Origin of the sequence: Lelliottia jeotgali (genome assembly GCF_016771845.1) — a bacterium.
GTDB classification, from domain to species: Bacteria; Pseudomonadota; Gammaproteobacteria; order Enterobacterales; family Enterobacteriaceae; genus Enterobacter; species Enterobacter jeotgali.
In genome coordinates this window covers 114,785-172,455 of record NZ_JAENMQ010000011.1, presented here as the reverse complement: position 1 = coordinate 172,455, position 57,671 = coordinate 114,785, and the positions used below count along the sequence as shown (strand labels likewise).

The 57,671-nt window shown below is 47.2% G+C and carries 53 protein-coding genes and 6 pseudogenes (2 of these 59 running past the window's edge); 16 read left to right on the top strand and 43 right to left on the bottom strand.

All coding sequences use genetic code 11. The features are described from left to right. From JBO43_RS18475 to JBO43_RS18465, 3 genes are all read right to left on the bottom strand, one after another. Positions 1–2,361: the 5' portion of a fimbria/pilus outer membrane usher protein gene (locus JBO43_RS18475; RefSeq protein WP_202668531.1), read on the bottom strand. 234 nt of this gene lie to the left of the window's left edge; 2,361 of the gene's 2,595 nt are visible here — the first part of the coding sequence; its start codon is at positions 2,359–2,361; its stop codon lies beyond the left edge, outside the window. A 52-nt stretch (positions 2,362–2,413) separates the two neighbouring features. Continuing rightward, positions 2,414–3,100, bottom strand: coding sequence for a fimbrial biogenesis chaperone (locus tag JBO43_RS18470; protein ID WP_202668530.1), 687 nt, complete (start codon positions 3,098–3,100; stop codon positions 2,414–2,416). Between the two features lie 93 nt (positions 3,101–3,193). Further along, positions 3,194–3,712: a fimbrial protein gene (locus JBO43_RS18465; RefSeq protein WP_202668529.1), complete on the bottom strand. Its 519-nt coding sequence runs from the start codon at positions 3,710–3,712 to the stop codon at positions 3,194–3,196. Positions 3,713–4,045: 333 nt separating this feature from the next. On the opposite strand from JBO43_RS18465, the pseudogene JBO43_RS18460 reads away from it, so the two are divergent. Then, positions 4,046–4,525, top strand: a pseudogene (locus JBO43_RS18460) (hypothetical protein); the annotation flags it as partial. Here the strand turns inward: JBO43_RS18460 and JBO43_RS18455 are convergent. Beyond that, a pseudogene (locus JBO43_RS18455) lies at positions 4,526–5,795 on the bottom strand (DUF4158 domain-containing protein); the annotation flags it as partial. A gap of 159 nt (positions 5,796–5,954) precedes the next feature. Between JBO43_RS18455 and JBO43_RS18450 the strand changes: the two are divergent. From JBO43_RS18450 to JBO43_RS18405, 10 genes and pseudogenes are all read left to right on the top strand, one after another. Next, positions 5,955–6,539: pseudogene (locus JBO43_RS18450) on the top strand (recombinase family protein). A gap of 386 nt (positions 6,540–6,925) precedes the next feature. Continuing rightward, positions 6,926–8,398: pseudogene (locus JBO43_RS18445) on the top strand (SulP family inorganic anion transporter). Between the two features lie 18 nt (positions 8,399–8,416). Continuing rightward, positions 8,417–9,244, top strand: a complete 828-nt coding sequence (locus tag JBO43_RS18440; RefSeq protein WP_202668527.1) for a universal stress protein — start codon at positions 8,417–8,419, stop codon at positions 9,242–9,244. Between the two features lie 81 nt (positions 9,245–9,325). Next, positions 9,326–9,523 (top strand): annotated as a pseudogene (locus tag JBO43_RS18435) (tyrosine-type recombinase/integrase); the annotation flags it as partial. Between the two features lie 98 nt (positions 9,524–9,621). Beyond that, positions 9,622–9,939, top strand: a complete 318-nt coding sequence (locus JBO43_RS23235) for a Tn3 family transposase (RefSeq protein ID WP_202668526.1) — start codon at positions 9,622–9,624, stop codon at positions 9,937–9,939. A 51-nt stretch (positions 9,940–9,990) separates the two neighbouring features. Continuing rightward, a complete protein-coding gene (locus JBO43_RS18425) occupies positions 9,991–10,224 on the top strand; it encodes a type II toxin-antitoxin system CcdA family antitoxin (protein WP_202666431.1) in 234 nt (77 codons plus the stop codon). Between the two features lie 2 nt (positions 10,225–10,226). Next, positions 10,227–10,538 (top strand): CcdB family protein, encoded by a 312-nt coding sequence (locus JBO43_RS18420; protein ID WP_202668525.1) that lies wholly within the window; start codon positions 10,227–10,229, stop codon positions 10,536–10,538. Between the two features lie 406 nt (positions 10,539–10,944). Next, complete coding sequence (locus JBO43_RS18415) at positions 10,945–11,730, top strand: TraX family protein (protein WP_202668524.1); 786 nt, start codon at positions 10,945–10,947, stop codon at positions 11,728–11,730. 692 nt (positions 11,731–12,422) lie between these two features. Next, positions 12,423–12,923, top strand: a pseudogene (locus tag JBO43_RS18410) (kinase); the annotation flags it as partial. A 227-nt stretch (positions 12,924–13,150) separates the two neighbouring features. Then, complete coding sequence (locus JBO43_RS18405) at positions 13,151–13,390, top strand: hypothetical protein (RefSeq protein WP_202668523.1); 240 nt, start codon at positions 13,151–13,153, stop codon at positions 13,388–13,390. 918 nt (positions 13,391–14,308) lie between these two features. Here JBO43_RS18405 and JBO43_RS18400 read toward each other — a convergent pair. Next, the gene (locus JBO43_RS18400) at positions 14,309–14,692 is read right to left on the bottom strand and encodes a hypothetical protein (protein WP_202668522.1); all 384 of its coding nucleotides are present in this window, start codon (positions 14,690–14,692) and stop codon (positions 14,309–14,311) included. Positions 14,693–15,435: 743 nt separating this feature from the next. Continuing rightward, on the bottom strand, positions 15,436–15,732 hold the full coding sequence (locus JBO43_RS18395; protein WP_202668521.1) for a hypothetical protein: 297 nt from the start codon (positions 15,730–15,732) through the stop codon (positions 15,436–15,438). A gap of 573 nt (positions 15,733–16,305) precedes the next feature. Between JBO43_RS18395 and JBO43_RS18390 the strand changes: the two genes are divergently transcribed. Together JBO43_RS18390 and JBO43_RS18385 are read left to right on the top strand one after the other, a co-directional pair. Then, positions 16,306–17,076 (top strand): hypothetical protein, encoded by a 771-nt coding sequence (locus JBO43_RS18390; protein WP_237730116.1) that lies wholly within the window; start codon positions 16,306–16,308, stop codon positions 17,074–17,076. Positions 17,077–17,167: 91 nt separating this feature from the next. Further along, the gene (locus JBO43_RS18385; RefSeq protein ID WP_202668520.1) at positions 17,168–17,863 is read left to right on the top strand and encodes a hypothetical protein; all 696 of its coding nucleotides are present in this window, start codon (positions 17,168–17,170) and stop codon (positions 17,861–17,863) included. Between the two features lie 46 nt (positions 17,864–17,909). Here the strand turns inward: JBO43_RS18385 and JBO43_RS18380 are convergent, their stop codons facing one another. Beyond that, a complete protein-coding gene (locus tag JBO43_RS18380; RefSeq protein ID WP_202668519.1) occupies positions 17,910–18,992 on the bottom strand; it encodes a competence protein CoiA family protein in 1,083 nt (360 codons plus the stop codon). Positions 18,993–19,154: 162 nt separating this feature from the next. Next, entirely contained in the window at positions 19,155–19,364 is a 210-nt protein-coding gene (locus JBO43_RS18375; protein WP_202668518.1) for an Hha/YmoA family nucleoid-associated regulatory protein, read from the bottom strand. A gap of 166 nt (positions 19,365–19,530) precedes the next feature. Between JBO43_RS18375 and JBO43_RS18370 the strand changes: the two genes are divergently transcribed. Next, complete coding sequence (locus JBO43_RS18370; protein ID WP_202668517.1) at positions 19,531–20,700, top strand: site-specific integrase; 1,170 nt, start codon at positions 19,531–19,533, stop codon at positions 20,698–20,700. A gap of 82 nt (positions 20,701–20,782) precedes the next feature. Here the strand turns inward: JBO43_RS18370 and JBO43_RS18365 are convergent, their stop codons facing one another. From JBO43_RS18365 to trhI, 25 genes are all read right to left on the bottom strand, one after another. Beyond that, positions 20,783–21,097 carry a hypothetical protein gene (locus JBO43_RS18365; protein ID WP_202668516.1) on the bottom strand — a complete coding sequence of 105 codons (315 nt, stop codon included), beginning with the start codon at positions 21,095–21,097 and terminating at the stop codon, positions 20,783–20,785. A 71-nt stretch (positions 21,098–21,168) separates the two neighbouring features. After that, on the bottom strand, positions 21,169–21,585 hold the full coding sequence (locus JBO43_RS18360) for a hypothetical protein (protein WP_202668515.1): 417 nt from the start codon (positions 21,583–21,585) through the stop codon (positions 21,169–21,171). 96 nt (positions 21,586–21,681) lie between these two features. After that, entirely contained in the window at positions 21,682–22,026 is a 345-nt protein-coding gene (locus JBO43_RS18355) for a hypothetical protein (RefSeq protein WP_331251903.1), read from the bottom strand. A gap of 15 nt (positions 22,027–22,041) precedes the next feature. Next, positions 22,042–22,842, bottom strand: coding sequence for a hypothetical protein (locus tag JBO43_RS18350; RefSeq protein WP_202668514.1), 801 nt, complete (start codon positions 22,840–22,842; stop codon positions 22,042–22,044). Between the two features lie 9 nt (positions 22,843–22,851). Then, positions 22,852–23,802: a DNA replication terminus site-binding protein gene (locus JBO43_RS18345; RefSeq protein ID WP_202668513.1), complete on the bottom strand. Its 951-nt coding sequence runs from the start codon at positions 23,800–23,802 to the stop codon at positions 22,852–22,854. After that, a complete protein-coding gene (locus JBO43_RS18340; RefSeq protein WP_202668512.1) occupies positions 23,771–24,391 on the bottom strand; it encodes a DUF2913 family protein in 621 nt (206 codons plus the stop codon). Before JBO43_RS18340 ends, JBO43_RS18345 begins: the two co-directional genes overlap by 32 nt. After that, positions 24,384–24,716, bottom strand: coding sequence for a hypothetical protein (locus JBO43_RS18335; RefSeq protein WP_237730115.1), 333 nt, complete (start codon positions 24,714–24,716; stop codon positions 24,384–24,386). Before JBO43_RS18335 ends, JBO43_RS18340 begins: the two co-directional genes overlap by 8 nt. Before the next feature lie 129 nt (positions 24,717–24,845). Beyond that, complete coding sequence (locus JBO43_RS18330; RefSeq protein ID WP_202668510.1) at positions 24,846–25,373, bottom strand: hypothetical protein; 528 nt, start codon at positions 25,371–25,373, stop codon at positions 24,846–24,848. A 73-nt stretch (positions 25,374–25,446) separates the two neighbouring features. Continuing rightward, positions 25,447–25,704 carry a hypothetical protein gene (locus tag JBO43_RS18325; RefSeq protein WP_202668509.1) on the bottom strand — a complete coding sequence of 86 codons (258 nt, stop codon included), beginning with the start codon at positions 25,702–25,704 and terminating at the stop codon, positions 25,447–25,449. A gap of 6 nt (positions 25,705–25,710) precedes the next feature. Next, positions 25,711–26,301: a hypothetical protein gene (locus tag JBO43_RS18320; RefSeq protein WP_202668508.1), complete on the bottom strand. Its 591-nt coding sequence runs from the start codon at positions 26,299–26,301 to the stop codon at positions 25,711–25,713. Between the two features lie 43 nt (positions 26,302–26,344). Beyond that, on the bottom strand, positions 26,345–26,617 hold the full coding sequence (locus JBO43_RS18315) for a hypothetical protein (protein WP_202668507.1): 273 nt from the start codon (positions 26,615–26,617) through the stop codon (positions 26,345–26,347). Positions 26,618–26,895: 278 nt separating this feature from the next. Then, a complete protein-coding gene (locus JBO43_RS18310; RefSeq protein ID WP_202668506.1) occupies positions 26,896–27,843 on the bottom strand; it encodes a hypothetical protein in 948 nt (315 codons plus the stop codon). Positions 27,844–27,943: 100 nt separating this feature from the next. Next, a complete protein-coding gene (locus JBO43_RS18305; RefSeq protein WP_202668505.1) occupies positions 27,944–28,885 on the bottom strand; it encodes a hypothetical protein in 942 nt (313 codons plus the stop codon). A 69-nt stretch (positions 28,886–28,954) separates the two neighbouring features. Further along, positions 28,955–29,875, bottom strand: coding sequence for a hypothetical protein (locus JBO43_RS18300; RefSeq protein WP_202668504.1), 921 nt, complete (start codon positions 29,873–29,875; stop codon positions 28,955–28,957). A gap of 105 nt (positions 29,876–29,980) precedes the next feature. After that, positions 29,981–30,859 carry a hypothetical protein gene (locus JBO43_RS18295; RefSeq protein WP_202668503.1) on the bottom strand — a complete coding sequence of 293 codons (879 nt, stop codon included), beginning with the start codon at positions 30,857–30,859 and terminating at the stop codon, positions 29,981–29,983. Positions 30,860–30,935: 76 nt separating this feature from the next. Next, a complete protein-coding gene (locus JBO43_RS18290) occupies positions 30,936–31,460 on the bottom strand; it encodes a hypothetical protein (RefSeq protein WP_202668502.1) in 525 nt (174 codons plus the stop codon). 265 nt (positions 31,461–31,725) lie between these two features. Continuing rightward, a complete protein-coding gene (locus JBO43_RS18285; RefSeq protein ID WP_202668501.1) occupies positions 31,726–32,958 on the bottom strand; it encodes a DUF7146 domain-containing protein in 1,233 nt (410 codons plus the stop codon). Between the two features lie 116 nt (positions 32,959–33,074). Continuing rightward, complete coding sequence (locus JBO43_RS18280; RefSeq protein WP_202668500.1) at positions 33,075–33,293, bottom strand: hypothetical protein; 219 nt, start codon at positions 33,291–33,293, stop codon at positions 33,075–33,077. Positions 33,294–33,363: 70 nt separating this feature from the next. After that, positions 33,364–35,346: a VWA domain-containing protein gene (locus tag JBO43_RS18275; RefSeq protein ID WP_202668499.1), complete on the bottom strand. Its 1,983-nt coding sequence runs from the start codon at positions 35,344–35,346 to the stop codon at positions 33,364–33,366. Positions 35,347–35,416: 70 nt separating this feature from the next. Next, positions 35,417–36,529, bottom strand: a complete 1,113-nt coding sequence (locus JBO43_RS18270) for a DUF3150 domain-containing protein (protein ID WP_237730114.1) — start codon at positions 36,527–36,529, stop codon at positions 35,417–35,419. A gap of 376 nt (positions 36,530–36,905) precedes the next feature. Beyond that, the gene (locus JBO43_RS18265; RefSeq protein WP_202668498.1) at positions 36,906–37,967 is read right to left on the bottom strand and encodes an ATP-binding protein; all 1,062 of its coding nucleotides are present in this window, start codon (positions 37,965–37,967) and stop codon (positions 36,906–36,908) included. 56 nt (positions 37,968–38,023) lie between these two features. Continuing rightward, positions 38,024–39,013, bottom strand: a complete 990-nt coding sequence (locus JBO43_RS18260; RefSeq protein ID WP_202668497.1) for a hypothetical protein — start codon at positions 39,011–39,013, stop codon at positions 38,024–38,026. Positions 39,014–39,074: 61 nt separating this feature from the next. Further along, positions 39,075–39,452, bottom strand: a complete 378-nt coding sequence (locus JBO43_RS18255; protein WP_202668496.1) for a hypothetical protein — start codon at positions 39,450–39,452, stop codon at positions 39,075–39,077. A 53-nt stretch (positions 39,453–39,505) separates the two neighbouring features. Continuing rightward, positions 39,506–40,396, bottom strand: a complete 891-nt coding sequence (locus JBO43_RS18250; RefSeq protein WP_202668495.1) for a hypothetical protein — start codon at positions 40,394–40,396, stop codon at positions 39,506–39,508. A gap of 385 nt (positions 40,397–40,781) precedes the next feature. Then, positions 40,782–42,572: an IncHI-type conjugal transfer helicase TrhI gene (gene trhI, locus JBO43_RS18245; protein WP_202668494.1), complete on the bottom strand. Its 1,791-nt coding sequence runs from the start codon at positions 42,570–42,572 to the stop codon at positions 40,782–40,784. A gap of 175 nt (positions 42,573–42,747) precedes the next feature. On the opposite strand from trhI, the gene JBO43_RS23045 reads away from it, so the two are divergent. Together JBO43_RS23045 and JBO43_RS18240 are read left to right on the top strand one after the other, a co-directional pair. Further along, complete coding sequence (locus JBO43_RS23045; RefSeq protein WP_237730113.1) at positions 42,748–43,071, top strand: hypothetical protein; 324 nt, start codon at positions 42,748–42,750, stop codon at positions 43,069–43,071. Then, positions 43,049–43,621 (top strand): hypothetical protein, encoded by a 573-nt coding sequence (locus JBO43_RS18240; RefSeq protein WP_237730112.1) that lies wholly within the window; start codon positions 43,049–43,051, stop codon positions 43,619–43,621. Before JBO43_RS23045 ends, JBO43_RS18240 begins: the two co-directional genes overlap by 23 nt. Positions 43,622–43,657: 36 nt before the next feature. Here the strand turns inward: JBO43_RS18240 and traN are convergent, their stop codons facing one another. The 10 genes from traN to parM all read right to left on the bottom strand — a co-directional run. Continuing rightward, entirely contained in the window at positions 43,658–46,840 is a 3,183-nt protein-coding gene (traN, locus tag JBO43_RS18235) for a conjugal transfer protein TraN (protein WP_202674800.1), read from the bottom strand. An 18-nt stretch (positions 46,841–46,858) separates the two neighbouring features. Beyond that, positions 46,859–47,914 (bottom strand): IncHI-type conjugal transfer protein TrhU, encoded by a 1,056-nt coding sequence (trhU, locus tag JBO43_RS18230; protein WP_202668492.1) that lies wholly within the window; start codon positions 47,912–47,914, stop codon positions 46,859–46,861. A 144-nt stretch (positions 47,915–48,058) separates the two neighbouring features. Beyond that, a complete protein-coding gene (locus tag JBO43_RS18225) occupies positions 48,059–49,651 on the bottom strand; it encodes a TrbC family F-type conjugative pilus assembly protein (protein WP_331251902.1) in 1,593 nt (530 codons plus the stop codon). Positions 49,652–49,673: 22 nt separating this feature from the next. After that, a complete protein-coding gene (lepB, locus tag JBO43_RS18220) occupies positions 49,674–50,186 on the bottom strand; it encodes a signal peptidase I (RefSeq protein ID WP_202668491.1) in 513 nt (170 codons plus the stop codon). Positions 50,187–50,423: 237 nt separating this feature from the next. Continuing rightward, a complete protein-coding gene (locus JBO43_RS18215) occupies positions 50,424–54,728 on the bottom strand; it encodes a hypothetical protein (RefSeq protein WP_202668490.1) in 4,305 nt (1,434 codons plus the stop codon). 114 nt (positions 54,729–54,842) lie between these two features. Further along, the gene (locus JBO43_RS18210; protein WP_202668489.1) at positions 54,843–55,415 is read right to left on the bottom strand and encodes a plasmid transfer protein; all 573 of its coding nucleotides are present in this window, start codon (positions 55,413–55,415) and stop codon (positions 54,843–54,845) included. Beyond that, positions 55,403–55,834, bottom strand: coding sequence for a hypothetical protein (locus tag JBO43_RS18205; RefSeq protein WP_202668488.1), 432 nt, complete (start codon positions 55,832–55,834; stop codon positions 55,403–55,405). The genes JBO43_RS18210 and JBO43_RS18205 overlap by 13 nt, the downstream gene beginning before the upstream one ends. Continuing rightward, positions 55,824–56,270 (bottom strand): transfer repressor, encoded by a 447-nt coding sequence (locus JBO43_RS18200; RefSeq protein ID WP_202668487.1) that lies wholly within the window; start codon positions 56,268–56,270, stop codon positions 55,824–55,826. Before JBO43_RS18200 ends, JBO43_RS18205 begins: the two co-directional genes overlap by 11 nt. A 372-nt stretch (positions 56,271–56,642) precedes the next feature. Beyond that, on the bottom strand, positions 56,643–57,359 hold the full coding sequence (locus JBO43_RS18195; protein WP_202668486.1) for a hypothetical protein: 717 nt from the start codon (positions 57,357–57,359) through the stop codon (positions 56,643–56,645). A gap of 14 nt (positions 57,360–57,373) precedes the next feature. After that, positions 57,374–57,671 carry the 3' end of a plasmid segregation protein ParM domain-containing protein gene (gene parM / locus JBO43_RS18190; RefSeq protein ID WP_202668485.1) on the bottom strand. Its footprint extends 746 nt past the window's final position, so the window shows 298 of its 1,044 coding nt (coding positions 747–1,044); its start codon lies off the right edge, out of view; the stop codon is at positions 57,374–57,376.

The window sequence follows — 57,671 nt, the reverse complement described above, 5'->3', positions numbered from 1 at the left end:
CAGCGTCATCAATACCCGGTTGCCCACGCTGGTCTGGTAACGCGCCCTGACCACTGCGCCCCGCGTTGGCACCACGGTCTGCGTGGTGATGGCCACCTCGGTGTTGTCGGCAAAGCTCTCGGTATTGAGCGTAACGTCGTTCTTGCGGTACGGGCTGGCATACGGCACCACTGCGTACCCCCGGAAGTCAGTCTTCACCCCGGTCTGCCCCTGCACGGCGACGCTTTTCGCATCCGGTGCGGCCACCAGGACCACGGTTTCACCCAGTGGTTGGCCGAATGTCACGCCGTTTTCATGGGCCAGGAGGCCACCCTGCACGCCATAGTTCAGACGTTGGCTGTCATTGTCATACGCATACCCACCGTTGACTTCGCCGTAGGTAGCACGCCAATCTGCATTGACACTGCCACTGTTGCCTTGTCCTTTCGTGCCATACCCTTCCTGCACGCTCCAGTTCAGGTTGTTGTCTTCCAGCGCCGTGCCGCTCACGCTCACGCTGTGGGTGGTGTTGCCGTTCTTGCTGCTGTTAGCCATGTAGTTGGTGTGGCTCGTGCTTCTGTCCCCGAACAGCTTGCTCAACGGCACGCTCACGTTGGCCGCAAGCAATTGCTCCTCGTCGTATGTTCGCCCGCTCTTTCCTGACACAGCGGTGCCGTAGGATGCCTGCGAGTTGCGGTTGTAGGTGTAGTTGACCCCGTAGCTGATGCCGTCCCATGAGTTGTTGTAGCTCACCCCGTAAGACTCCATCCGCCGGTCGGTGTTCCAGTAATCTTCGCGCGCTGCGGTTATACCCAGGTTGCCGCCGCCCGGCCACAGGTCCTGTGACAGCGTCAGCTCCGCCCGGTTGCGTCGCCGCTCCTGCAACGAATAGCTGTCGCCGCTGGTGTAGGTGTCCAGCACTTCCTGCATGCCCCAGTAACCGTCAGTGGCATAGCGGTCACCAGCCACAGAGAAGTTGCTGCCGGTTGTCACGAAGTTCTTGCTGTAGCGCACGCGCCAGGACTGGCCGCTTTCCTTCTGCTGGTCTTTCTGTTTCGACCAGGCCTGCGTCACGTCGACCGAAAGGGCACCAAAATCGCCCAGGTTCTTGCCGACACCCGCCGCCAGAGACTGGTATTTGCTGGCAAACTGGCCGCCGCCGTAAATAGTGAACCCGGCTGGCAGGCCGTAAATCAACGAGCCTTCGCTCAGCGGGGTCTTGTCCACGCTGTTGTCGTACGAGCGGTACACCCCGGTGGTGGCCGAATATTTCAGGCGGCCTTCACGCTGTAACACTGGCAGAGAGGCGAATGGAATGACCAGCAACTGCTCGCTGCCGTCGGATTCCTTGATGGTGACATTCAGGTCACCGGAGCCCCCGGTCGGGAACATGTCGGTGATTTCAAAGCTGCCCGGTGATACATAGGCTTGGTAAATCACATAACCGTTCTGGCGAATGGTCACCTGGGCATTACTGCGGGCAATACCACGCACAATCGGCGCATAGCCCCGCAAGCTTTCCGGCAACATGTCATCATCGGATGCCAGTTGAGCCCCGCGGAACGGGATACTGTCAAACACGTTGGCCGCGGTGGTGGTATCACCGGCGGTCAACTGGCTCTTGAGGGCAATGATGTCGCGCTGGGCATAGGTGTAGACCGTGTCCCACTTGTCGGTGGTCTGGCGATTGGGGCCTTCGGTACTGCTGCGGGTCCAGGTGGTGTAGTTGCGCAACCGCCACGGGCCGATGTTGATACCGGGCCGAAGGTTGATGTACTGACTGCTGCTGTCATTGCCGTGCCCGCTCTTGGCGTTGTTGTTTGAACCGGTGACGCTGTAGTTGAGCAGGGCAGCCGGAATTCCCTCATCCCACGACTTCGGATCCACCCAGCCACGGGCAGAATTGTTGACCGCCGACTGCGGAAAGCTCAGCAACAGCTGTTGGCGGGCAAAGCGGAAATCGCTGCTGGCCTGTGGAATGGCCGCCAGGTTGGCGCAGTCATTGCCCGGAGCACCAAGATCCGAGAATTTTTTGATCAGCACGCCCCAACTGGCGAGGTCGTCTACCGGGATGCAAGGCTGTAGGGTCTCATTGCCCTTGTCGTCTTTGCCCAGCCGGAACTCCACGTTGCGGGTGTCCATCCTTTCGTTGTTGATGAATAGGTCAACCCGGTAGGTGCCGGGCAACTGACTGCCCTTGTTCTCAAAGGTGGTGAGGTCTACGGCCTTCTGGCCTGGCGTCCCCAATTCAAGCAGAGCGGGGTTGAAGTAGTCCCGCGCCTGTGCCGTCATCGTTGTCCCGGACATCATCGCCATCTGGGCCACCACGAAGTGGGCCAGGTGGCTCAAGCGCAGGCGCACTAGGGGTTTATTATTGTTCATCCTTCGCTACTCATCTCGCTCCTGAATATCCATGCTCAGCATCAACATGCTGTCAGTGCCCCGAGGTGTGCTCTGCGCCGATACCGCCATAATCACTGATGAGTTTCCAAGTGACCGGACCACTTGTATTGGCCGGGACGGCAAAGGTAGCCTGGCCCATCGGGAGCACGTAGGTGATGTCCTTGACCTCACGCCCGCCGACTTTGACCTGCTGGAAGTTCATAACGAACGGCGTCGGGTTGGTGACAGTTAACCGGTTGCCGCTCTGTGCCCAGGTCAGTTTGCTGGTGATGTCTTCCGGTACGCCCTTTAGGCCCTGCGGGCGGTAGAGCAGCTTGATGCGGGTCTTGACCGCAATCTGCAGGGTGTTAACCCCTTCTTTTTTACTGCCCGCCGGGATGGACTTGACGTTCAGCCAGTAGAGCGACTCGCGGTCTTCTGGCAGGCTGCCACCGGTGCGCACGATACGCAGCAGGTTCTGCTGGTTACCGTCGAGGCGGAACAGCGGAGGCGTGATAATAAAGGGGGCTTTCTCAGCGCCACCGTTTTGGGTCTCCGCCCAGGACTGGATGAGATAGGGATTGATGTCAGTGTTGGTAACGTTCAGTGAAGCCTCCTTCTTACCGCCGTTGTATATCAAGCGGGTGCCGCCGACGGTGACGCCACCGATGTTGGCCGCCTGCACGAAGGTGCTGCTCAGCAATAAAGAAAAGCAAAGGACTTTAAATCCGGTATTCATGACAATTCCGTACTCCGAAAAAAGGCGGATCGACCGGAGTCGACCCGTATGGATAACTTCCCAACCAAGACGTGGCGAGGAGGCGACAATCGATTAGTTGTAAACGATTGTGAAGTTGCTGGTCGAGTTCGCTGGACCGGCAGTCACAGGGAGTGAGGTAGCCAGGTAACGGGCCACGAATTTCAGGTCGTTGGTCCCGGCAGTCAGGTCATAAGCGGTAGAGGCAGTGTACAACGGCACGACGGCGTTGGATTTATCCATCAACTGAATACCCACGTTGGTGACTACGCCGGTTTCCTGCGTTAGCTGCAGGATGGTGTTGTCGTTGGCATCAGCCGTGCCATCAAACTTCACTTGTGCCGAGGTAATTGAAGCCGGGCAGTTGGTCAGGTTGATTTTGAACTCGGTCGGTGCAGCACTCAGGTTACCGGTGGTGAAGGCAGAGCTGGCCACGGTACCCAGAGTCACGATTAGCGGGTTGGTCATGTTGTTGGTGACGGTGCACGCATCGTCAGTGATAGCACCAACGAAGTCGATTTTACCGTCAGCAGCAAAGGCAGAAGAGGACAGAGCTCCGGCAATCAGAGCAGCAACAATCAGATTCTTTTTCATGTAAAACATCCTTTAGTTCGAGATGTGCGCATCTCATTTCATTGATAGTTATGTATTTCGAGCAATTATTTAGCAACCAGCAATCAAGTTAAAAGTTTAAAATAAAACATTTACAATGATATTTATGGTTATTTCAGGTGTCGCACTTTTTCATATCTGACGCTTAATAACATTCAACGTCCTTCTGTGACAGATTCACTGTAAAAACAGGATGTGCGCGTAAAACCTCAAGGGCTTCGCGGATGACGCATGATATTTGCAAACAATCTCTAAAAACCTATGCCTGAAGGGATTGTCAGAATGTTGTAACTGATAATTCCTGAAGGTGAAAATATGACAGGCTGCAAATGGCGTATAAGCGATGAACTTTGGGAAAAAATGGTACCACTTATCCCTCAGCACAAAACTAATCATCAGCTCGGTACTCACCATAAACGCGTTGATAACCGCGCAGACATGGATGCTATATTATTTTCTCTCAGGACGGGCAGCATGACCAAATCACCGCTGTCAGGAACAAAAAAACAGGCAGTAATCCTACGGACAGAGGGAAACAAGGAGTAAAGTGCAGTCTGATGATAGATGCGAACGGGTTTCCTCTGTCGCTGGTCGTCGCATATCCAGTCCCGTAAAGAAGAGTCAGATACCAGTAAAAACATAGAGTTCAAAGCCCATTACAGGATTGTCGAGAGGACTCACAACTAGATGAATTGCTTTCGCCGTGTCCTGACCCTATGGGAAAAGAAGGCCGAAAATTACGAGGCCATGTTGCATTTTGTCTGTAGTATTATCATCTGGAATAAAACCTTAATGGAGTTGTTTACGGTACATTTCCGTTATGGTGCGCATCGCTGAGCGCCTGCGCAGCAGGTGTCGCCATGAACTGCAATGCTGACAGCATACGCGGGGCGTATTTACGCAGCGTGCTGTATTTTTCGGTGATCAGGTGAAGTGGGTCAAAATTGCCTTTACGGGACAGAAACCGCGTTTCCTCCACGCTGTTGATGAATTCCTGCCAGGGAAGGACGTCTTCTATTGCAGCCCAGGGATCTTCGCCAGATTTTCTGGCGTTAAGTAACGCCTGCCCGACGGTAACGTACTGCTTCAGCTTGCTCTGAATAAGCTTTCCCGTTTGCTGGAGTTGTTCGGCCTGCGTGCGTTTTGCCCGGCTGAACAGAGTACCCAGAATACGCTCGTGCAGATCAATGACTTCGTCAGTCAGGGTGGCCCTGGTCTCTGTTATTATACAAACCAGCGTAGCGTAACGTCTGACATCGGTGAATTTTGCCAGGTCACTGCTGCTCATTTTCCTGCCCTCACGCGCCAGTTTAAGCAATCTGTTCTGGTGAACGGAAAGCGCAATTCCATCAGGCAATCCCAGCGCGGCGATGGAATTAAGTCGGTCGATATGTTGCAGCACGTTTCTACCGTTGATTTTACCCGGAGGCTGAAGTAGCCAGGCCAGACGGGAAGGCTGTTCACCCTCTGATATGAGCAGGCTGTCGAGTGCTGATTTATTCTGCTGTTCCAGTTGCGCGGTAAGTGCCGAAAATACGGATCGGTCAGCGAGCGTGACGACTTCGGCAAGCGTCCTTTCAATCACATCAACAGAAGGGAAAATAACATTATTGTTATGTAACCAGCTGAGCATTTCCTCCGCCAGCATAAATCCTTTGTCAGTTCTCATGGCATAGGGGTGCAGATGCCGGATACAGTCTTTTTGCAGTGACCGACTAAACGGGGATAATTTCAGGTAGCGATAAAGTTCGGTCAGATGTTCCCAGCGGGTTTGCTCTCTCGATGCATATTCTTGCCATAAATCAGGCTGAAGTTTCAGTCGGGAAGCAACCCTGGATACAACGCCATTGTGAGGGGCACTGCTTTTGTCCGGAATAAATCCAGGTCCACGCAGATAACAGAGTAATACAGCAAAGCCCAGGCGATTCGCTGGCCGTCGGTGCTTATTAATGAGCGCAACATCCTGTTCATTTAAAAAGCACATCCGAGTCAGAATCATTTGATCATCTGGAATAACCAGCAAACGTTCCTGCTCTTCACTGCTGAGTATTTTTCTCCGGGGCATAAATGCTTCCTCTGCATATAGTTTATTCGAGTTATCGCTTTGCACTGACCGAAACCGGTCGGTTTCGTACACCTTCTAATATATGTGTCCGAAAGTAAGTGAAATTCATTTCGTACAGGCGCTATAATTCGGACATCTATTTCGTACGGAAAGTTTCCTATGTCACGAGTATTTGCTTACTGCCGGGTTTCGACTCTTGAGCAAACCACCTAGAATCAGCGAAGGGAAATTGAAGCGGCGGGTTTTGCCATCAGACCCCAGCGACTGATTGAGGAACATATAAGTGGTTCGGTTGCTGACAGCGAACGTCCCGGATTTATCCGGCTGCTTGATCGCATGGAAAATGGTGATGTGCTGATAGTCACCAAGCTGGACCGTCTTGGGCGTAATGCCATGGATATAAGAAAAACTGTTGAGCAACTGGCTTCGTCAGATATTCGTGTTCACTGCCTGGCGCTCGGAGGTGTTGATTTGACCAGCGCTGCCGGGAGAATGACGATGCAAGTGATTTCAGCGGTGGCGGAATTTGAACGGGATTTGCTTCTTGAGCGTACACATTCAGGTATTGCGAGAGCGAAAGCAGCTGGAAAGCGGTTTGGTCGACCTTCTGCACTGAATGAAGAACAGCAACTTACAGTGATCGCTCGTATTAATGCTGGGATCAGCATCAGCGCCATTGCCCGGGAATTTAATACTACCCGGCAAACCATACTCCGGGTAAAAGCAGGACAGCAATCATCATGAATGTAGCTCCTGCTTGACGACCAGCTATGTGCCAGGGATTTCAAAGCAAAATATGTGTATCACTTGTTGGGGGGACTTATGTACTGAACCTCAGATTTGACCCTGCCTGTAATTTGTTTATAGTATTGAGCGGCTTTGGTTTGGTCCTGGCTCAGACCTTATGCCTCTCATTTATGCCGGGCAACAGACCCGGCAATACATGCACTCTCGCTTTGGAGAATCTGACAACCGTTATGCGTATTACGCCACCCTGAGTTTTTCCTTCCTCCGTCGTACTGAGCGAACCTCAGAACGCACTCAATAACATCCCGTCTGCGGATGGGTTTCACCGTACATAAAAATGCTGCCTTCAGGGGCTGACTGTATCTAAAAACTGAGAAATTATTATGTTGCTGTCCTCGACGCGTAAGGACTGGCTGGGTAACGTCCGTGGTGACGTTCTGGCTGGTATTGTTGTCGCGCTCGCACTCATTCCAGAAGCGATCGCCTTTTCCATTATCGCCGGTGTCGATCCCCAGGTGGGCCTCTATTCGGCGTTCTGTATTCCTCTCGTTATGGCCTTCTTTGGCGGGCGTCCGGCGATGATTTCTTCCTCCACCGGTGCAATGGCGCTGCTGATGGTGACGCTGGTGAAAGATCATGGCTTACAGTATTTACTGGCCGCTTCCATACTAACCGGGGTATTCCAGCTGATAGCCGGTTACCTGAAGCTCGGTGGATTGATGCGTTTTGTTTCACGCTCAGTGGTCACGGGATTCGTTAATGCGCTGGCAATACTGATTTTTATGGCGCAGTTGCCTGAACTGACCAACGTGACCTGGCATGTTTATGCCATGACTGCGGCAGGGCTGGGGATCATCTATCTCTTCCCTTATATCAACAAAACCATTCCTTCACCGCTTGTGTGCATCGTGGTGCTGACCGGCATTGCGATGTAGCTGCATCTGGATGTACGAACCGTCGGGGATATGGGGAAACTTCCCGACAGTCTGCCGGTTTTCCTGCTCCCGGACGTGCCTTTAAATCTCCAGACGCTGCTCATCATACTGCCATATTCTGCGGGGCTTGCCGTGGTGGGTCTGCTTGAGTCGATGATGACCGCCACTATTGTGGATGACATGACCGATACGCCAAGCGACAAAAACAGGGAGTGCAAAGCTCAGGGCATCGCGAACATCTGCACATCCTTTATCGGAGGAATGGCAGGCTGCGCGATGATTGGGCAATCCGTTATCAACGTAAAATCCGGTGGACGCGGACGACTTTCAACCCTCACGGCGGGCGTGGTGCTGCTTTGCCTGATTGTGTTCCTGCGCGACTGGGTCTCCCAAATCCCGATGGCAGCGCTGGTCGCGGTGATGATTATGGTTTCCATCGGGACATTCTCCTGGCGCTCCATTGCCAACCTGCGGACACACCCCCTTTCAACCAGCGTGGTCATGCTCGCCACTGTCGCGGTTGTAGTGGCAACACATAATCTGGCCTTCGGCGTGCTGACCGGCGTACTGATTGCTTCGCTCAACTTTGCCGTATCCCGGTTCATGCGCGTAACGTCAGTTCTGGAGGGAACGAACCGGACGTATACCGTCACCGGCCAGGTATTCTTTGCATCAGCTGACCGCTTTACGAGCCACTTTGATTTCCGTGACGCGATTGAGAATGTGGTGATAGATGTTTCACATGCCCATTTCTGGGACATCACGTCCGTCAGCGCCCTGGATAAGGTGGTCATTAAGTTCCGCAGAGAGGGCACCGGGGTTGAGATACGTGGGATGAATGAAGCCACCCGCACCATCGTTGACCGGTTTGGTGTTCACGATAAACCTGAAGAAGTTGAAAAACTGATGGACGGTCATTAACAGACCGGAGGGAAAACTATGAATAATACTGTTACAGCCTGTGTGGATGGTTCACTTTCAACGCGGTCAGTGTGTGAATATGCGGCGTGGGCAGCCCGCACTTTGCAATCACAGCTCGCACTGTTGCACGTTATCGAAAAAGACAGCACCCCGGTAGTGTCAGACCTGACCGGCACTCTCGGTATAGACAGTCAGCAATTGCTGACCGATGAGCTGGTAGAAATCGAAGGGCAACGTAATCGTCTGCTGATGGCCCAGGGGAAAGCAATACTGGAAAGTTGTGCTGAACTGCTTCAAAAACAGGGAAGCCCGGATGTGCTTTTGATGCAAAAACACGGTACACCGGATGAAGTTCTGGCAGAGCTGAGCGACCTTCGTCTCATGGTGCTGGGGCGTCGGGGCAGCCAGCATCCGGTAGGCTCTCATCTGGAAAGCGTTATTCGTCTGCAAAAGAAACCCCTGCTGGTTGTTCCGGAGAACTACTCCGCACCTTCCAGAGCCATGTTTGCTTATGATGGCTGTGAAGAAAGCAGGAGAAACCTGGAGCGTCTGACGATGATTCCCTTACGCAGGGGGCTGGAGTGCCACCTTGTCATGGTAAACGGTAAGAAGGAAGAGCTGCTGACCGCACAACAAATTTTACGTGACGCGGGTATAGAAAACAGCACAACACATCTTACCGGGCAATCAGTCGGGGATGCGCTTATTCGTTACGCCGAGGAAAATGCTGTCGATCTGATAGTGATGGGGGCCTACGGCCATCCCAGGTTGCGGCAATTCTTTATCGGTAGTCATACCTCTGAAATGCTGCAAAAGACGCAACAACCGCTTTTGATCCTCCGTTAGCAATGAAAAGGGGCGGGTACGCTCGCCCTATTTCATGAAGTGGATTAGCCGTCTATAACAGGGACCACTCTGGATCGGCATGAGCGCCAGGCCGGAATTGAGAAATGCGCGCCGCACGACCTGAGAAGAACCTTTGCGACGGCGATGCTGGATAACGGCGAGGATCTGATTACGGTGAAGGATGCGCTGGGCCACGCCAGCGTCACCACCACCCAGCAGTATGACCGGCGCGGGGAGGCACGTCTGCGCGCAGCAAGAGACCGTATCATCTTGCCCTGACCATTAACCTTTGCATCTAAAGTAAATCAGTTTGCATTATCTGGATATGTTTCACTCAATTTCTTTTCATCGGACATGGGATAATTTACTGAAATTACATGGATGCAGCAATTCAGCAGCTTAGGCGTAAGGATTATCAGGTTCTGGATTCAGACGCTAAGAAACTTTCACCATTACAATGTGGACATATCAATATGCAAGGACGTTATTCCTTTGCGGTGCCAGAGTCTGTCAGTAAAGGAGTTAAGGACACTAGATGCTGCCGGTACTTCACCGGACTTAATTTCTGGGATCTATCTTCCGGAAAAAATACCCTTGCAAACGTCAGCCCACCTATCAGTAGCGGAAGGCTCAGCGGGATCGTGAGCAACAGGAGCGCACCCGTCAGCGCCACCGCGCATTTAGCGATGATGTGATAGGTAATGGATGTGTGTATACTGAACACATTCAAGCAAAGGAGGCCGAACATGGCTACTCAACGTACTACCCAAAACGTTAATGTCACCATTGATCGTGACTTACTGAGTCGCGCACGTGCTCTGGGTATCAATCTGTCCCAGACGTTCACAAGCGCTATTGATGCCGAGCTACGTAAACACGAGGCGGCGCGCTGGAAAGAAGAGAACGCAGAAGGTATCGCGAACCTCAATGCCTTTCTGGAAGAACATGGCAGCTTTTCTGATCAATACCGGACATTCTGATCATGCAATTTACGGTTTATCGCAACGCGAACAAGAGCACCGTTTACCCGTATCTGCTGGATGTCCAGAGCGACATCATTGACGATTTAGATAAACGCATGATGATTCCATTAAGTCCGGTTGATAAATTCCCAGGGAAATGGCCTGACCGCATCATGCCAATTGTCCGGCTGACTGATGGCAATGATTATTTTGCTATCGTCATAGAAATGGTCGGCGTACCAAAACGGGGGATTGGCGCTGATTTTTGCTCGGCGATGGCTTATCGCAATGAGATTAAAGCTGCCATTGATTTCGTACTCGATGGTATTTAATCCGGTTTCCATAGGTCACATGCAAGACAATTACAACTCCGTTGGAGTACAAGGGTGCTACTTTTCAAGAATCATTATTAAAATGATCTGCGATATTGATTTTTTCTCTGCGCTAAATTATAAATAGATGATAAATATACTAATTTGTGCTAAATAACCCAAGCCTTCTGCCGATAATGATATTATCAGACAGGAAAGGTTATGAACGATTTTCATATTTTAAGTCTCTGTATTCAGAACAATGACATCAACGGTGCGATGCTTGTATTTCGTGATAAATCAGAATTTGCCGCCCGTAAAATCCTTGAACGTATCAAAGTGCGATTGCCAGTTGATACCGGTCGCCAGTTCTGGCGCTGGCTTCAGAACTGGCTTATGAATAAATGCCGGAATGAGACGAATTTTAATGAATCTGCCAGTTCCTCGTCATTTACCACGACAGAAAGGATTATATCGGGACAGTCTGAATCCGGCAGCTCTGGACGCAGTCAAAATAGTGGCGCTTCTGTCCATGCTGGTCGATCACACCAACACATTGTTTCTGGCGAAACCAGAACCCCTGCTGTATGCGCTTGGCAGGATGGCCTTCCCCCTCTTCACGCTTATCTGGGCGATGAACGTATTCAACAATCCCGCTCGTCTGCAGCAACGCGCAAACCGTCTGTGGGGCTGGACGTGTCTGACTCAGCCGGCATTCACACTGGCGTTTCATCATCAGATGCCCTGGTATGCGCTGAACATTCTGTTCGTGTTCGCGAGCGTCACACAGCTCTTTGCCCTGCATTACCGGTTCGGGAGCCGTGGAATTTTCTTCGGGGGGATAATTCTCGCAGTTCTGGTAATCCCGCTCACTCCCGGAAGCTATGGCCTGCCGGGTCTCCTCCTCGCCGCTTCACTGGTACTGATGTTTTCTCCTGTAGCAGCTGGCTGGCGCCGTGCAGGGGCAGTCGCAGCTATCCTTGCTTTATTCTGCCTCAACGGAATGACGCACCTGATTTCATCCCCGGTGGAAACGCTTCTGTTCGCAACGGTCCCCACTCTCGTTTTTCCTGCAGTGGTCGTTATGCTGGCGCGCGATCACGTTCCGGATAACATTCAGCGTTTCATGCCGCGTCATTTTTTTTATTTCGCTTATGCTGGCCATCTTTTACTGGCAGGAATGCTTCTGTTATGGATGCCCGTCAGGGCATAAAGGCGACAAATAGTGTCACGTTCTGCGCTGAAGGCTGGTGTCGCCGTGACCGGCGTCAGCCGCTGCAGTTTGACAGGTTCTGCCTTACCCACCCCATTCCCTGCAAAGCCATACCCGCTTAAAGCCATGAAGAAACTTCTTTTGCGCGGTCGGAGTGAACCCGTCAAGGCTCTTAGCCGCTGACGGGTTGTATCTCCGCGTTAGCGCCGTGAGGCGCTTACGCGCGTGTACAGCTTTACGTCCCGCAATACTACATACAGCGACCTAAAATTCTAGTTACAACATTCCTTTTAAAGCGAGGGTGTTCTGGCCCTTCGGGCCGGGGCTGCGTCGGTTTAGCAGGGGTCAGGGGTATGCTCAATGCTTGATTCTGGCCAGACCGGGGCCCGGCGCCTGCGACGGGAGGGACCTCAGTTTTTTCTCTGAGCGCATGGCCGTCAGGCCATTGCATGCGAAGGCATTATGATTTATCCACAGTGTTGCGGAAGACAAAAATTTATCCTGTCATGAAATGAAAAGGGATATAAAAAAGGGGGGTAGATAATTTTGCGGGTTTGCTGTTATTCCTTTCCAGATTTGATTATTTATTCATTTGCGGATTTCTGTGGATAAAATTTTTTTGGCTTCATTCTGTGCCGTTCTGGCAGGGAATTCAGCATCAGAGATGGGATAACCTGGTGAGGATGTACAAAAAACGCCCAACAGCCGATGAATGGGAAAGTGCTCTGGTTAAAACAGTCGATCTGATACAGCCCTGCCAGAACAAGGGGGGGGAACAGAAATGGTACGTTTTCTCAGGTAAGACAAAGCCGATTTGTCCTTATTGCGGTACGCCGTACAAGGGTAAATTACCCGTGCTAAATTTTTACTCTTCCCGTAAAGAAGGCAGCTATCGTCCTGACGACCACCGGTTGATGGTCTGGAGCGGGCAGTCTGTATATGCATGGCATGTGAATCGCCTTATCGCACCAAATGAACGTACAACGGATGCACAAAGGAAGCGAGTTGGTTATTTTGTTTTCCATAACGATCAATGGTGGTTAGTAAATGAAGGCATATCTGGGCTTATGTCATTACCGGATAAACGACAGATTGCCATTGGGGCAAAAATTGAACTAACGAATAACGCTCAGTTTGTTCTATCAAAGGAGGATGGCGGCAGGCTTGTCGTCGTTCAGTTAGTAGAAAACTAACGGCTTACCATAACGAATAAAACGTACTGGCAGCATACTGAACCTGATTAATGACTCATTATATTAAGTTGTGTCAAATTTAAGCTGCCAGAAAAAAGCTTAATGCATCTCGGTTGGTTCGGGAAAAAAATTAAACCCAAAGTGCGTAATCGGCTACCTCATTTCCTGATCTCATATATAACATGTCATATAGTACATATGTAAATTAAACCACCGATGAGGCTATTATGGATTTTGATGCGGGCAGTTTCTCTGATTTAGCAGGCAGTGATTTAGGTAATCGTCTGTGGTCTTTCATGAATGAGCGTGAAACCGTGGTTCGCATGGAAACGGGGACGTATTTGTCTCGACCCGCACTTGAGGGTGTTCAGCCCAGTATACTTGAGCATTTTGGGAGTGAAGTGAGTAATGAAAACAATGACCGAATAAAGCAAATGCTTGGACGAATGGCCCGTCAGGTGATGTAGCATCATGGTTACCAGCTCGACCAAATGGGCGTCAGACTGAGAAGAAACGAGCTTTTTTTGAGCGCTGCACGTTACAAAAAGTAATATCAACCATAATCCCACCAGCCGCTTACGAGCGGCTTTTTCATATCAGACACGAAACGGGGTCCCCTTGCAAAACGGGGAATATCTTACACTTAGCCTATTTTTGTACCGACTGCTTGACCCGTTCCCCATTGCTTAAGACAACTCAAAGTAAGTGTATGCATTCCGACCGTCAGCTTCATGCCCTGAGACATTCGACAAGCTTTTTATGGCTTCAGTAAGGGTTATCATCCAGTGCGGCAAGCATTCTTGGGCGTATACACGGCACCATGCCCGGAAGGGATTTGAACAGCCCCGCATTGATTATCCGGTTCACAAAATGGCGTTTATCTTCATCTAACTGACGATGCTGCTCAACCAGTTGCTGGAGTAACCGGATACTTCATTCACCAGCAGTTAAAGTTGAGCTTGCAGCTACGTCATTGACAGATCGGAGTTTTTGACCGAGCGCATCACCCCTCATGTAAATAAAAGTCTGCCCATCAAAGCATCAGGTGGATGAGTGCTTAATGAATTGCATGCCATCATTCCAAATATAGAGGAGAACACATCAAACCCCCATGAACCTTGCCATTCTGCCCGTACCTGACCTCCCCTACATGCAACACTGCCACCCTGTCAGACCGCCCGCACTTTACGAGGAGATAATGAGAAAAAAAGAGAAAACAAAAAGATATCGCCTTGAAGACCGGCGAAAATGCCAAAATCAGGCGAAGCCTGAAAGCTCCCTTGGGCTTAGCAGGGGCATGTGGGATGATGGCATGCAACTTACTGACCTTACCACGGGTACTCTGCTGGTTTAGCACCCGGGTCTGCATCGAATACTGCACCCGATCACCAGTCCGCCGGATATCGCGGCCAGCTCAGCCACATATCCATGACCTGAGTTTCGCTGATGACCATGGCATAAACCCCGTTGTGCTGGAAAAAATACACCGGCGCCGGGGAAGTGTCATCGCAAGTCACCGTACCGATGACCTCGTGCGGACCCGCCAGCCAGGGGATAAAATACTCATCCGGCCGAATGCCATTGTGCGCCGTGGCCATCGCGACAAAATCGTCATTGCACTTACGTCCCAGACATCCCCGGTACACCTCACAGGATATCGAGACACACTCGCCCTCTTCAGAAAATGCCGCCCATGCCGCCCGGGATTCGGCACTCAGGTTTTGCATATGGGTCACAACATGCTGCTGAAACTGTTCCGTGATCGTCACTCGTTTCTCCTCGGGTGAAATGTGAAACCGACAGCGTCCATTGTACCGGTTCAATGTCGCCGGTTTTTCTGCTACCGGCCCGGATTAGCCGCTATCACGATGTATCCTTCCATCTGCCTGAATATTCCCCACCGTTTATTGTCCGGGTGAAGTCTCGTTATGCAGATCACGCAAAAGGGAGTCGCCTGGAATTCATAAATTACCCTACGTTAAGCATTAACGGGGGATTTCGTTCAATTGAGACCGTAAGGGATGTACGGAGCTACCAGGCTGTCCTTTTCTGGTTTTGTCTATTTCGGATAGAGCTGCGGCATAGTGTCCAAAATCGCTCGATTTCGTACACAAAACGCTGTAGCCCTACAATCTGAGGGATCACCAATAGTCATTTGGTTAAAAAGCAATCTAAGCGTATGTTGTTTTCTCTTTTCCAAGCGGAGCCCTAGTGCAAGGGATGATTACTTGAAAGAACTACACGCTAATGAGATTTAGCATTTCTCTTTGGCCGACTTAAGATGTAGATTAAATCCAAAGCAGAAATGAAAAATAAAACGCCAATCCATAAAGCACTTTTACTAATTACAAGAGGCAAAACTATAGCGAAAGCAACAGCATAAATAAAAATTCAAACCATAGTATCTGTTATTAACATAAAAACCTCACATTAATTAATTACCAATATTAATATCGGCACCGGTCGATAAAGCTTTAGTTGTTCTCATTGTACGTCTGAACAATCACACGCATTAAAATTTCTGTTCATCAAGAGATTTGAATTTCTCAAATACATTCCATTTTACTTTTTTAAAGTCAGATATTGCTATTAAAGCCTCTTTTGCTGATGATCCTGGTTCGACTTGTGCCTGTACCCACGGTAGTAACTCGTCAATAACATCATTTTTCATTTGCTCCTTGCTTTCCAGCAACCGGCTATGAAACGCAAGAATATCATTGACCAGCATGCCCTCTGCAACTTGCTGGAATGTTACCCCTTCTACAGGATCAGTTAAGGTTTCGAGCCTTTCTCTAATCGCAGTTCGCATACTTTCGTCGCTAGATATTGGCCTGCAATTCCTCCACAAGTTACAAAGATTGTCAGATATGATAATACTTGTTCTTTTACATGAACTACGTCGGACGAAGTTAATTTTCACAGAACCAAATCCTAGCCTTGTTTAACCTGAGTTAATATTTACTCACCAAGAGAGCGTTGTCAATGCTGATTAAAAAGGCTCATCACGTCATCATAGACAGCCCGTTGAAATTTTCTGCAAAATATTGGTCGTCTACCCGCGAATCCAGAAAACCTAATCATTCCTTTTGGACTGAAATCACCCATTAAGCCTGAATGCTTAACGTAGGGTAATTTCCGAATCCCAACCGCCCCCCAAAAGAGCGCCTTAATTCGAATTCAGGCGTAAAATCAGAAAAATTCATTCAGTCAATCCTGTTAACGACGTGAGGCCATTGTGAAAAAAATCCGGGCTACGGAAGTGAAATACATTAAGCTGGGCGAAGGAGGCGAATGGGAGCACGACTGTCTCGCATCCGGCACTATCCGATTCGGCTAACATGATACGCCCCACCAGATATGCCTTGATGGAAAGTGGGAGGACGTGCATAAAGTCTGGATGCCTCTCAGAAATAACAATCCGTCGACAGCCACAAGTGATGTCAGGCAGATAAAAGCGTTTTACACCGCCACCCTCGACATACTCTTCATCACCTTCAGCCAGGGATTAATGCACTGGTGTCAGCCCTGCGGCGACGTCACCGAACTGGAAGATGGAAGCAGGATGCGGCCGACAGTGAACGGCTGGCACAGCCACAGTCTGGCCGGTCACCTTCTTTCCCACCGCGCCCTCAGCGGTGAGCTTCTCGCGACCCGGAATTACCGGGGCACCATCTGCGATATGCGCCTCGCCAGCTACGTTCTGCGTAAAATCAATGACGAGCTGTCACCGGAGATTATCGCCGCCGATCTTGCTGAAGCTCAGTACCTGAAGGCTATCTCAGGGCTGTGTAGTTTGCTGACCTGGCAGGATTTTGAGCTCCTTGTTGATCTAATTTTTTCCTCCAGTGGCTGGCGGAGAACCGGCTCGCTTGGCAGGACACAGAAGATGGTCGATATTGAACTGGAGCTGCCTACCACCCAAGAGCGAGCCTTCGTCCAGGTGAAGTCTGTCGCCGACGAGTCCATATTGTCTGAATACCTGTCGCTGTTCCAGGCAAGCCACAGCTACAGCCGGATGTTCTTTGTCTGGCACCGGGGGACTTTACGTGAGGATCGTGAACACGATGGAGTCACGCTGATCGGCCCCACCCGGCTGGCAGAACTCATCGTGACCAGCGGGCTGACACGATGGCTCAGAGATAAGGTGTCGTAACAGGCCAGTCTGGCTTTTACATACAGCTAATAAACCTGCATTGGCCCAAACACAATCGGGCCATTCGTCCGTACATGACAGGGAACACTGAATGAGAACGTTAAAGAAAATACTGTTTATGGTCGGTGTTTTTATTGCCTTTAAAGTTATATTTTTCTTCGCCGCAGAACTGCAACGCAACAGTGTGCAGGCTGAACCCTCCACTGCGTTATCACAGCAGCCCACACCGGACACACTCCCGTCCCCGGGCCATCATCGCTATGTGGTGGGCAATGGCATGAGTGTTGAGCTGCCTGAAAGCTGGCATCTGTTGTCTTCTGACCAGATATCCGCGATTAAAAAGCGCGTACCGGCTGATGGCACCCCACCAAATCTGACGCCGCTTGCCGCTAATTCAGACTCCGACGCACAGCGGAATACCGGGATTTTTCGGGCCTCTTTTTCAGCCGCAAGCTTGACCGACGCAGATATCAAAGGCGCCAGCAAAGCCGATCTGGATGAAATGTGCCACCTCATGGCGGGCCCAATGGGGGAATCCCTTGGTAAATTGGGAATGAAGATCGTCACCGCCCCTTCATGCTCGGTCGCCGAACTGGCAGGTAAAGCCAGTGTTGTGACACGCTATCAGCGTACGGATGGCGTAACAGATGCTGTCTGGCAGGTGGAGATGCATCAGATTCCCGCCGGGAACGGCATCGCCATCATCACCACCTCGTTAAAGTCGGGCGGAGATGACAAGGTCAGGATGCAGCTGCATGACGCGCTGCATAGTATCCGGTGGAATTAAAGGGGCTACCGGCCATCGAGCGCAGTCACCCCAGTAGGACCGGAAATTAATGGTCACAATGGCGCTCAAAGAGCTCCCCGGAATAACCTATTTCCGGTTGCAGGTCATCGCTTTTCGTGACAAACGCCTCGCAGAGGCGCTGATTAAAATAACCTATGCGGACCAACTCTCCCAGGTAGTCCCGCTCCTCCTGAGTGAGGCGCTGTCCCTCGTCGGTGTCGGCTATCATGTCTGAGAAGGTTGCCAGTTTTTCGATGCTCACTGTGTCGCAATTTTCAAAACAGTGCAGCCGAAAGTAACGCAGGAACAGCGGGAACTCATCTGTCTGTGCTATCTCGGTACCCCGAACCGTCAGCCGACTCAGGCAGGTTATCGTCGACCGACGCTGCATGATTAACGCATTCTGGCTGGCAGGTAACGTGTCCCGCATGATAATTGCATGGTCGGCAAGGCGCTGGCGAAGAGGACCGGCTTCCGCTGGCTCCCGGCCATGATAGATTTTTTGCTTTTCACCATTGAGCTGATGAAGCACCGGATGATACAACCACTCCCGGGACGCAGCATTCCCAGTGATGAGCTCCTCGATGCATTCGCTGTAGGTACAGTGCCGCTCACCTCGTTGTACCCGGCCCAGCTCGAATTCGAGATCAGGCACATCAATCCGCAGGGCAGCAACCGGCTCAGAAGGATGGAGTTGCTCAAAGGACAGGCGGGATGCCAGCGTTCGGTCAAGATCCAGAAAAACCCCGACCCGGAGTTTATCAATAGTGACCACCAGATCAGCGGTAGCGCCAAACATCTGCTGGCTTTCTTCCACTTTGTCCAGAGTGACTGTACCGCCTTCGTACCCTTCGAGCACGTGCGGCACCGCCAGCTGACATTGTTCGTTCAGAATTTCGATGATCTTGGCCCGGAGAGCCTGCATAAGACCATCACAGTCCCCAGACAGACAAGTCGAGTGGCTGAAGTGCCAGAGGTTGACCTCTCCCTGCTTAGCCACCAGCTCTGTCTTACAGCCGGGGCAGATACAGCCGCAGTCCGTTCCCCGTTCCACCTCAGTAATATCGAGGATCTGTCCTGTTTTTTTGTGTATACCGAATGGTATCCCGTAGGTGTAACTCTTTCGCATATTCGCCATCCCCCTCTTCATCCCGGAGACAGTATATCGAATAGCCGCTCAGCGATTTTTTATCAGACCGGTGATATCTCTCCGCTTCTCAGGGGCGAATAACATCAAAAGTTACTTTTCAGAATACCCGACCGCATAATATTCCCGGAGGCAGGGCGATGATTAGCGGACAAAGGCCCAGACGCTGGCAGGCACTTTATCGTAGAGCCTTTGCATGGTCAGTTCGGCCTTGCGGTGATCGTAGGCGCCGGACAATTCCATCATATTTGCTCTCCCGTATTTTTCATTGAGGCGTTCGTAAACAATATCCAGCGTTACAAACGTAGAGCACTTTCGGAAAGTCATCAGGTACTGCTGTTTATTTTCAGACATAGTTAGCCTTGGTTTTGTCTTTGTCCGTTTTTTTATTCCCCGCATCAGCGGGTCATGCAGAGCAATAACAGCATATCTTATTTTTGGTGCAGCACCCTTGTTTTATCTCCCAATTCACAATGGTATAATTACTGGAGATCCATACAGTAACGAGGCGACGTTATCGATGACCGAAATTACCCACCATATTGCGGAGGGCGACGTGCTTTCACAGGTTGCCCGGTTAAACACCGACGGCCGGTCTTTGACCCGCCTGGTTCGCTATTTCTCTCATCTCAAATTCAATACTGCCAAGACATATCTGCACTGGATGCGAGTCTGGGGGGACTGGTATTACGCCAATGCGGCCAACGAAGCCAGCTGGCCCGCCAGCGCTATACCGGCACACCCGGAAGCCTTTGAAGTCTTTGTCGAGCATCTGGGTGGCAGGCTTCGCCGCAGCAGCGTCGTCAGCTGCGTCCAGGCATTAAATAGCATTCATAAAAAAGGGCTCGATGCCCCCGGCGTTCTCTCTTCTGAAATCTGGTTCATCCTGGAAACCCTGAAAAATGATGAAACCCGGCGCCAGACGGTAACACGCCAGGCAACGCCCTTTATGCTTCCCGATCTCAAAAAACTGATATCCCTTTATGCTGGGACTCACTCCGTCAGAAAGCTTCGTGACCTGTGCCTTATCTGGCTGGGGTTTGAGACACTCCTCCGCTCAGTGGAGATCCGCCGCATCCGGCTTCAGGATCTCCGGCTGGATGATATGTCTCTTGAATTCACCCTATCGGTATACCGTACTAAAACCGCCGCCAGCACCAATTTGTCCTATCGCCTGTCACCGCAGCTCACCACCAGCCTCCTGCGACTGATGAACCTGGTAGGCAAAGATGGGCGCACCCACCCTACAGAATTTCTCTTTCAGGCTGTGAATGCTCACGACACCGGTTACATGCCCGAAGGCTGGCTGCTTCGCAGCCGAGGCAACGATATCGATACGCTACTTCAGCGCCACAACATGCCATATCGGGCAAACAGGACGCCAGTTCAGGAAACGGAGCCGGAGAAAGCCGATGATGAAGGGATTCTCAGCAAAGATACCCTGTTAAGGGCGTTTTACGATCTCTGGTACACCCTGAACCCCAATGAAGACGAGATCCGGTGCTGGACTGGTCACAGCGTTCGCGTAGGAGGTGCCATTCAACTTGCACAAAAAGGTTACTCACTGGTGCAAATTATGGAAATGGGGAACTGGTCAAGTCAGGAAATGGTGCTTCGATATATTCGCAATATTGAAGCCGGGAACAAGGCGATGACGCTGTTTATGCGTGAGGCCTTTCGGGAGGCGTGAAGCTGCAATTTGCGGTCGGGCCCTATTGAGAGCCCGGTATAGTTTTGGGCGAGTAACGAGTACTTACTTTTTTTTAATTCGATTACTCAGGTATGAGGCGATACACACCGTGCCACCAGGCGGTAGCGGAGAGCGCATGATCACAACGAACAAAGTGACCATTCGTTTTATCCGTAAAGGCAATCATACCCCTTTCCGGCCCGCACACCTTATCCACGTACTCAAATAATCCCCCATCGGTCATGGACGGTGGATAATGCTTTATCACCAGTGGCGTTGCCAGCCACAATGGGTACTTTTCAGCATGAATCCAAATCTGAAACTCCGCAAATGCAGCAATAAAAACCGCAAAGTAAAGCCCTACTATTGCCAATAACAGCGCTTTCAAATAGCGCATATCTCTCTCCTGCCCGAGAAAATCATCAGTCAAAAAGCCGAATTTCTTTCAAAAGGGTGCCAGAAACTCAATCAGCTGCCGGTGCCTTTCCACATACTGACGTATGTGCTATCCGGACGCTTCAGTCTAATAACATCATCAGGAAAAGTGCCCAAGCGTTCAACTGACCAGATCTCCTGTTGCGTAACCTGGCTCCCGCTACGTGATGCAATAACGCTGACCGAGACACTGCTATCTTCCGGTTGAATAACCACGCAACCAGCCTCATTCGCATCGCTCAAAGTGCCCGTCGGGCAAACGGTGTTGCCATATACCAGTGCACGCCTACCGTGGTCATCCATTGGCCAGCCGGGAATAATAACTACAGAAGGGAGTTGTAAAGACCCAGTGGAGAAGACCAGTTTGAGGGGATTCCCCACGACTTCATTTTTCTGGTCGCAGCCGGTTAAAAGCAACAGCATGGCCACCAGCCGTAATTTGATTTTCATCCGCTTCCCTTTTTCTCCTGGCCGATTAATTTGCTCGCGGCACGAAATTGACGGGACGGTTAGCAACAACCGCCACACTGATGGCGACGATCCACGTCACTTCTTTTTAAACGGGTTGAACCGTGACAGCGGTGATTCTGGTTTGACCGTCATGGCACCGTTCCCGCGCTTTAGTTTGTAGATCCCGTTAAGCTTCATCGTCTGTATCGCGACGTTGGCCAGTGAAATCAGTTTCAGGGTGTAGATCAGCTCAAAGGTCGGAATGGCCAGCACGAAGATATACAAAACGCCAGCAAACATAACCCGCAGCCAGGCAAAATACTCCATGTTCAGCGCCCGCTTAAAATACAGTTTTTCCAGCACCGTGACGCAATAATTGGTGAGAAAAGATGCGCCGATTGCCATGACGATGACAATGCAAATCATAATTGCCAGTTGCACTAATACACTCCTTATTCAGTTGACCGCGACGTTGGTTTTGGATTTACGCTTGGCCGTCGTGCCGCCATTTTTGGGTTTCGTATGGTGGAACAAAAATGCATCGACCATCATCCATTCCTTCCCGTGGGTGCGGACCAGCAGCAATTTCTGGCTAGGATAGTGCGAGTGATAGTACATTTTAACGTCTTTCGTTCCGAACATCTCCTGCTTGCGACTGAGCTCCTGTGCCTCCATCTCAAACTCGGTAAGAAATTCTGACGTCAACCGGCGGCTCAGCATTCGTAGGGCACTCGCATTAACATCATGTTTTGCCAAGGTGCCAAACCGCACCAGTGCCTTTTGCGTCACCTGCACCGGCCCCAGTACTGACTCGACCACCTCATTGCGCCAGTAGTAGTGCATATCGACTTTGACCCAGCAAATACCATCTTCCATCGCTGACGTCCTGAGTGTGCCGGTCATGGGCACCATGGTTAACCCCTGCCAGCGCATCTGCATATAATCGGCGAGTGACCGCAGTGTTTCCGGAACGTCTTTTCCTAGCAGCAGGGACTGAAGGGCGGGAGTGAAAGCCTGCCAGCTTAGCTCATGGCCGTTCCAGAGATGATCAATCTGATTTTCCTTACGTAACAGAAAGTAGTTACCGCACAGCAGCTCAGCCCGTACCTGATCCTCTTGCGCAGGATGCCGTGATTTTTGCAGATCCACGGTATAGACCACCCGATGAATGGAATCGGCATGGTATTTTTTCGCCCACAAGAACACCATAAAGAGGCGTTCATCAATTTGCTGGCTGGCGGTAGAAATCCACTGCATATGCTCTCCTCACGCATTCCTGACAATAAAGATACCCGTATCCACACCCGGCAGGAGATCACGGTATTCCAGCCTTTGCTTGCGAGGCACTCCCGGTTCACGGGGTTGCCACTGTTCCAGAACTTTCACTTCTGGGACCCGGCCCGTTGCGAAAACAGGCAGGGAAGATTTTTCAACCCGGTAATTGGCATCAGCGTACTTCGCTCCCGCCCGGGGCTCATCGTCCCCACGGAAAACAAACAGATGCGCTATCGGTACCGGAAACGCATTCACCCGGCACAGGCGATATGACTCACCCTGTTTCAGTGCCTGGTGCTCAATAGCCTCTATAGCCGATTCAATACCCATCAAGTGTTCGGGGAGGGATGTAGTGGGCGACATCTTCGCCACCGCCAGACGCTTTTCCAGCATGCTCAGTAGCTGGTCCCGGTCCTTTACCTCGTGATTGCGTTGCAACCGCCAGGAAAAAGTAACTTTTTTAAGCTGACCTTCGACAAAGGTAATGCTTCGCGTGGACTGACGGACAATGAGGCCAGGCATTTTTTCATGCACTTTCTCAAAGCGGCGACTCTTATCGAGCTCCACCGCTCTCATCGCCATCGCGAAGTTTTTCTTAGCCGTGTTGATGGCGCTGATCAATCGCCCCAGCTCCCGTGGATCACCGGGCACAATGACAACGCCCGGAAATTTTTGCGTGATTTTGGTAGACTCCGCCGCCAGCGTGGTGATATCGGAAACGCTGAAATAGGACAGTGCGTCCAGAATTTCGGCGTTAGACGCCTTTGCCAGGACATCGACGTCCATGCTATTGACCACCCTTTTCCGCTCGTCATGGCGCGTTACAGGGTGGGTTTTCATCATGATGGAGCAGACCGGCGGGTAAGCATCAAGATACGCCCCCAGTTGGCCAATTTCTGCCGTGATTACGTCACGCAACTCTGTCAGTCTTTCGGTCGTCATAGACCTCTCCCGAATAAATGGCGCAGCGCCAGACAAGGATGTTATCCACCGATTCCGGTTGTCCTGCCTGGTAATGAAATCCGCAGAGATGCGCCTCTTCCGCAAAGTCCTGGCACTCCCCGGTAAAGTACAGGGATAAAGGCGCAGTCTGCTGGCCCAGAAAGTCGAAGCAGCGTTCGACATCAGTAAGCAGACCAAAACAGACGGGGCGGCTTTGCAGATCGAGTCTCTCCCAGTCCGTCTGGGTTCCGAATTTTACCCACCAGCCACGTCGGGTCAATGCATCACGCAGAGCCTGTACCCGGGCTAAGGCAGAGTTCGGTATTTCCGGTATCACGCCCTCACCCTCAATGAGCAGCTCAAGGATACTCATCAGGTCCTTCACCTGGTTCTTTTTGGCCTTTTTAAGCGCGTTGCGAAGGCACTTGAGCGCAGGTCGTGAGCACAGCCCGCGACGATCTGCGGAGTCCAGCCAGCCCTGGATCAGGGCATTATTCACGGAGGAGCCTGTCCCGCGCTTATCACGATGCTGATGAACATACAGCAGACAGGAAGTCGCCGCGCTGACTGCTTCCGGATTTTCACTCATCGGTGCCGTTCCTGGTCGAACTTCTAATTTCTGGCGTTAGAAATAACGGCAGCTGACACGGGCGATACGGGTAATGCACGGTATGCCCATCCTGCGTGATCCTGTTCAGACGATAGCGTCCGTTCACCCGGTCAACAGACCAGGTTCCCGGCATCAACGGCACCCTGCGAGTGAAAATATTGATCCCCGCCAAGTAAAATGACTGTACCAGCTTATTGTGCAGTTCGACGACCCGGACCTTCACCATAAATCCCGGTAAGGGAGACAACCAGATCAAAAGCCATACCGGGGGTAATATCGAGTGGCCCAGGAGATAGCTGGTCATTAGAAGTCCAAATAGCTGTATCAAACTGATCCCAGTCCACAGAAACATCCACCCCAACCAGGCCCGCGACTGACAGAGCTTCCACTCCAGAAGAAACAGATTTTTTTGCAAGCCTTCCCCCTGTATCTGTTAATGGATTGCGGCCGTATTCATCAGCTGAATCGTGGTACGTGGATAGATTTCATTTTTCCACAGCTCGGCCGATGTCCCCCAGCCATGGAAGACGCCGTCCCCCGCAAGCGCATTAAAACCGGTGATTTCATCCCGGATCTGGTAAGCAAGAGGTCCCGGCAAATCCAGATATTCCGGCAGTGACAACAGTAAACCGTTAACCAGTTCGCCGGTAAGTACAGTCATCCGTTCGAATTCTGAAAACTCTTCGCCAGGGATGGCGCCACGCGGCATTGAAAAGCAGCATAAATCCAGACCATCAACCTGCTGTCCAGCATCAAAGCCATCTTCGTTAACCACAAAACGGAAAAATGCTTCCCGCCGGGAATCCGGACCCACCTTTTCACCTGGTGCGGCCTCAACGCCATAAAAGATCCGTGAGTCCCACTGACTAAGCGAGGAAGAGAAAATCCAGCATGACAACGACAACGCTAATTCTTCTTTAAAAATTCGCTCTACCACGGTGCTGTAACCCTTATTTTGCATGTTGATACCTGATTTATCGGATATACCCGCTATCTAAACACAGCCAGCAGAAAATCTAACAACCTCCGGTACCCTAATAATCACAAATGCTGTCGCCCCGTTGTTTTAGCCTGTGCTCCAGATAAATACTGACCATATCAATCGGCTGGTGCTCCTCCAGACAGGCTCGCAGCAAATCTTCAATGGCCACGTCCTCAAGTCCCCGCGTATGAAGTATGGCTTTAGCGCCCGCCAGCATTTTGTGTGTGCTTCGACTTAAATGCAGGCGCACCTGATTGCGGGTATCAAACGGAATTTCGTCACTGCTCAGAGGGTCCAGTTCATTTGTCATGCGTTCTCACTCCAGATCAGGGATCAAATGAAAATTAACAGCGATAGAGGTTTGTGGGTCACCATTCTCAACCACGCTCAGCCAGCTCCTGGCCGCGACTTGCCCTTCACAAACCAGCAGGTAGCCGGTACCCGCTGAATGAAGAGCGGAGAGTCGACTCAGCACATCATCCGAACGTGGCCCCAAAGCTCCAGGTACATGTATAAAAGCGTCGTCCGTTACGGCATTTCGCAGCCGGAACAGAAGCACTTCTTTTTCTTCCTCGCCTTCAGGCAGCACCAGTAAGATCCGACAGCCTGCCCGCACCCGCTGCGCCAAGCCAGAAGTCAGCTTCTGAAATCGCAGCGCATAAACGACCAACCTGAATCGGGTCATGCACAGCCCACTGACAATGAAAATGACAATGACTCCGCCCAGGGCAGAACGGTATAACCACCAGTTGGTGGCCGCAGCGGCAACCAGAAAGACCGTTAACACCACACTCCCCCAGAAAAAAACATACGCATAGCGACTTTGCTTGTTTTCCCAAAATGCAGAGATGAGGATCACCGCCGTAACGGCATATATCACGCAGTCATAGAACGATTCGGTTAACATTAATTTTAATTCTCAGGGTAGTTAAAACAGCCAGATGAAAACGCTACTCCGGCACGTGGCCCAGACAACCATTTTCCGCACAGAAATTACTGCACGTCACCGTCGTTATATATTGCTCTCCACGGAGGAGCCTCAACTCAAGCTCCTCCCGCACCTCATCAGCAGGTCTCTCAAACAGATATTCAAGCTGACTATCATTGGGATTATTCAGTAACCGCTCGATGCTGAAAGCCGTGTGTTTGTAAAGGAATTCAGACTCAACCGGCGAAAAGGCACTTACTTGCACGGACAGACTTTGCGAACTGAAGCGGGTCATAAAATCTCCTTTCACGCTGTTGAAAACAGTATACAAATCCTGTGGCCTGATTTTTTCACTAACCACCCTGATTTTCCTGCTTAAGCACATTTCCGATGAAAGGCCAGTAATGATCCTGCATATCTCCGTCCCGTTAGGTGGTTAGGTGTTACACGGTGTAACTGTGAACCTGACTGCCACCCGGCACGGTACAGGCAAAAAAAAAAGGCACAAACCCCCGTCGCGGGAGCTCGTGCCTTTTTGTCGATGCATCATAAATATTTTAAGGACATCTACATCTATGCTGCCATGGAGGCAGGTGGTGTCAGGATGTTCCTGAGTTCATGGAACGCTTCTCTTAAAAGGCTTGTCCGGTTTGCAATTTTCAGCATCCCATTTTTACCTTTAGAGACATACGTTCCTGAGTATGAAGTATAAATCTCTTCTCCATGCTCATCAGTAAATAAAATGCGCATCAAAGCCGAAATTTCCGACTCATCCGCCGCACTATTGAAAATATTAATAATAGTTTCATTGTTACGTTTGTTAATAATTTTGCCATGAGGCAGCATTACCTCTTCCATATAACAGTCTTGGTATCCAAATGGGTCTGTCTCTTCTAACAGAGTAATATTCATCGTTAAACCACCATTAATCTGTCGAGTAAACTCATATTCACTCAGTCCGCAGATAGCCATATTTATGCTGGAAAAGGTCTCGTATGCCCGGTGCAAATTCTCTGACAGTAAATCCTGTAAATACTCAACGAATGCTTCGAATTCAGTATCCCAAAATTTTTGCAGGGCAAAACGTGCAATATGCACTTCCCCGTTCACTGCCATTAATTGGTTGTAGGTTCCGAGATCAAAACCCGACCGCTGGGTTACGTCAGCACTATGGGCAAGGATTTCATCCACCACGGGTTCGAGTTCAACCAGGCTGCTGGCATAGTGTTTCCCTTCAATGCGGATTTCTTCAGAAGCCAAATCATCATATGCCCACAGAAGGGATTTGATTTTTTTACTGAGGGCCGCGTGCTCCGCACTCAGAGGCGCATCTGTTGATAAAGTGCCAATATAGATATCGACGGCATCTATCAAGTCAGAACCTTTCAGCTTGCAGGATAGTGAGACTTCATCGCTTTGTGTATGACATACAGAAGCGATAATTTCGGCCTCATCAAAATCTATCCCCATACCGCCCAGTTCTGCACGCACATAGTTTGTCATATCATGATATTTAAACATATTTTCTTCCTTCTAAATGGTAAGGAAGAGCTTCCCCACGGAAAAGCTGCTTCCCCGTGAGGTGAGTTAAATTTAAATGCGTTTTCGTGATGACGGCTAATTAAGCAGCAAAATGCCGTTCATCCTGGAGATATCTGATTACTGGAATGATCTCTTTCAGAAGCTCTTTCCGGTTGTGGATTTTTATCACTGCTTTAGGGCTGTACGAGGCACTGGCCGCAAGTAAGCCTGAATAAATACACACACCGCCCTGAGTCGTCACTTCCACTTTAATGTTGACAGGCACACAATCACCTGATGCCACATCCATATAAAGTTTAGTGATAGCTTCATTATTGCGGTTTGTCAGTTGCTCTCCATTCACAGTATCACGAGTAATATATCGTTCATGCATGTTTAGAGGATAAGATGCGTCATCAATAGAAAGAGACAACTTACAATCCTTATTAATTTTTCGGCTGTATTGATACTGACTCAAAAGTGAATATGTGCGTGTCATATCAACAAACGTCCAATATACAGTCCCCAACACATCGATAAGCTTATTACGGCAGTAGCTAATAAAATCTAAATATTCGGAATGATAGAAATGGGTTAATGCATGGCGGGAAATCAAAACCTTCCCTTCCACTTCCATTAAACTTCGATATTTATCTTTCACCGAATCTGGCGTCGAACAGGTGAGTTCTATTCGCTTCTTAACTAGATCACATATGTCATAGAAGCCAATATCCGCTGCTGAAGTGTCAGAATGTTTAAGCAAAAAGTGGCCGTAGCCGAGTTTGTCAAATACCTGAAGAAAGTACTTCAACTTCACCCTTAAAGGCTCAGTCTGAAGGAAGGGGGCATTAGATGCGATCAACTCGTCCACATACATATCTACTAATTGAGACAACTCTTGGGACTTAAACTCAGCTCGGAGCGAGGAACTGTTGTTCCCGGACGATACGAGTTCTAAAAAAACGTTTTCAGACTTTACGTTAAGTCCTATAGAGTTTATCTTCGCGCAGACAAATTGCTTATTATCAAATTGGCTAAACATAAGCACTTCCTTTTATGGAAAGGGAATGCCTCCCAAGGGAAGCAATATCCCTTGGGGGTTAAATGAAATTTACATGTAGAGAGCATCCAGGTCACGCGAGCACTTGACGTCTTGTAACGTCTTCACTGCGTGGTTGATGGCCTTCTGAAATATAGCATCGCACTTTATGCTGGTTAGTCGGTATTCTGTGACAATAACCGGTGCTGAATATTTTCCAACCAGAGTGCTTTCAGTAGAAACCTCACATTCCGGCTGAAATATTTCAGCATAGATATGGCGTTTCATGACACGACCGGAAAGATACCGCTTAAGGTGGATCAGATATTTGTCGGCTTGGGAAAGCGTTTCAACGGTCCACCCTGTACAGAGTATTTCGTCAACGATCCCGGGCACGACCTTTTCCACCACGATCTTAGCAGTCACGCCAGAACGCTCGCTCATAAACTCACACAACGGGCGCGTAACGCTGTTTTCCAGCACTTTATCCAGTAGAGACCGGGCCAGCGGCATTACAGCCATCAGGCACGTCTGCAACCGATCAAGAATGAAGTTAATAAAGTCACTGCCTTTCTCCACCAGCGCTAGTATCAGATCCTTTCCGGTCGTGGAAGTACGGTAAAAAACATACTCCAACCGGTCACGATTTGGGCCTGAATGAAGCAGTTCAGGATTGCCAATGAGCAGGCGCAAGTGGGTGAGTGTTAACGGGACCGAGAACCGTAAAGATGACAAATTCACGGGCCCAGCAGACAGCAAATGCGCGTTCCGGCAGAACATCGCTAACGGGTGGTCATCTGCACTCCCTGAATACTCGTGGCAATGTGATGCCAAGTATTTTCCAAGGAATGGCAGTAACGAACTGACCGGAATATCAACGTCGACAACAAACTGTTTGGCCTGAAGGATGTCCTGCGAAATGTGAATGCCGGAACACTGTGCAAAGCCATTCTTAATCAACGTCGCTGCTATCAAATTTTGAATGCATTTCATTTTTTATTCCTCGATAAGCAATGAGGAACAACTCCCTGAGGGAGAGTCCCTCAGGAGATTTAAATTTTGGAAGCTATTGCTACTGACTACCGGAGCCGGTCTGCATCAAAAATCACACAAACCAATATCCTGATTCCTTCCTCCAACCGTATCAGCTATCAGCCGGTTCAGTTGTTTCCGATCACTATCAGGCCCCCTGTTCCGCAAAAATGCGGGCAGAGAGCGGCAGACAGGTTCACCTGATCTGAAATGACGGCAGGTTACGTAACCCAGACGACCGCCGGTATGCGCGAACGACTGAATCCGTCGGATATAATCAGCTGCACTTTTTCTGGTGCTCACAGGCGAGTTATTGCGCAAATGCCCTTCAATTGTCTCTGAGTTTAACCGAGACAACTCTATCGTAAGCACGTCAGGACCATGCGTTACGGTCTTAATGATGTGCGGTGTACTGCGGCTGAGCGCAATCTGATGCAGGTCATCAAACAGGGACAGTATAAACTGCATCTCCAGGGACAGAGTATTTCGGACATAACGCATAAACGCATCTATGTGCAGTAGCCATGAGCTGGCCATTTGACTGATATTGGGCTCGCAGGCATGAGTCATCTGGTTCGCCAGTTCGCACTGAGCGTCTGACAAACCAAAGCAACTTTTCCTGTAATCCCGTTGCCGCTGCGGCTCTCGGTGTAGTTCTAGCCATACCGATATATACTCCAGCGACTCATACTCATCACAAAGCACTTCAGCACCCGACAGCAATTGCTGGAGTTCAAGCTCGACATCAAAAGCCAATACGCTTTCTTTGAACGTAGCTATATAACCGGGGAGAAAACCAGCCAGCTGAGAAATCTTGCAATAAATACTTAAAGAACAGTCTTCAATAGGTTGTTCCAACGAAAATCTCGTCTTCACTTCCACATTTACAGGCTCAACACCGTTTTGCAATAAAACAGCGGTTACCAGTTGGGTTAAAAATTTCATAAGGCCACCATAGGTATGAGGGCCTCCTGATGGAGAGCCCATCAGGGATTAAAGTAAATAAATGTGCAATTAGAAATCAGATTAGCGTCATCACTTTATCAATATAATTAACAAGCGAAGGACGTCCGTCATCTTTTGCAAACTTACGTAATTCATCAAGGTTATATCCTGGCAAATAATCGGCATACCCTTTGTCACGCAAGTCATCCACTACTTTAGTCAGATATTCAAATTTGCCAAGGCCATCCCGGACAGGCAACGACATAGGCTTAGACAGAATTTTTTGGGCTTCTTCCCAATCAATATTACGGTGCTCACCAGTCTGCAAATCAAGGTGAACATAGGAAAATTCACGATAATTTCCACGGCAAGTAACATAATATTCCGGAAAGAAATAGCGGTCACAGCGCAGCATACAGGTACCCGTGGGTCTTACTATATACATCAGTGTTCTGTCATTTTCATCTAAGCTCTGTTTCAAAATCCTCAAATCCACCTCATTGTCATAGAAATGATAAATCGCAGACGGGTTAGAAATAATATGAGAATTGATCACAGCTGCTAATTTATTATAAAGCTCAGTTTTGATAGATACTTTCATAATGCTCTCCAGTATAAATGAGAGCATTACCATAACGGTAATACTCCCGTTATGGGTTTTAGATTTTATGGATATACCATGTCGCAAATCCGACCGTAGCCAGAAATACCGCACATTTATTAAACTGAGCAAGCATCTCAGCCGTAAATTTCACCCAAAAGGCGAGTGATTTTCACGAAGAAAAATGGTAATCCCTTTTTAATATAGGTTGAGTAATCTTTATTAAAAAGGATACCCCCCCCGCAATGCGGGGGAGTTATCGGGTTTAAAGCTGAGCCAGTTTCGAAGGTGCCCAGATAACCGGGAAACCGTCCTGACCAGCCAGATTCAGCACATCGTTCCAGTCAATCCCCTTTTTACCTTCAGGGATCTCACTTCCTGGTTCGAATACTGTCACTGTCAGCTCTGAAGCTGGATAGCGCTTTGTCAGAAACTCTGTCATGCGAGCCTGAAGCTTGTTTGCAGCTTCACGACCGGCACACAGGCCCTGACTATTAGCACGATCCTTATCCGACCAGATGTAAAAATGAATCGTTTTTACGTCCGGAGGGGGCAGTAAGGAATCGGGTATGACAACGTTCTCCAGACTCCAGGCTGAGCTTGCAGCCCAGCACGGTGTTGAAGTCGCTTCAGTTACAGACAGCGCGTTTTCAATTCCTTCGGCCACACCGAGCGTCCAGGTCTTAGAACCATTGGCATAGTGTGGGTCGAACAGCTGAATTGAAGCACCAAGCAGATCCGCAGGTGGCTTCATCATCAGTTTCGGATTCTCTACAGATGCCTTATCACCACTCTTTTCAACGTACGTTCTGTGTAAGGTCAGGGCCCGTCCGCGAGTATCCCGCAAAATGGCCACCATCCCCGGATAAATCTGACTAGCCTTCGCATCTTTATCCCAGTAGTACAGGCGAGGGTTATAGCCCAGGTCGGCTGGCAGGTGACTCAGGATACGTGAAAGTCCACGCTTACGGAGGTACTCAGCAACCGGCGAATCAGGGCTAATCTCGCGAGTGTAGTGATACATCACTTCAAGTTTACGAAGGCGGGCCGCAATCTCTTCAGCAGAAAGAGACTCATGTTGCTTCACGATTTCGTGATATTTACGCTCACTTTCTATATCCGAGCGCGTCATCGGTGTCGCCAAATCCATCCCAAAGAAATCAGTCAGGATCTTCTTACACGTCTGCGTTTTGCTCATCTTGAAATATTCAGCCAGCACGTCAATCCCATCACAGAAGGCATTTATCGGGAAGTCATTGTGAATGGCACAACCCGTGTACATATCTTTGTGGCGGAATCTGAACTTTGACTTACCCGAATTGGTAAAGGGGCAGGCCACTTGTCCAGGGGCTTTCGTGACGGCTAAATCAAAAGCAGCGATTTTTTCAAACACTGAACGCCATCCGCCCACTTCCGCTATGCGGGCGTGGACAAGTTTTATAAAGTGCTCGGAAACTTTCTGCGGGCTGAGCTGAGCTGATGAGGAAACATAAGTCATTTTATTCTCTCTTATCTGACACTGTGGGTTTCGCAATGTCTTCTGCGTATCAGAGGACATTGAGAAACCCACAACGCAGAATGTAAGAAAGAGGGCCAATTAAGGCCCTCATAAAATTAAGCTTCAGTGAAGCCCTGTTTTTCCAGTCGTTGAATGAAGCCAAAAACGTGCACCTGAGATTTATGGATTTCGTCCTCGGATATTGAAACTTCCCGAAGAATAATTTCCTTTGGCTCTGTGTCATTAATGACTTCACCTATACGACCCAAAATACGGATCTTATGTTTTTGCCCTTCAACTTCATGCACAACACGGTAGGTTTTAATCTGACTCATAATTTGCTCCATTAACCGTCAAGGAGCAAATAACCCCAAGGGGCTGTTTGCCCCAATCGGGTAGAGTTTTTTAATTGGTGAGAATATCCATGACCAGCTTGTTAACTTCTAAAGCCAACATTGAAATATCCTCGACGTTTACGAAAGTACCGGCTTTAAAACCTTCAAGTTCGTCGGTGTTAATGCCAATACCTGCGACTTCTATTCCGTTCTTATCAGCCAGTTTTAATACTTCATCAACTGAATAATTCGACTTTGAAGGTTCCCCATCGGTAATCAACAAAACGATTTTTCTGTCGAACTGACTTTCTAACAACAGATCGTGTGCGACCTTTAAAGCTTCACCAGTGGGAGTATGACTTCCAGGTTTACCCAGGTCGAAACGTGAAATTGTTTCCTCCACCGTCTGGTCGAAAGATTTAATAATTTCACAGGATTCAGTTCTATAGGGAAAAAGCATATTAGCAACATGCATATTCCCGTAACTTTGCAATGCCAGAGACAAAGCAAGGTCAGCTTTTATTGCATGGATATAACGATCATCACTGGCCATTGAGGCTGAGATATCTCTTAGGATAACAATGCCTATGTGGCCACGACTCTTCGATGCGCCCGGTGTCCGGAATACATCCCGTACTCCCATGGGAGCCTGAATCAACCGACCCGGGTCAAACGTAACGCCTCTGTCCCGTGTCTTATTCATGGTCCGGACATTTGCCTGTTGTAGCATCGACAAATCACCGGCGACGGTCTGACTCAGACGCACTGCTTCGTTATAAACATCAATATCAATCGGCAGGTCAGGCAAATCCCATGGGCTACCACCAAATTCAGCCTTAATGGCCTCAGGGCAAGCTTCAGCGATTTGCTCAACCAGACCGGCGAGTTGGTCATGGTAATCCGGGCTTTCTTCATCACACTCCAGAAAATCATTCAGAAGTGCCTCAAGCTTCGCCCATTGTTCAGTAGAAAAGTTACTTTCCTTATCACCACCGATTTCATTAGCCTGACCGTTATCCAGGCCTGACTGCCCATCCCTTTCAGTCTCAGTGCCATTCTGTGCTTCACTTATATCCATAGCTTCTTCAGAATCGTTACCTGAGTCATCATCCGGTTCGAGTTCAGCATTAGAATCATCAGCATCAGACTTCTGGTCATCACTCTGAGCATCACTTTCATCCGCGTCATCATCAGCATTACTGTCTGGTTCATCTTCGGATTCGAGTTGATTATCAGAATCATCAGCATCGGGGGTCTGATCATCAGTCTGACCTTTGTCCTGTTGCTGCTCTTTTGCCTCATCGCGCATGCGCTCAATCAGGCTGAGAGTTTGTTTGGCCAGTCGAATAGCATCCTCCGTACACCTACTGCTGTGTGCCTCGTGAATGATATACGTTAGTTCAGACAAATAAGGTTTCAGAAGCGTAGCCGCGAACTCGAAAAAAGGATCGAGAATCGCCGCCTGCCCTTCCTGTTTAAGGACCTCCACTCGCATTGAATTGAGTAAAAAACCTTCTAGAAACCTTACCGGATCAGGTTGGGAAGACGTTATATCGCAGGTCATCATGCCTGCCTCAACCATCAACTGATAGGTTCTGGCAAGACGGGGACAAGCTTGGGCGTAATCGCTGCCAACTTGCCGTTCCATCTGTATATCATCAAAGAGATTAATCAGCCCCCCCAGACGGCGTGATTTGGCATATGCCGCCTTTTTGAGTGCAGGGGTATCAAACATTCCTTCATGATTGCTGTCCAGAGACTGGAAACCCGGGGAGGAAGACAAGACAGATTCCATTTCTTCCTGCCACTGGTCACTATCTGTATATCTCCCGTGCCCTGCCTCATGACAAATAAAACCTTCAGTTAACTCTACGAATTTCTGGTCGCTGTAATCTCCATTTGGAAGAACACAAAGATTACGTGAGCGACTAAAATATGGGCCTTTGACACCAGAGGATATAATAACGGTTATATCAGATATTCCACTGATGACATTTGCAATATTCTTAAGACGCTGAATGTGCCGAGGTGAGTTTTTTAAATCGAATTTCATTTGAGTACCTTTTATAAATAGGGGTACTCACCCGGAAGGCGAAGTACCCATCCGGGAAATTGAAATATAATTACCAACCGTTTAGAGACATTTCATCATCTACTTCCACTTCAACCATGACTTGCGTTGGAGTGTTAGGCGATATCTGAATTGAATCATCCACTTTGGGTTCGGCGACGAAGGATTTTGAATCTGAACCAAAAACATCAGCTGACATTAATTCATCAGCCAGGCCCACATCAGAAACCTGCGATTTATTAACAGAAGGCATATTGAATGACCGGGTAATAGATTCCAGCCAGTCCGTTATTTTCTGCTCTCCCGAAATAATTCGTTTCAGCATTGCTGCGTCACTCATAAACAAAAACCATTGATGCAGAACAGCAACATCGCGCGGCTCATTAATAGCACCCGCAGGTAAATTACTTATGATGTGGTTGATAGCATCTGCAAGAACCGATGCTTCTTTATGAATAAACATAAAGCTGATGATCTTGTTTTGCATTTGCTTAAGTCTGGAAATAGTGCTTGAGCGCATATTGTCATTTTTGCTGATTTTTGCATAAACCTTAGATGCCTCATCGGCAAGGTCAATCAGCAACTGGTCCTGATAGAGACTATCAGTCTCATCCCCTTCAACGCTTATCGGGTTAAATGGGATGAAATGCGCAAGATTAAATCGGAAAGAATTTTTGAAATCTTCTTTCGATAACTTGAGCTGGTCAATCAAGTTTGCCATTTTCGGGCTGCGATCTTTTTCAGCCTGTATATGAACTTCATAGTTTTCAAGAACCTTTTCAATACCTGCCTCGAACTCCCGCTGGATTTCCTGAGCTTCTTCCAGGAACTCCTGCATGCTTGTCACAGGTAAAATCCACATATGACTGTAACGGATGCACAGGCGGGAACAGAGAGAAGATATTCTGCTGGTGATCGTGCTCTTGAAACTTAGTGCCTTCACATCTATCCAGCGAACCTCGCTTTTGGCGACACTCTTCTGGTTAGTGACATCAGTGCCCTCGTAGGAAAGTTCAATCTCTCCGGTACGACGAGCGCCCTGACACCCACTGATTTCAAGCTTGGTTATTACTGCACCTTCAGTCAGCTCAGGATAGCGTTTAATGAAATTAGAGCTAATCACTGCGGCGTTTTCTGAAGTTAAAGTAGAAGTATTTAAAGTCATGAGTTTTCTCCAAAATAAATATTGGGGGAAAAATCCCCAAACGGGAAATTTTCCCGCGTAGGTTTATGACAATTGAATTAAGGAATTAAAAGTTCATTACCTAGTTCAGTAAGGAGTGAATCAAATTCGATAATACCCTGAGGCACATATCCTGCGTCAGAATATTCTTTAACCACATCAAAGATGTCCACTTTTAAGGGTTTCACTTCATAACAGGTTCTATCTGCATCCACCGGAGAAAGGAAAACAATTTCACCACCGTTTTCTGCAAAAACTATGAAAGTGCTACCATCAGAACTTAATAGATAATGGAATTTCAGATGTGATAAACTTTTTAATTCAAGTTTTGTTCTTGAATAACTTACCCCATCTATTGTTACTTTTTTGCGAGCAAATCCCCCATAGATGAATTCTTCACTTCGCCAAGGACCAAGTCTATGGCTTCTGTAACGAGTTCATTTGCATGGGGAGGCAAAGCTGCTGAAAACGAAATTTCAAAGGTCTTAAGCAGTGCCAGGTTTGATAACGTCAATGACGTTGCCACCCAGGTTACCAGTTGACGCAAATCCATCACGCAATCTTCAACGCCAATGTTATTCACCGAGACAGCCGTCGACACAAACTTCGAAACAACCGCTGCTGGCAGATGATTGAAACGTTGCATAAGAACACCAGTCAAAAACACTTCGTCAGGCCTTTCCATTTCAACGATCAGAAAACGCTTTATGAAAGCAGCATCCTGACGTTGTGAGGAAACAAAGCGACGAGCCCCACCATTCATGTTTGTGTTGGCTGTGCCCATGAAGCGAGTGAACTCGCTCGGATGAATTACCTCACCACCATTAGCACTCAGGGACCAAGGTTTGCGTTCGATTGGCATGTGCAATTTTGCCGCTGTATCAGGGTCGATCTTGTCAATTTCATCCAGCAGGATTAGATGACCATCACGAAAACCCTTAACCAGTTCACTCAATACAAATCCGGTATTACCGTCTATCAGACTACGCTCACCTTCGAGCTCATCAGCACGTATATTGCTGTTGATTTGCTTTATTGTAAGTGGCCAGTTCAACATATGACTGATGTACATCACCATTTCCGTTTTTCCTGACCCCGACTCCCCTTTTAGACAGAGGCTTAAATCCAGATTCGTCGTCACCAAAAGCTTTACTACCTGCTCAAGGATTCGTGGATTCGGGATATAGTCTTTATTTAGAGGGGCACGGTAAGGTGTCTGCTTTTTGAATACTGGCACAATCATTTTAGGGTCCATTTCCGGTATACCGAATAGATCAGTTGCATATACCAGATAGAAAAGCTCCTTTTTGTTACTGCGGTAAGGCTCGCGACATGCATCCGGAAGAAGTTCTTCAACAGGAACATTGGAAACCATTGCATCAGTATCTACTGCATTGATTGCTTTAGCGGTGTTATTCATCTTATTTCTCCAGATAAGCAAACACCGCACCCAGGCGAATGTTTGCCGGGGGCAAGTTAACGGAACGTCATCTGACAGGTTGTCAAAATCTGTTTTTTAACAGACGCAACGTCATAACCAAGATGGATTCCTATAATGTTAAATACATCTGACTTAATCCATTCTAATTCCGATTCGAAAACCGGATTAATGTGGACCCAGCCTTTAGCATCTCTTGTCGTGAGTTTATTAGCTACAACAAGGGTTTCAAATAAGTCCATTGCATCGGTGAAGGATTTTTTAAATAAAGTAACAAGTTCAGCGTCCGACCATTTCAGCGCCAGCTTTTTGCTGGAGTAAAAATAATCAGCATCAAAAAATGTTTCCCAGTCCGTACCATCAGAACAATCATGCAAAACCATGGTTGGATCTGTTTTATACAATTCGCTTTTCGTTTTCATCTCTTTATAGTCATGTGTTTCGTTATACAAGAAATTCCGAAGCTGGTGACGAAATTCAATTGGATCAATTCCGTTTACAGCACAGGCCATCTCGAAAACTTCAGACATATACCATTGTGTTTCCACTATAAGCATTGGATTCACGACTAATGAACCATCATCATCAACATTAAAGAGATTTTTGTTTTTAATCATAAACCGCAGATTTTCAAAAGACTCTTCCATTGCAGCGACATAAATAGCCACTACAGATTCAGTATTCCAGTTGAAAACTGCTGCACCTAATTCAGCATCATATTCAGGCATACGGAAAAGATAATCATTTTCTGTCGCACGAGGAATATAGTGAACGATTGCATCGTCAGGAAGTTTATTGATTATCCTGCTCAACTGACTAGAGTCAGATTCGGAGGAAGCTATAGAATCCGCTGGCAGATCGTAGATTTTGTTTACATTGCCATTAACGCATCCTAGATTTTCATCATAACCAAGAAGTTTCCCTGTTATGGCTATATGACTTTCTTCTTCATCATCATCGAAATTAAATAATGCGAAAAAGTCGAGCTGATTATCGCTACTCGAAGTGGATTTGAACTTTAGTCTCATGGGAGCTCCTGAAGGGAGTCATCCCATGAGGGATGTCTCCCCCACTGGGTAAGTTAATGTATCAAGTCTGTTTGAAGCTACTTGCGCTAAATCCCTTTGTTGGTTTCGGAATATGCGCTAATTTGCTGATGGCAGTCACCCGCATATAGTCAAGAGGTTGGTCTCTCCCAGCCAGCTGCACAGTGTCGACAACAAGATAGCCTGCGACCATCAACTCATCTCCGGACTGAACATTGTAAAAACATTCAGAATACAACTCAGGTGACACTTTGATTTGAATTGAATATTCTCTCTCAGTAATTTCACCATTAACTTCTGTTTTCATTCTGTTTTTCAGTTTGATAAGTAGCCCGGTGGAACAATCGGACACCTCTCGCTCTTTTGCACTTATTACAATGCCGGAAACTTTCACTTCATTTATATACTCAAGAAATGACATATTATCTCCTTACGGGCTTAAGAGAAGCCCACAAGGGTTTCCCCTTTTCAGGATTAGAAAAAGATTGTATTGATTACGAGAACCCCAACAAAAGTGGCTGCTGCCAATTTGCCGAGATTTTTAAACAGTCTGTCACTTCTGCTTTCTGTCTGTTGAGCAAAAAGCGGATGATCGGATGGCAACTGAATGATTTTCTGCTGCTCCTGTTTTTTCGCATCTTCTTTAAATTGGATCTCCCGTTTTGCGAGAAACTCCATTTTTGGCATTATTGCATTGTCCCAACCTGTCGGGCTGAAAACCGTCAACTCTGAGAAAGTGTGATCCTTCAACGAGTCTGGGAATCCGAGTTCGAACATTAACGGTCGGACAGCAGAATATAATTGGTCAACACCCTCATAATGTGCCTTTGTCGCATTATCAAATCTCTGGCGCAACAATAAAACGTCACGTTGAGAAATGATTTCGCAAAGCCAACTATTTAGTTGCGGACTACGAAGTTCATTGGATTTATCAAGTGAATACTCTAGGTTTTCAGCATCAAGAAATACTTCTAACCCAAAGCGAGAAAACTCTTTCACAACAAAACCCTTTAAGTCTTCAAGCTTTTTAAACATAGGTACGACTGGAGATTCCTTCAATAAATGCAAGGCCTCATCATAGCCAATTTTTTTGGCTGTGATATCAATCATACTCACATAAAAAAGCTGAGTATTTGCGGCAAGATTTGCCCCTAAGATAGACACTGGCTTCAGAGTTCGCAGTTCTATTGCAACCGGTTCCTCATCAGAAAGAATAACTAAAACATCATTATCTTTGTCTGAATGATTTAACAATACAGACTTCAGGTCATCTAATTTCTTTTCATTACCCGGCAATTCCAGTTCAGGAACGAGGGTACCGAAAACTTTGAGCAAAACATTGCTGCGAGCTTTATTTTTAGCCATTTGATTCACCTTAGATTTTTAGAAGGAAGAAATTTGAAAATTTCAACACAAAGGCAAAGCCTGTCATTCATCTCCCGTAAGCTATGAACCGCCTGATTTATACTTTCTGGCATTAAAAGTACGCAGCTAAATTAGCTCCTTGAGGGAGCTAATGAAGTTACGATTTGGTAAATAGGGTTGGCCTTATGACATGAGATATCGCACCTGCGAAAAGAAAAGTAACTTTTCCGCAGATGTCTAGCAGCCCTAAAAGGCTGGCCGCTTTTCACGGCATATTGGCGCTGGAGCGCAAACTAAATGTGTAGCAGGCGCTACATAAAATTTGAGAACAAAACTTGTTCCTTTTCTTTATAGCCTAATTATTAGAGCATGTAAATCGAAGTTGCTATATATTTTCTTGGCTTTTTTCCTGTGTATGATTAATGGCGGCAGCTTTAACTTTTTCTTCACCGCATTCATTCAGGAAGAATGATGGGGCACCGTACCACATTACATACAACTCCCGTTCAGCCCGAGTCATTCCAACGAACAGTAGTCTTCGTTCTTCTTCTATCGCCTCAGATCCAACTGAACGTTTACTGGGGATTTGGTCTGCGTTGCAACTCAATATAATGACCCTGGGCCATTCAAGGCCTTTTGACCCATGGAGAGTTGAGAGGACAACTTTATCTGGCGTGTATTCTTCATTTTTAAGCTTTGGACCAAGGCACATCGCCGCCGCTCTGTTTATCATGTTTTCCCAGCCGCTTTTTTCTGCCCACTGCTGGCATGTATCGAGTGCGATCCGACTTAGTGAAGGTGTTCCTTTATTTGTTTTCATTTTAATGGAGGCCATTTCCATCCATTTAACAAGATTACCGATACGGCGAGTGATTTCAGCTTTGTCGTGACTGTTCTCCATAAACCGCCTGAAATGAGTATGCAGTGTCCGGGATTCCGTACTGCTTTCTGCCGGAAGACTCACGTCACCAAAAGTTACTTTTCTCGATTTCATACGGTCGTGAACCTGGTCAAGAATTTGCTCATGCTCACCAAATAGCGCAAGCACACGCTTCATAAGACGCTTATCGCTGGCATGCCGGAAAAAAGCCATAAGGTGCAAAACATCGCTTGTTTCCTTTTCATCCCAAAATGATTTGCCACCGAACCGTATCACTGGCTGCGTAATGAAACTTTCTATCTGATCCAGATGTGCATTCCCACGGCTTAAGATGGCCCAGCCGTATGGGTCCTTTTCTATCAACTTCAGGACTGCCTGGATCTGATCCTCCATACTTACAAAGCTCTGAAAAGTGACTTTTCCTCCACCCTTTTTCGATGACCGCAAATCTTTTGCGTACCGATATACGTTTTTTGTTATTAACGCATCTGCTGTTGATAAGATTTCCGGCTCACAGCGGAAACACATGTTCAGGTAAAAAATGTTTGGGCGAAAATTTTTTTCAAACTGTTGAAATATTTTCACACCGCCGGAGGCCCGGAACGAATAAATTGCCTGATCATCATCTCCGACAATACTCGTATTCACACCAGCGCGAGTGTGCTGCGCAATCCAGGCATACTGGATAGAGTCCGTGTCCTGGACCTCATCTACGATAAGATGAGTCAAATCAAGCGGCCTCATCATCCCTGAATGCATCTGACTGACTACAAAACGGGATAACGCATTCAGGTCGGCAACATTATCCTTTTGGCATAGAGACTGGTAAACGTTAAAAAGGTGAATTTGCTGCCGAGTATGTCTCACAGAAATGATGTCCGGGTCCATTTCCCGACCAATGGCATCAATGGAAAATTCTGCCTCAGGGTACTTACATATGACACCGGCTTCTTTAATTGAGCGATGAATAACGGATCGTTGTGCAGAACTGATGAGCATCTTTCCGGGCCAGCCGACTGCATCCAGCTGCATTTTAACGAACCCATGAAACGTGTTAACCATCACCCTTTCGTACTGCTCAGCATTGAGCTTTTTTTTAAGCTTTTCTTCCAACGAATTAGTTGCAGCACGGGTAAAAGTTACCATGGCAATCCGGGCGTATGGGGATTTAGCGAGAATAGCCACCACTCCCTGAATCAGGGTAAACGATTTCCCACTGCCGGGGGCTGCAATGACCATATTATTTGCATTGATATTATCAATTATTTTTTTTTGTTCCGTCGTCGGACTGGCCATATCTTCCCCTTGTCATGCTGACTTAAAATTATACCTGTTGCAAACCTCTCAGTTTTTTGGTTGAAGCCCTCAACTTACGTTCATCTCTCCTTTTTGTGTTCAGGGGTTATTAGGTTTTCAATCTTGTGTGAAATAATAGGTTCATAAACCACTGAGACCCTAAAAGGAAAATTGAATGAAACTGAGCCGTAATCCTATTCTGGCTGCTGTTGCAGTTCTTGCCACAACCCTCACAGGCTGCTCCACGAATACGGGTAATACACCCGACACGGCGATGACAACTTCGGAGCACGGAGTTTACTGGAAATCCAATCCAGAAAATTCCATTGCTAAAAATGCTTACTCACTCGCTGGGGTTGATGTCTCATTTAAAGATGAAGCCGTGGCCCCCGGAAGCTCAGAAGAAGCTGGCCTCTCAAAGTATTTAATCAATGGCAATGGGGGCCGTAACAGGTGGGATCAAGGGTCTGAGTATCATGTCTTTGGCTTCACTCTATAGCACTGAGGACGCCGAATTCATTACGACTGAACAGTTTGTTGCCTTTGTGCCTAATCCAAATAATCTTCCTTTTGACGATGAATCTTTGGTAAAAGCCGGTGCTCGTACTACATTTGAATTTGTTAAAGACAGTGCATCCAATCGTGGTTTTGACGCTTCTAAGCGTATTGCAGCTGTGGATCAATGCAAAATCAACCGTTCGACGATGGCCAAGTTTGATGAATGCGTTTTAGCATCCAAACCTACCAAAGATATTGCATTTGATAATCGTTTATTCGAATTTCAGGCCATCCGTCCAGCTACCGGAAATGAACTCGCACAGTTAGGACTGAAAAAAGGGTCATACTCCGTCATCCGTTACGGCCTGATGCAAACAGACCTGGCGCAAACATCTAAAGGTTATAGCGGATTTATCATGCGTCCAAATGTTCCCTACACTACTCCGCAGCTTCCAGCAATTTCAATCAATGGTCAGGACTATTACTTGTTTAAAGGTACACTGGGGCAGAAAGGATTCCCTGAAAAAAAACTCACCAAAAAGTTTTGGTAAATTAGAAAGGGGCTTACGCCCCTTTTTTATTTGTATCTAGTATTTTGGTATTGTGCGACCGGTTACAGGGTCAACTGAGGTGGAGCCTACATCACAAATTGCTGGTCTTGGCAAATAGCTGCAATCCACATTCTTTTCAAGAATGGCCTGGGTATTTTCTTGCTTGGCTTTAATCATGTTATCTTCTGACCCCATAGCTTCTTTTGTGCGCTCAGTTGTTGATTGAGCGTTTTCATTTTTAAACGGTAGATTTCCCATTACAGAATCTTCCGTAAATGTAGCGTACTGATCAGGGACTTCACCCACCTGGACTGCGTCATTAATCCATTCTGTAAGGTCTATCTTATCGAAATCCAATTTCTGTATTTGTGTTATAGATAACCCGACACATTGTGATTTAAGGGGATCTATACCTAACTGAGGATATGCTTGTTGCATTATAACTCGGGAGAGCATTGAGTTATAACAACACATATCCGTTGCTTTTTTAACGCATTTTTTTGTAAAGCCAACATTTAAATATTTAACACATCGCTCAGTATCCAGTGTAAAACATGATTTCTGATTTTTATGGATTGATGCTTCCATTTCCTTTTGGTCACAAGCAAGAAGCATTTCAAGCAACATTTTAGTTACTTGGTATGCCGTATATATCCAACCAATTACGTTTAGAGCCAACATAAAATTAGTAACAGCCGTGGAGAAAACCGCATTCTGGGCCGTCGATTTAGCAGCATCAAAAACAAAGTCTCTAACAGCACCCGGCAAAAGGTCATAAGCTTTATTCATGGCCATTTGCTTAAGTTGACCTACGCCAAATGTTGTCATGGTATCTTGGGCTAATTGGCCCGTGCCAGCTGCTCCGCCTGATGCAGACCCGACTGTTCGTCCAAGGTTCCCTGCGACGTTCTCATAAACACTGGTTAAAGAGCTTGTTACGTTACTCCACATCTCACCAACAGTTTTTCCAGCTGACGCAGTCCATTCACCTACTGAATTCGCCATTGTTGACCAAGTCCCAGATTCCCCACCCGTCCAGCTTACTAGAGTTTGATTTACTCTTGTCCAGTTTGTATTCCTTATCATGCTTCCGGCAAGCATTATGGCCTCCATACTACCTGCCGTGCCCTGTGGCTTCTCACAGCAGTCTGTTTTTGCTAAGCCATTGACGAAGCCGACTGAACGTCCACACCACTCTTTCTTGCCCTCAAATACTGAGCAGGTACTGGGGTCATTTGGGTCCGTGCATTTAGCTTCACCCTGCATGTACTGAACCATATTCGAATACGCTACAACCTTACCGAAATCCTTATTTTCTTCCTTTGGCCCGGTTTCGCAGGTCCCACCTGAGCAAGGGATCATTCCTACACACGAGTTGGTCTCTGATTCTACTTCCCGGGTAACGTCGTGGCCTCTGTCGCAGGTATATTTCTGTTCGAACATGTAGCAAGAATTCGTTACCTCATCGAACCAACCTTCTGCACAGGTCTCCTTGTCCATTACACATGCAGCATCATTTTTGTAAACGCTGCATGCATCAGGCCTATTTTTAATATCGTCATAGTTATAGCATAGGTCATTTCCTTTCTCGTCTTTCATGATCTTGCCACTAGCATCATACGAGCAGATTTTATCCTCCGCTAAAGGGTCACAGAAATATCCTTCAAGGTTTGTTTTCCAAGTAATGTATCCTTTATCGCCTTCGTAGAGTGGTTTTGCCAGGTCGAGAACATTATTAGGAAGACGCTTTGTCCCAATATCCAAGTCTTTAAATCTATCAAATCGACAAAATGAGTTACTAGTTTTAACTGCGTCATAGCAACCTGATGGTTCTTGGATATGATTATCTTTAATGTCGCCATCAGCAAACCTGAGTTCGACATGAAAGAACCCGTCTCCACTTCCTCCAACCCATACTCTTGATGCCATTTCGACTTCGCGGGTTGAGCTAGATGCAAGTATGTCATTTAATTTATTCGTAATATCAATTGGTGAACTTAAAGCATTATACTCTGATAACTCCCAATTCAGTTTAGGTTCTAAATAGTCTTCATCCCGAAAGGCACCATCGATATGGGCAAAAATTTGCTTACCGTCCATAGTGACACGCATACTGTCATCCCAGGTCGCCTCAATGATTTTTGCAGAAACTACTTTTGCTTGCTTTGAGAACTTCATTACCAATGAATTATCATGAATGCCATCTTTCCAATAATCTTCACCACGCTTACCAAACCAAACGCGTATACAGTTATTCCCACATACAGTCAAATCTCCGTTGCCGCCTGATATATACACTGGCACAGTAAAGTCACGTGTTATTGTGCAGCTATTGAAATTATCTTTTTTTGGGGAGCTACAATAATACTCTTTGTAATCTGGGTAATGAGTTCTGATCGTACTTTTCTTTGATTCTGTATTGCAGTTCTGTAGCCAGTTTCCTGTACCGCCTACCGCATTACCTATTTCATTGCGACCGGCATTAAACATTGGGTCATTCGGCCTTACATTTGGTGCAGGGTTATCATTGTTACCGTTTACCAATGTACGGTAAGCAACACCGTCATAGCTTTGCGCATCAAACAACTGGCTTTTTCGATTTTTTATATCGCTGATAAAGCCGTCTTCATCCCCATAGCGCCCACCCGCATTAAATTTTACATCTTTGTGTTTCTGTTCAGAGCTGAATATCTCTCCGGTATTGGTTTTTGTCCCCGGCGTCGTATTCGTGTTCGTGCCTATCTTGATTTGGCCATCAGCCGCACGCGTAAGCGTCTTACCGCCATCTTTTGTGTAATTTGAGTTCAGGGTGCCGCCTGACATACTGGGGAGCGTTACGGACTTGCCAATCGACTTCCCATCGGATGCAGCGTTCCCTAAAATACTTTCGTTGGAGTTCGTGGCGCCATATTTCCCGACATTCAGATTAGGGGACTCACCTTTCCCCGCATATTTTCCTGAGATTGTGCCGCTGAGATCATTACCAGGATCAGCGTTCTTATATTTTTCAACAATGTCCTTCGCGCTGGTACTGGCGTTCCGGTTAGCATTAGGGTTCGCCAGATCGAAGTTATTCTCAAGCTGGTCAAATATTTGGTCAGCCGCGTAGATACGCGGCGTCATTACCATGTTTATAAGCGTGACATAAAATGCCCAACTCATAGTATTAGTAATTAGTGTTATAATTAATGTTGAAGCTATTATATTTATACGTTTCAAAGAATAACCCCATCATTATCAAGCACCTGGAACCCAACGAACACAACAATCATTGTATCTCCATAGCATGTAAACGTAATTGTCAATGCCTATTTTCTTCCTTCCGCCCTTTAAAGTTGACCAATCATGTAATGAATCACCTAATCGGTGACAACAGTTAGGCCCATTGGCTTCTGGCGTAGGGTAAAGCATGGATAATCTGTATTGCGAGCGAGGAGTAAAATACTCCCAGGACTTCTTACACATCGCATCAGCCCCCATCGTTCGCATAAGCATCCCGGAGCGGTGAAGTTTAGTAAGAAGTCTCTGGGTGATGAGCGAACTGGTTCTGACCGCGTCATCGTTGGCATAAATGTGCCCGGTGAGTGGATAGAGATTCCCGTCGCAACCGGCACAAAAATACGCGGCCAAATTATCCTTCCCTGCTGTCACTGCTACGCAGTCAGCGGCACATACCATTGAGGCTATGGGGTTTGCAAAGACAACTGCCTCTGGGTTTAGTACGAGCGTCAGAAGGTCACTTTCCCACATTGGATCAACCTCGCTAATGTATGTCAGGCTCGCATCAACGTACGGCTCAGCAGTGCATTCCCCAATAATGAGAAGTTTCAGCATCGTCATAATCGGGAATTCCCATAAATGCACGTCGTAAAAGCCCGCCTCATTGGCCGTCATCGGCTGATTCGTGTTACTTTTACCGATATCAAATTGGGACTTCTGTAACATGGTTCCTTCAAGGAATGGGCTGCACCATGGGCTTTTAACTACCTCAACTATCTTTACGGGCTGGAAAAAGCTTAACTGCCAACCGACCTCCGGCACCCCATTCTGGTCAGTGCAATAGCAACCGGGCCGAGAGGGAGCTGCGCCTTCTGGTGCATCACCGATCCCCATAATTCGCATTGGAAATATACAGCTCCAACATATGTTTTTGACCAGACCCTGCCATACGCCAGCAGACTGACACATCGCGCCCGGGACTCCTGTACCGGCAGCTGAGGCTAATGCTGGCAGAGACAGCGACAAAATAATCGCAACGAGGATTTCTAAAAGTAACTTTTTTAGTTTCAGCACCGGCATGCTCTCTAAGAATTGAAAAAGGTCATTCCGCTTTCTACATAAGCCATGACCTTACTGAAGGCCATCCGCATCTGGTCGGGGTAAGTTAATGTCAACCACGTTGCCAATATGGCTCCTAAGATAAATCCCAGTTTCATTTTAGTTACCCACCCCTATCTGTTGATTGCCAATCCCACGAACTTCAGCCTCTGAGAACTGAGTTACACGGAACCTCTCAGGTTCTGTTGTTACCAGAGCAGGAGTGTTTTTAATCTGGAATCGATTAATGATCTGCTCGTTAACCTTGAATACTTTTCCATTAAATTTTTCCCGGAGGTCATTGAGATTATCCCATCCATTTTCCTGACCAATCCGGGTGAACATAGGCATGACCTGGCCGCTGCCCAATCGGGCCTTATATTGTTTCTCTGCCCATTCAAGCTGACCTAGATTTTGTGGGTCGAAGATAATCATTGTTAAATTTTGAGGGAATCTGGAAAGAGGATTGATGAGCTCTCCTGCGGTGGCGATCACCCGGCCCTGCTTGTCTTTTACGTCTTGAGTGACCCTGACAGTCGGGTCAATAAGCCATTCTTTATGCTCAGGCGCCGGTGGTAAATTAATCATCCACTGATTTTTCCAAGTGTCTGCTATTGCTCTTTTCTTTGCGCCTTCCCAGTCATATTTTTGGGACCGCTCTTCGAGCTCTTCAATGATGCTCTTTTCTTCGACCGGATAGGTTGGCCCTGCAACAGGGAATAAATCCTTCCCCGGTTTATTTTTAACTTCTTGCTTGAAGTAATCGACGTTAAATGACCCAACCATTTTTGCAAATCGATTTTCTTCGCGAGAAATAATAGTTGGCACTTGGTTGATCTGATACTGACTGAAACTATCGGGATCTATTGTAACCAGTGGCGATTCAATTTTTGCCTTTACAAGAACCTGATTGATTGCTGCCTGTGTTTCTGTTATTCGGGTTGTACCTTTTTTTAAGCCATTAAAAACGACTCGCGCTTTTTTTTCACTTGCTGTTTTTAACAAATCCTCAAGGACGTTATCAGGCAGACTGAATGATGCGAAAATCGTTATGCCCGTTTCTGTAGTCAACACTTCATTGCGGCCCTGCTCTATCTTATTTTCCCAGTCCGATGCGGTTATCCCTGAAGTGCCAAAAAGTTTCTCAATATTCCGTGATTGAGATTTCATTGCCTGCGGTTTGTCCTGCACAGCTGTCAACGCTGAGTCCTGTAATGAAGTGTCTTGCTGTATTTGGTCCCGACGTTGAATAATCTCGCTTACAGCTTCTGACTGGCTGCATTCATTTCGGAGATCCTGAGTATGATTGATAACTGCCTGCACACTGTCTGCATTCATTGAGGGGACATAGCCTCGGTTTACGCCCTGGTTGATATCCGCATTTTTCTTTAGTTCTTCTGCCTGCTGTATATAACGATCTACGGCAGCTGGTTTAAGTTGACCTACAGAAGCGGGCACATTTCCTTCTGCTCCCTGTTGATTCACCTGCGCTTGATTGGCTATGCGTTCGGCTTCTTGTGAGTATCGGCCATCAGGCATCGACGATGCCAAGACCTGACCCTGCTGAGCTGTCACCCCGTTGCCGTTGCCGTTGCCCGATAATTTTAAATTCAACGCTGCTGACTGATTCAGTATGGATTCAGCATCATTCTGGTAATTCGAATTTGCACAAGCCGAACCCGCGAGAAATGTCATTATGAATGCAGTAGTCACTACATTTTTCCGTGGCCCACGATTAAAAAATTGCATATGTTTTCCCAATAACAGAAGTCAATTTTACTGGACCCCAAAACCGGGAATCCCATGAGTGGTCTGTCTGTCCCACAAGGAAAACCTCTCCTTCCGGAATCACAATTTCTTTCTCAATTTGTTCTGGTCTAATTTTGTATTTATTTGAGATCCTTTCTGCATTAGCCTTATAGAACCGCTTTCCATTTCTTACGCCATGCATTGAAATTTGAAGTTTGTCACCACCTACTCCGGCGACTATTTTTATCACTCGCTCACCCTTATCAATAAACCGGACGGATTTTGGCATATTGAATGCGATCAGCTGCCCTTTTCTGACGGCTTTATCGCTATGGTCAATCATGTAAAAATCAGCAGGAAGGCATCCATAAAGGAGCCCATATCCAAATGAGAAGCGCCAAAAGAATGCTGCCATGATCAGCAGAAGTATCCCGATATTGACCGGAGAGTACCAATCTAAGGCCAATACACCATGTTTACCCGGGATAAAAGATTTCATAGTTTCCTTTTGAAAAAACTCTGAATTTAGCGTTGCAATTAGATAGCTCCATTATCACCTTTTACGCAGCCGGAATTTTTCATTACAACCCCCTATTTATCCCCCGTTCTCGTTTGAGTTTTGACTAATTATGTTGCTGCCTTTTGTTTATCAAAATCGAACTCAGGCGTAAAAAGTTACTTTCCCCAGAAATAAAAAACCCGAGCTATCGCCCGGGTTCATATTACTGATGCCTTTTTATTCCGCAGACAGCTCTGGTTCTTTAGATGCTGGTTTTTCTTGTTCCTCTGGACCATACACGGTCAAATGCTGCGTTACGGAATCGCCGCTGTCATCGTATGCAACAACCCGCAAATCTTGTTTACCTCGATTCAGATTTTTGGAAAGCGTTGCTGAGCTACCGTAAACGTTGCGCAGTTCGTTATTAATAAACCATTCATAGCGGGCAATTTTTCCATCTTGGTCCTCACATTTATTTGTGAAGTTCCAGCTCAGGTTAGTTTCTGTGTAATTAAGTGAACACACAGGCACCGCATTTTTTACGACATCAAAGTCAACGCTGGCTGATCCTCTTTGCCCCTGCTGGCTGACGACCTCTACCGTTACCTTATACTTATTCTCCTTTAAGCCCGGAATAAGCTGAGCCCAGTAATTCTTACTTCCTTCAACAGGAACGCCATTCACCTTGTAAGTCACGGTATCAATTTTATCAGCTGAGTGAGAAAGCTTAATATTGGACCGCAATGTGACGTCGAGAGGGGAACGCATAAACTTATTTGAGAATTTTGGCGTCATTTCAACTTTCATCGGTGCCGGTTCGTCCACGACAAAGGTGTTTTCGATGCGCTGCTCATTGTTACGGTTATCCTTGAATACCAAGACAAGCGTATATTTCCCCGGTTTAGTTATAGCAAAATCTTTAACGTCACCATCATCTTTGGTCAGTACCAGATCCGCATTATCGTAGATCCACTCACGCGAGTATGTAACGCCCGGGTAATCGTTATCATCTGCTCCGGACAACGACACATGTAAGTTTGTTGGCGACATCGCGTATTTAAGCTTCGTGTTCAGCTTGATTTCAGGGAACTTGTAAACCCACGACTTGATCGACACTCTGCGAGTCGAAACGGTTTTTTCCTTGTTATCCGTCAGCCAGGCACTGTACTCAAATGCAGCATACCCTTGTTTATCGAGCATCGCCTCAGTCAGAGTGATCGAAAGATTTGGTCCACTAATAGTCTGGCCATCAGGCGTTTTCCACTCTTCAGTAACTTTGTCTCCGTTTTGCAGGCGGCTATTCGGATTAGTGAATTTACCAACCAAAGTTACTTTTTCGCCAACCTCTGTTTTAGAAGATCCACTGGTTGACACTGACAGGCGCTTCGGTTTTTCTGCTGACAATTTAGCCGAAGTTTCTTTCCAAGAAGACCCCTCTGCTAGTTCATCAGAATCAAGGTAGCGCATCCTAGCGTAGATAGTAGTTGGGAGCGAATCACTACTGGCTACGGTATAGGTCGGCCCGCCTTGGGTCCAGTTAACCTTATCCTCTGACCACAGGACTTCTGCCGTACCTTCTGGGATGGGCTCCTCATTGTCCATTAGCGCCACAGGCACATCACTTCCTTCCAGCGTATCGGTTACGTCGATGCTGAGCTTCGGCTCCTTGTAAGTCACCACAGTCAGAATATCGGTATAGGACTCTTTGGCTGTGAACTTATTGGTCATTTTTGCGCGATACTGCCATTTGCCCACAACGGTTTTTCGGATGTTAACGCTACGCTTGGCCTTCATATCTTCAAGTGATTGCCAGGTTTCGCCATTGTCCGCAGAAGACTGCCACTCCGTTGGTGCAAGTGCGTCTGCGTTAGCCGTGCTCTTGGTCTTAAAGGACACCAGTGTACTAAGTGGAATCCTGCCAATGATAAGGCTCTTCGACAAGTTTCCTTCCAGTTCCTCACCCTTGAAAACCCTGATACCAATTGCGCTGGACTCGCGCTTCATTACAAAATCTGCGAATGGAGAACGGACCTGTGCAACGGCAACCAGACGAATATTCCCCAGATCCATATTCTCAATTTTTATGGAGGTTTTGACCTCACCGGAATCGTTGACTGGCAATGGCCCGGTGAGCGGCGTCCTTTCATAGGTTGTTTTGTAGCGGCCCGATACAGGGTCCTTTCCGTACACACTTTTCTGCGAATAAATGGTTACATCCCAGTCACCCATATTGACGCGGTCGAATGTGCTTTTACGGGTCGCATTGGAGTACCGCCCAAGGTTTACTGTGATCGGCAAATCCATCGTTGTCGCAATTTTCTTGTCATCGATAGTCATAGCCGCCCTGATATTAAAATCAGGCACTGTATAGATGTTAAGAGTATCCTTCGTCCGGAGCTCAGGATCTTTGGTGTAGACCACATCGATATCCATCACATTTTTGGTCCACAGCGGCGCAGCTGCCACTTTTATTCGCTGAGTGAACGTTGTGGAATCGCTGCTTGAAGATCGGTTTTTATATGCTGTTTTGACCGCCGTACCGCCGTTCTGTGAGATGGAAATGCCGATGTCGGCAGGCACTACTTTTGCCAGAATTCTTGCAGCCTCTCCACCTGTCGTGTACACCAACGCGGTATTGGCGTTAATCCCGGCCATCATCTTACTTTTCTTGTAAGTTATGATTGGGTTGTACGGCAGGTGTGTATTGAGGACAAAACGGTTTCTGGTAGAGATGGCTTTAGAACCTTTCCCGTTTACCATTAGTACGTAGTAATCAAGCAGGTTTTCACCCGTCTTGTTAAAGAAACCTGTAAGACCTGGCGTCCGTCCTTTGAAGTAGAACTCCATGCCATCCGGCACATTGTTCCACTGCGGGAAACAGGCAGTCACTTCGGATTTTTCACCATACCAGGACAAATAGGCGAGCGCGTTTTCTTCAGTGGTGAACAACGTACATTTATCCCCCGCCGTTTGACTAAGCAGCTCCGTATACTGCCTTACTCTTGAGTAAAGCCTTAGATCTTTCTTCTCCAGGCCTTTCATGGTGAACCCTGTCGGCTGGTAGGTGAAAACCGAGCTAGAACTGACGTTCTTACCATACAAGTTTTCGGCCATTACGGAAATTTCATGGTCTTCATTGACGGTCAGGTCATCACCGGCAGGCAGGTAGTAGATACCTTTAATGTTTGTCGGGGTCAGCGTGACGGCTTTATTATCAATGGTAACCATTTTAATATCGGCAACCCCAGCCTGCCCCTGATACGCCGCAACAATTATTTCATTCAGGAAATAAACTGGCTCCCTTTTGCCAAGCGTTTTACCGTCCTTAAGCACCATAAGCGTTGGGTCATCAGACAACATGAGTTTGCTTTCAGGCTCATCATATTTTGAGTTGTTCTTACTTTTGTTCTCAAGAGTGAAGCTGGCTGCATAAGATCCGTTGATCAGGTCCGTAAGGTCGAATATGTATAAATACTCATCACCAACCCGCTGCGGCCCACTTACTGGTTGAAGGGTACGGCGAATAGGTGTTGCCCATGACTGTTTGAAGTCAATGACAGAGCCGTCATCCAAAGTAACTTTTGTGACTGGTTTAAATACACCATCCGGGACCAGATCTAAGCTCATCGTTGTCGGAAGCCACCATTCCCCTTCTTCTCCCTGCTGAGGAACCTTTACCGCCACCGCCACAGATTTCGAACCGGTATAGATGTCCTTACCGCCAACATTGATAATCCGGGCCTCATCTGTGAGATTCCACAATGTATGGTCAACAACCGGTGGACGGTAGTCCCAGTTCAGCGTGATTGGGAAACTGGATGGAGGAGCAAAATAGTTGTTTTTGGAGTTTGATGTAATTGAAATCGTTCTCGTACCCTGGAGTACATCAGAATCGCTGAATTTGACACCTCCCACTTCAATGGTACAAGAGGAAGCGCCCAGCGGTACTTCGCAGGCGGCCCCATTGCCGATTGAAACATACTGGACAAAGTTACGTGGCTCGACCGTAACGGAGATGTCCTTGATAGCTTCATCTTTTATGTACGAGTAAATGTTATTGCCGTCCAGGACCTTACCGTTAACCGTGGACTTTACGCCCAGAATGACTGGTTTTATAGGAACAACGGCATTAATCACATATTCACTTTTTAGTATTTCGACTTGCTTTCGCTCGGAACCTGAAAAGTACGAAACGCGGTAAGGCAGCTTCAGCTCGCCTGATACTTTCGAGATACCTGAAAGCGCAAATCCATTTGAGGTTAGCCCATAGGTATTTGGAAGCCATTCAAAAAAACATGCCAAGTTATCTACCGTTGAAATTGCTCGGTCGTCAACAGTCACATTACAAGCCGTCCCTTTTCCGGTTGCAGTAATGGTGTTGTTATTGACGAATGCAACGAAAGCCCCAGGCCCAGCGTCAAAAGCAAGTTCTGGAACTTCTGCTTTTAGCTTACCGGAAATCATAATGGCTTCAGCGTGGGCCATTTTTAGAGGCGCAAGTAACGATAACAACAGAGTTAACCCAACTCCTGATCTTCTCATGATGAATTCCTGTAGATTAGCGCAGAATTTTCGTAACATTACGCTAAAGAATTCGATCGATTCGAAGTTATAGGCCATTAAATTTATGCAATTTTTCGTAAAAGGGAATAGGATTTAAGCTGAAGGCTGCTTTGATTCAGATAGGCGCAACGCTGTAATAATAGATTCTGAATTCATCCATGGCATTTTTAGGGTGAGAAACCCCAGAAGGAACATACCTGTATTCAGACAATCCATTTGGTTAATCGGTAGGGAGTGCATGATCCGTGGAAAATTACTTTCTTTAAGAGGTATGACGCCTGCACTCAGGTATAGTCCTTCTCCCTGATTGTGCGCAATAGTAAGATTCTTATACGCAGTGTGAGTTCGGTGAGTGGTCTTTCTGTTCCGAAATTCAACAACAGGCTTGATACGCAAAAAAACAGAGGTTAACGCTAACACCTCATTTTGTGATAATTTAAAGAAAATACTATTTGCTGAATTCCAGTCGTATTCTCTTGGGTCTTTTGATGGAGCAACCTCAAGACTCAGAAAATAGTTGTCATAAGAAGAAATATATTCAGTTCGGCTTACACCCTGTTCCGCTGAGGTATTTATCTCGAAAGCAAGCGCGCACTTTTTCCCAAACAACTTGGTCTTGTGCTTTAGAGGATGCACCAGCACATCGTTTAGAATCACTTCACCCATTGATACACCCAAACTCCCGGCAGAGCTTCATCAGTTTGCAAATTCTTTAGATTGGAAATCACAAGTGCACCAGCCGCTTTACTTAGATTTAGTGAATAAACTCCAGTCCTGACTTCCCTGCTCTCGTCAGGAATGAGACCGGTACACTTCAGGTCAGCTTTCTCAATAGCGACTTTAGTGGAAAAAGTTACTTTTGATTGAATGCCATTAACCTGTAATCCGTCATTGCCAGTAACCTTAACTTTTAGGGACGACGCTTCCTTATCGCATGCATTAAAAACTCCAGATGACTCTAAACGCTTTGCGGTGAAATCGTTAAGGTCAGGCACAATCGACGCTGGCTTTAGCAAAATCGCGCTGATCGCAGCTGCACAACTGACTAAAGCAACAAGGCCGGTTTTCTTAACTTTACTCGTCAAGATCTTCTCCTAGCAGGTGTAATGCGCTTACGCACATCATCTTTAACTGGTGCAGTAAGTTATCTATGGTAGTTCCACCGACAAATGTCACAGTTCGTGTTATTGAAGCTCCACCCGGTTCGCACTGTATGTACCCCATTCCCGAATATCTGAGGAAAGTGTCCTCTGCCTTAACGCGCTCAAAATCAACCGGCGGAATGATCACCTCAATGAGAATTGTATCAACAGGTGCCCATGACCAATCGAAGTTAAGGTCCGAAATTGGTGAGATAGCCACATGTAGTTCATCAATATTAAAGGTAATCGGCGCAATGCCTGAAGTTTCTGGATGTACGAAAGGGCTAGCGATGGGAACAATGGGTAACTCCGAGATCTCAAGAACTTCGAGTAACTGATCTCGCCTCAAACCGTGCAAAAGAGAATTTCGAGTTAACATGTTTCCGACCTTTGTTCTAGTTATCAGCAGGTTACTCAATCTTAATGGTAACCTAAGGATTTTGAATACAGCCTAAGCTCTGGATTAATATTTTTACTTAACTAAATTTAACAAAGCATCTATTGCATGAAGAAAACTGCATTCAAAATGCACTTTAGCAGACATGTTTATATTACATTTTATTACTATCAATTATCTAGCTTTACGTTTTACTTTGATCGCATTTTCAAAGTAAAAAAACCTATAAGATAAAAACAATAAAAATGGGCACTTAACTGAATATAGCATCAAAAATGCCAGCTTGTAAGCTGGCATTTTGTAGTGTCACAGCAAGATTCTATAACCTTTCCAGAAGTTTACACTGCAATCAAGTTACTTACTAAGGTTCCCTAATTGATTTAGGGGCTTTCGATTTCTTTTTACGCGCCGGTTGATTTCTGTCGAATCTAGGCGGTTCGGGCTATCCACCTTAGTCTCTTGCGTTGCATCTAAAAAATTCAACACTTCTGGTGTAGTTTCCTTCGTTAGATGTTCAGGATTTGTGTTGTTTTCACCCAGTCTTTGAGAACTTTCTGCTTTAACCGAATTTGTGACAGGCTGCGCAACTTCGGGTGACGACTCATTGCTCAAAATCGGCATTCTTTGTTTTAAATCAGTAGTTTTGGTCAAACTGGTAATACCAGTTTCATTTGCGACATACTGGCTACCCAGCTGCTCAGAAGATGATTGCCGAGCACTATCCAAAAGATTTAAATTAATTTTGCTCGCAATTTTCTCTATTTCGTCATCACTCATTGATTTATCTAATGACTTTTGGTCAGTCATGAGGTTAATGAAACTTATGACTTTTTCCAGGGTTAATCTATCACCGAGGGAACCAATGAAATTAGCCAATCCTGGCACGAAATTATTTAACACGATGCCGGTTGTAATGGAATCTCGTATTTCAAAAACCATGTCACCTTTGTTAGTGAATCGTTTATTCTTAAAATACTTATAAACATATGGCGTTTGCTTTTTAGAAAGCCAAAATGCCCTAATTTGAATCCGGTCACTTTGTTTATCAATATTTTTCAAATCATTATCCATTTAACCTTACCCTCTCAAGAGGCATAGACTGTATCAGCCATAGCTAGAGACAGAGCAAATTGTGGATCATCGACCATGATAATTTTTGAATTTGAAAAATGGCTTTCAACCGCAGAAGAAATCAAATAAGACCCCCCCCCTACCAGGAAAACATAATGTGGGTATTCTTCTACTTCACTGACTGCTTTCAAAACCTTAGCTTGAAGTTTACCAATAGCCTCTTGAACGGCTCCAAAGACTTCATCTTTAAGCTTTTCATTAACCTTAATCCCAGCAATATTATTGCGGTTTTCAATAAGATGCTGGATGAAA

What these genes read in the sequence shown, in the direction of transcription:
- JBO43_RS18340 (WP_202668512.1), bottom strand. Translation starts at nt 24,391, where the DNA reads ATGAGTGAAAATCCGGAAGCAGTCAGCGCGGCGACTTCCTGTCTGCTG.
- JBO43_RS18345 (WP_202668513.1), bottom strand. Translation starts at nt 23,802, where the DNA reads ATGACGACCGAAAGACTGACAGAGTTGCGTGACGTAATCACGGCAGAA.
- JBO43_RS18375 (WP_202668518.1), bottom strand. Translation starts at nt 19,364, where the DNA reads ATGTCTGAAAATAAACAGCAGTACCTGATGACTTTCCGAAAGTGCTCT.
- JBO43_RS18335 (WP_237730115.1), bottom strand. Translation starts at nt 24,716, where the DNA reads ATGACCAGCTATCTCCTGGGCCACTCGATATTACCCCCGGTATGGCTT.
- JBO43_RS18300 (WP_202668504.1), bottom strand. Translation starts at nt 29,875, where the DNA reads ATGAAATGCATTCAAAATTTGATAGCAGCGACGTTGATTAAGAATGGC.
- JBO43_RS18465 (WP_202668529.1), bottom strand. Translation starts at nt 3,712, where the DNA reads ATGAAAAAGAATCTGATTGTTGCTGCTCTGATTGCCGGAGCTCTGTCC.
- JBO43_RS18195 (WP_202668486.1), bottom strand. Translation starts at nt 57,359, where the DNA reads ATGGATAATGATTTGAAAAATATTGATAAACAAAGTGACCGGATTCAA.
- JBO43_RS18310 (WP_202668506.1), bottom strand. Translation starts at nt 27,843, where the DNA reads ATGTTTAAATATCATGATATGACAAACTATGTGCGTGCAGAACTGGGC.
- JBO43_RS18295 (WP_202668503.1), bottom strand. Translation starts at nt 30,859, where the DNA reads ATGAAATTTTTAACCCAACTGGTAACCGCTGTTTTATTGCAAAACGGT.
- trhI (WP_202668494.1), bottom strand. Translation starts at nt 42,572, where the DNA reads ATGGCCAGTCCGACGACGGAACAAAAAAAAATAATTGATAATATCAAT.
- JBO43_RS18275 (WP_202668499.1), bottom strand. Translation starts at nt 35,346, where the DNA reads ATGAAATTCGATTTAAAAAACTCACCTCGGCACATTCAGCGTCTTAAG.
- JBO43_RS18270 (WP_237730114.1), bottom strand. Translation starts at nt 36,529, where the DNA reads ATGACTTTAAATACTTCTACTTTAACTTCAGAAAACGCCGCAGTGATT.
- JBO43_RS18320 (WP_202668508.1), bottom strand. Translation starts at nt 26,301, where the DNA reads ATGTTAACCGAATCGTTCTATGACTGCGTGATATATGCCGTTACGGCG.
- JBO43_RS18425 (WP_202666431.1), top strand. Translation starts at nt 9,991, where the DNA reads ATGGCTACTCAACGTACTACCCAAAACGTTAATGTCACCATTGATCGT.
- JBO43_RS18255 (WP_202668496.1), bottom strand. Translation starts at nt 39,452, where the DNA reads ATGTCATTTCTTGAGTATATAAATGAAGTGAAAGTTTCCGGCATTGTA.
- JBO43_RS18210 (WP_202668489.1), bottom strand. Translation starts at nt 55,415, where the DNA reads ATGGGTGAAGTGATTCTAAACGATGTGCTGGTGCATCCTCTAAAGCAC.
- JBO43_RS18215 (WP_202668490.1), bottom strand. Translation starts at nt 54,728, where the DNA reads ATGAGAAGATCAGGAGTTGGGTTAACTCTGTTGTTATCGTTACTTGCG.
- JBO43_RS18395 (WP_202668521.1), bottom strand. Translation starts at nt 15,732, where the DNA reads ATGCGAACTGCGATTAGAGAAAGGCTCGAAACCTTAACTGATCCTGTA.
- JBO43_RS18325 (WP_202668509.1), bottom strand. Translation starts at nt 25,704, where the DNA reads ATGACAAATGAACTGGACCCTCTGAGCAGTGACGAAATTCCGTTTGAT.
- JBO43_RS23235 (WP_202668526.1), top strand. Translation starts at nt 9,622, where the DNA reads ATGGATGCAGCAATTCAGCAGCTTAGGCGTAAGGATTATCAGGTTCTG.
- lepB (WP_202668491.1), bottom strand. Translation starts at nt 50,186, where the DNA reads ATGAAATCTTTTATCCCGGGTAAACATGGTGTATTGGCCTTAGATTGG.
- JBO43_RS18250 (WP_202668495.1), bottom strand. Translation starts at nt 40,396, where the DNA reads ATGGCTAAAAATAAAGCTCGCAGCAATGTTTTGCTCAAAGTTTTCGGT.
- JBO43_RS18260 (WP_202668497.1), bottom strand. Translation starts at nt 39,013, where the DNA reads ATGAGACTAAAGTTCAAATCCACTTCGAGTAGCGATAATCAGCTCGAC.
- JBO43_RS18200 (WP_202668487.1), bottom strand. Translation starts at nt 56,270, where the DNA reads ATGTTAACTCGAAATTCTCTTTTGCACGGTTTGAGGCGAGATCAGTTA.
- JBO43_RS18240 (WP_237730112.1), top strand. Translation starts at nt 43,049, where the DNA reads ATGTCTTTGGCTTCACTCTATAGCACTGAGGACGCCGAATTCATTACG.
- JBO43_RS18360 (WP_202668515.1), bottom strand. Translation starts at nt 21,585, where the DNA reads ATGAAAATCAAATTACGGCTGGTGGCCATGCTGTTGCTTTTAACCGGC.
- JBO43_RS18290 (WP_202668502.1), bottom strand. Translation starts at nt 31,460, where the DNA reads ATGAAAGTATCTATCAAAACTGAGCTTTATAATAAATTAGCAGCTGTG.
- JBO43_RS18470 (WP_202668530.1), bottom strand. Translation starts at nt 3,100, where the DNA reads ATGAATACCGGATTTAAAGTCCTTTGCTTTTCTTTATTGCTGAGCAGC.
- JBO43_RS18440 (WP_202668527.1), top strand. Translation starts at nt 8,417, where the DNA reads ATGAATAATACTGTTACAGCCTGTGTGGATGGTTCACTTTCAACGCGG.
- JBO43_RS18285 (WP_202668501.1), bottom strand. Translation starts at nt 32,958, where the DNA reads ATGACTTATGTTTCCTCATCAGCTCAGCTCAGCCCGCAGAAAGTTTCC.
- JBO43_RS18280 (WP_202668500.1), bottom strand. Translation starts at nt 33,293, where the DNA reads ATGAGTCAGATTAAAACCTACCGTGTTGTGCATGAAGTTGAAGGGCAA.
- JBO43_RS18350 (WP_202668514.1), bottom strand. Translation starts at nt 22,842, where the DNA reads ATGCAGTGGATTTCTACCGCCAGCCAGCAAATTGATGAACGCCTCTTT.
- JBO43_RS18420 (WP_202668525.1), top strand. Translation starts at nt 10,227, where the DNA reads ATGCAATTTACGGTTTATCGCAACGCGAACAAGAGCACCGTTTACCCG.
- JBO43_RS18380 (WP_202668519.1), bottom strand. Translation starts at nt 18,992, where the DNA reads ATGCGAAAGAGTTACACCTACGGGATACCATTCGGTATACACAAAAAA.
- JBO43_RS18265 (WP_202668498.1), bottom strand. Translation starts at nt 37,967, where the DNA reads ATGAATAACACCGCTAAAGCAATCAATGCAGTAGATACTGATGCAATG.
- JBO43_RS18415 (WP_202668524.1), top strand. Translation starts at nt 10,945, where the DNA reads ATGAATCTGCCAGTTCCTCGTCATTTACCACGACAGAAAGGATTATAT.
- JBO43_RS23045 (WP_237730113.1), top strand. Translation starts at nt 42,748, where the DNA reads ATGAAACTGAGCCGTAATCCTATTCTGGCTGCTGTTGCAGTTCTTGCC.
- JBO43_RS18305 (WP_202668505.1), bottom strand. Translation starts at nt 28,885, where the DNA reads ATGTTTAGCCAATTTGATAATAAGCAATTTGTCTGCGCGAAGATAAAC.
- JBO43_RS18330 (WP_202668510.1), bottom strand. Translation starts at nt 25,373, where the DNA reads ATGCAAAATAAGGGTTACAGCACCGTGGTAGAGCGAATTTTTAAAGAA.
- JBO43_RS18385 (WP_202668520.1), top strand. Translation starts at nt 17,168, where the DNA reads ATGAGAACGTTAAAGAAAATACTGTTTATGGTCGGTGTTTTTATTGCC.
- JBO43_RS18315 (WP_202668507.1), bottom strand. Translation starts at nt 26,617, where the DNA reads ATGACCCGCTTCAGTTCGCAAAGTCTGTCCGTGCAAGTAAGTGCCTTT.
- JBO43_RS18370 (WP_202668517.1), top strand. Translation starts at nt 19,531, where the DNA reads ATGACCGAAATTACCCACCATATTGCGGAGGGCGACGTGCTTTCACAG.
- JBO43_RS18365 (WP_202668516.1), bottom strand. Translation starts at nt 21,097, where the DNA reads ATGCGCTATTTGAAAGCGCTGTTATTGGCAATAGTAGGGCTTTACTTT.
- JBO43_RS18405 (WP_202668523.1), top strand. Translation starts at nt 13,151, where the DNA reads ATGGATTTTGATGCGGGCAGTTTCTCTGATTTAGCAGGCAGTGATTTA.